Annotated in this window: 68 protein-coding genes, 4 tRNA genes and 1 pseudogene; 9 read left to right on the plus strand and 64 right to left on the minus strand. The window is 66.0% G+C overall.

All coding sequences use genetic code 11. The annotated features are described in order from the left end of the window. Positions 1 to 1,181: pseudogene (locus HMPREF3159_RS03190) on the plus strand (pyrophosphatase); the annotation flags it as partial. 13 nt (positions 1,182 to 1,194) lie between these two features. Here the strand turns inward: HMPREF3159_RS03190 and HMPREF3159_RS03195 are convergent. After that, the gene (locus HMPREF3159_RS03195; RefSeq protein WP_070499640.1) at positions 1,195 to 1,770 is read right to left on the minus strand and encodes a TetR/AcrR family transcriptional regulator; all 576 of its coding nucleotides are present in this window, start codon (positions 1,768 to 1,770) and stop codon (positions 1,195 to 1,197) included. Between the two features lie 202 nt (positions 1,771 to 1,972). After that, a tRNA-Gly gene (locus tag HMPREF3159_RS03200) sits at positions 1,973 to 2,043 on the minus strand. A gap of 141 nt (positions 2,044 to 2,184) precedes the next feature. Between HMPREF3159_RS03200 and dcd the strand changes: the two genes are divergently transcribed. Both dcd and HMPREF3159_RS03210 read left to right on the plus strand, forming a co-directional pair. After that, positions 2,185 to 2,781 (plus strand): dCTP deaminase, encoded by a 597-nt coding sequence (gene dcd, locus HMPREF3159_RS03205; protein ID WP_010550549.1) that lies wholly within the window; start codon positions 2,185 to 2,187, stop codon positions 2,779 to 2,781. Next, positions 2,778 to 3,584 carry a hypothetical protein gene (locus HMPREF3159_RS03210; protein WP_070499641.1) on the plus strand — a complete coding sequence of 269 codons (807 nt, stop codon included), beginning with the start codon at positions 2,778 to 2,780 and terminating at the stop codon, positions 3,582 to 3,584. Before dcd ends, HMPREF3159_RS03210 begins: the two co-directional genes overlap by 4 nt. 41 nt (positions 3,585 to 3,625) lie before the next feature. On the opposite strand, the gene HMPREF3159_RS03215 is transcribed toward HMPREF3159_RS03210, so the two are convergent. Next, on the minus strand, positions 3,626 to 4,969 hold the full coding sequence (locus HMPREF3159_RS03215; protein ID WP_070499642.1) for an MFS transporter: 1,344 nt from the start codon (positions 4,967 to 4,969) through the stop codon (positions 3,626 to 3,628). A gap of 143 nt (positions 4,970 to 5,112) precedes the next feature. On the opposite strand from HMPREF3159_RS03215, the gene HMPREF3159_RS03220 reads away from it, so the two are divergent. Genes HMPREF3159_RS03220 through HMPREF3159_RS03245 form a run of 6 tightly spaced genes read left to right on the plus strand, consistent with a single transcriptional unit; the run spans position 5,113 to position 11,994 of the window. Next, a complete protein-coding gene (locus HMPREF3159_RS03220; protein WP_070499750.1) occupies positions 5,113 to 8,040 on the plus strand; it encodes a Na+/H+ antiporter subunit A in 2,928 nt (975 codons plus the stop codon). Then, entirely contained in the window at positions 8,024 to 8,674 is a 651-nt protein-coding gene (locus HMPREF3159_RS03225; RefSeq protein WP_070499643.1) for a Na(+)/H(+) antiporter subunit C, read from the plus strand. The genes HMPREF3159_RS03220 and HMPREF3159_RS03225 overlap by 17 nt, the downstream gene beginning before the upstream one ends. A 2-nt stretch (positions 8,675 to 8,676) precedes the next feature. Then, positions 8,677 to 10,254 (plus strand): Na+/H+ antiporter subunit D, encoded by a 1,578-nt coding sequence (locus HMPREF3159_RS03230; protein ID WP_070499644.1) that lies wholly within the window; start codon positions 8,677 to 8,679, stop codon positions 10,252 to 10,254. Continuing rightward, positions 10,251 to 10,790, plus strand: a complete 540-nt coding sequence (locus tag HMPREF3159_RS03235; protein WP_070499645.1) for a Na+/H+ antiporter subunit E — start codon at positions 10,251 to 10,253, stop codon at positions 10,788 to 10,790. The genes HMPREF3159_RS03230 and HMPREF3159_RS03235 overlap by 4 nt, the downstream gene beginning before the upstream one ends. Continuing rightward, positions 10,787 to 11,407, plus strand: a complete 621-nt coding sequence (locus HMPREF3159_RS17325; RefSeq protein ID WP_070499646.1) for an MrpF/PhaF family protein — start codon at positions 10,787 to 10,789, stop codon at positions 11,405 to 11,407. Before HMPREF3159_RS03235 ends, HMPREF3159_RS17325 begins: the two co-directional genes overlap by 4 nt. Next, the gene (locus HMPREF3159_RS03245) at positions 11,404 to 11,994 is read left to right on the plus strand and encodes a cation:proton antiporter (RefSeq protein WP_070499647.1); all 591 of its coding nucleotides are present in this window, start codon (positions 11,404 to 11,406) and stop codon (positions 11,992 to 11,994) included. Before HMPREF3159_RS17325 ends, HMPREF3159_RS03245 begins: the two co-directional genes overlap by 4 nt. A gap of 107 nt (positions 11,995 to 12,101) precedes the next feature. On the opposite strand, the gene HMPREF3159_RS03250 is transcribed toward HMPREF3159_RS03245, so the two are convergent. The 61 genes from HMPREF3159_RS03250 to HMPREF3159_RS03515 form a co-directional block, all read right to left on the minus strand. Then, positions 12,102 to 13,775, minus strand: coding sequence for a formate--tetrahydrofolate ligase (locus HMPREF3159_RS03250; RefSeq protein WP_083305769.1), 1,674 nt, complete (start codon positions 13,773 to 13,775; stop codon positions 12,102 to 12,104). A gap of 394 nt (positions 13,776 to 14,169) precedes the next feature. Next, positions 14,170 to 14,245, minus strand: a tRNA-Phe gene (locus HMPREF3159_RS03255). Between the two features lie 115 nt (positions 14,246 to 14,360). Then, on the minus strand, positions 14,361 to 15,383 hold the full coding sequence (locus HMPREF3159_RS03260; protein ID WP_070499649.1) for an NADP-dependent oxidoreductase: 1,023 nt from the start codon (positions 15,381 to 15,383) through the stop codon (positions 14,361 to 14,363). Positions 15,384 to 15,458: 75 nt separating this feature from the next. After that, positions 15,459 to 15,532: transfer RNA gene (locus HMPREF3159_RS03265), tRNA-Asp, on the minus strand. 350 nt (positions 15,533 to 15,882) lie between these two features. Next, the gene (locus HMPREF3159_RS03270; RefSeq protein ID WP_070499650.1) at positions 15,883 to 16,197 is read right to left on the minus strand and encodes a histone-like nucleoid-structuring protein Lsr2; all 315 of its coding nucleotides are present in this window, start codon (positions 16,195 to 16,197) and stop codon (positions 15,883 to 15,885) included. A gap of 42 nt (positions 16,198 to 16,239) precedes the next feature. Continuing rightward, positions 16,240 to 17,178, minus strand: coding sequence for an alpha/beta hydrolase family protein (locus HMPREF3159_RS03275; RefSeq protein ID WP_070499651.1), 939 nt, complete (start codon positions 17,176 to 17,178; stop codon positions 16,240 to 16,242). After that, positions 17,175 to 18,578, minus strand: a complete 1,404-nt coding sequence (locus HMPREF3159_RS03280) for a LamG domain-containing protein (RefSeq protein ID WP_141748043.1) — start codon at positions 18,576 to 18,578, stop codon at positions 17,175 to 17,177. The genes HMPREF3159_RS03275 and HMPREF3159_RS03280 overlap by 4 nt, the downstream gene beginning before the upstream one ends. 24 nt (positions 18,579 to 18,602) lie before the next feature. Beyond that, positions 18,603 to 18,866: a holin gene (locus tag HMPREF3159_RS03285; RefSeq protein ID WP_070499653.1), complete on the minus strand. Its 264-nt coding sequence runs from the start codon at positions 18,864 to 18,866 to the stop codon at positions 18,603 to 18,605. Beyond that, positions 18,863 to 19,156, minus strand: a complete 294-nt coding sequence (locus tag HMPREF3159_RS03290; protein WP_141748044.1) for a putative phage holin — start codon at positions 19,154 to 19,156, stop codon at positions 18,863 to 18,865. The genes HMPREF3159_RS03285 and HMPREF3159_RS03290 overlap by 4 nt, the downstream gene beginning before the upstream one ends. A gap of 219 nt (positions 19,157 to 19,375) precedes the next feature. Further along, positions 19,376 to 19,723 (minus strand): hypothetical protein, encoded by a 348-nt coding sequence (locus HMPREF3159_RS03295; protein ID WP_141748045.1) that lies wholly within the window; start codon positions 19,721 to 19,723, stop codon positions 19,376 to 19,378. A gap of 58 nt (positions 19,724 to 19,781) precedes the next feature. Continuing rightward, positions 19,782 to 21,350, minus strand: a complete 1,569-nt coding sequence (locus HMPREF3159_RS03300; protein ID WP_141748046.1) for a peptidoglycan-binding protein — start codon at positions 21,348 to 21,350, stop codon at positions 19,782 to 19,784. A gap of 67 nt (positions 21,351 to 21,417) precedes the next feature. Continuing rightward, positions 21,418 to 23,229 carry a hypothetical protein gene (locus HMPREF3159_RS03305; protein WP_070499657.1) on the minus strand — a complete coding sequence of 604 codons (1,812 nt, stop codon included), beginning with the start codon at positions 23,227 to 23,229 and terminating at the stop codon, positions 21,418 to 21,420. Further along, complete coding sequence (locus HMPREF3159_RS03310) at positions 23,229 to 24,389, minus strand: hypothetical protein (protein WP_070499658.1); 1,161 nt, start codon at positions 24,387 to 24,389, stop codon at positions 23,229 to 23,231. The genes HMPREF3159_RS03305 and HMPREF3159_RS03310 overlap by 1 nt, the downstream gene beginning before the upstream one ends. A 26-nt stretch (positions 24,390 to 24,415) precedes the next feature. Continuing rightward, a complete protein-coding gene (locus HMPREF3159_RS03315) occupies positions 24,416 to 24,991 on the minus strand; it encodes a hypothetical protein (protein ID WP_141748047.1) in 576 nt (191 codons plus the stop codon). 318 nt (positions 24,992 to 25,309) lie between these two features. Then, a complete protein-coding gene (locus tag HMPREF3159_RS03320) occupies positions 25,310 to 26,152 on the minus strand; it encodes a hypothetical protein (protein WP_070499660.1) in 843 nt (280 codons plus the stop codon). Further along, complete coding sequence (locus tag HMPREF3159_RS03325; protein WP_070499661.1) at positions 26,149 to 30,216, minus strand: tape measure protein; 4,068 nt, start codon at positions 30,214 to 30,216, stop codon at positions 26,149 to 26,151. The genes HMPREF3159_RS03320 and HMPREF3159_RS03325 overlap by 4 nt, the downstream gene beginning before the upstream one ends. Positions 30,217 to 30,257: 41 nt before the next feature. Beyond that, positions 30,258 to 30,506: a DUF5361 domain-containing protein gene (locus HMPREF3159_RS03330; protein WP_070499662.1), complete on the minus strand. Its 249-nt coding sequence runs from the start codon at positions 30,504 to 30,506 to the stop codon at positions 30,258 to 30,260. A gap of 152 nt (positions 30,507 to 30,658) precedes the next feature. After that, positions 30,659 to 31,039: a hypothetical protein gene (locus tag HMPREF3159_RS03335; protein WP_070499663.1), complete on the minus strand. Its 381-nt coding sequence runs from the start codon at positions 31,037 to 31,039 to the stop codon at positions 30,659 to 30,661. A gap of 155 nt (positions 31,040 to 31,194) precedes the next feature. Beyond that, positions 31,195 to 31,791 carry a phage tail tube protein gene (locus HMPREF3159_RS03340; protein ID WP_070499664.1) on the minus strand — a complete coding sequence of 199 codons (597 nt, stop codon included), beginning with the start codon at positions 31,789 to 31,791 and terminating at the stop codon, positions 31,195 to 31,197. Continuing rightward, positions 31,788 to 31,982, minus strand: coding sequence for a hypothetical protein (locus HMPREF3159_RS03345; RefSeq protein ID WP_070499665.1), 195 nt, complete (start codon positions 31,980 to 31,982; stop codon positions 31,788 to 31,790). The genes HMPREF3159_RS03340 and HMPREF3159_RS03345 overlap by 4 nt, the downstream gene beginning before the upstream one ends. A 2-nt stretch (positions 31,983 to 31,984) precedes the next feature. Beyond that, entirely contained in the window at positions 31,985 to 32,368 is a 384-nt protein-coding gene (locus tag HMPREF3159_RS03350; protein WP_141748049.1) for a hypothetical protein, read from the minus strand. 254 nt (positions 32,369 to 32,622) lie between these two features. After that, on the minus strand, positions 32,623 to 33,000 hold the full coding sequence (locus HMPREF3159_RS03360) for a hypothetical protein (RefSeq protein ID WP_070499668.1): 378 nt from the start codon (positions 32,998 to 33,000) through the stop codon (positions 32,623 to 32,625). Further along, the gene (locus tag HMPREF3159_RS03365) at positions 32,991 to 33,392 is read right to left on the minus strand and encodes a hypothetical protein (protein ID WP_070499669.1); all 402 of its coding nucleotides are present in this window, start codon (positions 33,390 to 33,392) and stop codon (positions 32,991 to 32,993) included. Before HMPREF3159_RS03365 ends, HMPREF3159_RS03360 begins: the two co-directional genes overlap by 10 nt. A 10-nt stretch (positions 33,393 to 33,402) precedes the next feature. Further along, positions 33,403 to 33,567: a hypothetical protein gene (locus HMPREF3159_RS17330; protein ID WP_168165365.1), complete on the minus strand. Its 165-nt coding sequence runs from the start codon at positions 33,565 to 33,567 to the stop codon at positions 33,403 to 33,405. Continuing rightward, on the minus strand, positions 33,567 to 34,580 hold the full coding sequence (locus HMPREF3159_RS03370) for a major capsid protein (RefSeq protein WP_070499670.1): 1,014 nt from the start codon (positions 34,578 to 34,580) through the stop codon (positions 33,567 to 33,569). The genes HMPREF3159_RS17330 and HMPREF3159_RS03370 overlap by 1 nt, the downstream gene beginning before the upstream one ends. 2 nt (positions 34,581 to 34,582) lie before the next feature. Continuing rightward, positions 34,583 to 34,963: a hypothetical protein gene (locus HMPREF3159_RS03375; protein WP_070499671.1), complete on the minus strand. Its 381-nt coding sequence runs from the start codon at positions 34,961 to 34,963 to the stop codon at positions 34,583 to 34,585. 34 nt (positions 34,964 to 34,997) lie between these two features. Further along, positions 34,998 to 35,558, minus strand: a complete 561-nt coding sequence (locus HMPREF3159_RS03380; RefSeq protein WP_070499672.1) for a capsid assembly scaffolding protein Gp46 family protein — start codon at positions 35,556 to 35,558, stop codon at positions 34,998 to 35,000. Positions 35,559 to 35,640: 82 nt separating this feature from the next. Next, a complete protein-coding gene (locus tag HMPREF3159_RS03385; RefSeq protein WP_070499673.1) occupies positions 35,641 to 36,447 on the minus strand; it encodes a VG15 protein in 807 nt (268 codons plus the stop codon). Next, positions 36,444 to 37,943, minus strand: coding sequence for a phage portal protein (locus HMPREF3159_RS03390; RefSeq protein ID WP_141748051.1), 1,500 nt, complete (start codon positions 37,941 to 37,943; stop codon positions 36,444 to 36,446). The genes HMPREF3159_RS03385 and HMPREF3159_RS03390 overlap by 4 nt, the downstream gene beginning before the upstream one ends. Next, on the minus strand, positions 37,940 to 39,589 hold the full coding sequence (locus HMPREF3159_RS03395) for a hypothetical protein (RefSeq protein ID WP_210388823.1): 1,650 nt from the start codon (positions 39,587 to 39,589) through the stop codon (positions 37,940 to 37,942). Before HMPREF3159_RS03395 ends, HMPREF3159_RS03390 begins: the two co-directional genes overlap by 4 nt. Positions 39,590 to 39,624: 35 nt before the next feature. After that, positions 39,625 to 40,137 (minus strand): phage terminase small subunit, encoded by a 513-nt coding sequence (locus HMPREF3159_RS03400; protein ID WP_210388824.1) that lies wholly within the window; start codon positions 40,135 to 40,137, stop codon positions 39,625 to 39,627. A 134-nt stretch (positions 40,138 to 40,271) separates the two neighbouring features. Beyond that, on the minus strand, positions 40,272 to 40,565 hold the full coding sequence (locus tag HMPREF3159_RS18165) for an HNH endonuclease signature motif containing protein (protein WP_168165366.1): 294 nt from the start codon (positions 40,563 to 40,565) through the stop codon (positions 40,272 to 40,274). Then, positions 40,562 to 40,792, minus strand: a complete 231-nt coding sequence (locus tag HMPREF3159_RS17340) for a hypothetical protein (protein ID WP_168165367.1) — start codon at positions 40,790 to 40,792, stop codon at positions 40,562 to 40,564. The genes HMPREF3159_RS18165 and HMPREF3159_RS17340 overlap by 4 nt, the downstream gene beginning before the upstream one ends. A gap of 300 nt (positions 40,793 to 41,092) precedes the next feature. Continuing rightward, positions 41,093 to 41,365 (minus strand): hypothetical protein, encoded by a 273-nt coding sequence (locus tag HMPREF3159_RS17345; RefSeq protein WP_070499677.1) that lies wholly within the window; start codon positions 41,363 to 41,365, stop codon positions 41,093 to 41,095. A gap of 320 nt (positions 41,366 to 41,685) precedes the next feature. Continuing rightward, positions 41,686 to 42,228, minus strand: a complete 543-nt coding sequence (locus tag HMPREF3159_RS17625) for an HNH endonuclease (RefSeq protein ID WP_210388826.1) — start codon at positions 42,226 to 42,228, stop codon at positions 41,686 to 41,688. 220 nt (positions 42,229 to 42,448) lie between these two features. Continuing rightward, a complete protein-coding gene (locus HMPREF3159_RS03415) occupies positions 42,449 to 42,682 on the minus strand; it encodes a hypothetical protein (RefSeq protein WP_070499679.1) in 234 nt (77 codons plus the stop codon). Between the two features lie 13 nt (positions 42,683 to 42,695). Then, positions 42,696 to 42,908: a hypothetical protein gene (locus tag HMPREF3159_RS03420; protein WP_070499680.1), complete on the minus strand. Its 213-nt coding sequence runs from the start codon at positions 42,906 to 42,908 to the stop codon at positions 42,696 to 42,698. A gap of 30 nt (positions 42,909 to 42,938) precedes the next feature. Further along, positions 42,939 to 43,012: transfer RNA gene (locus HMPREF3159_RS03425), tRNA-Leu, on the minus strand. A 430-nt stretch (positions 43,013 to 43,442) separates the two neighbouring features. Next, positions 43,443 to 44,171 carry a hypothetical protein gene (locus HMPREF3159_RS03430; RefSeq protein WP_070499681.1) on the minus strand — a complete coding sequence of 243 codons (729 nt, stop codon included), beginning with the start codon at positions 44,169 to 44,171 and terminating at the stop codon, positions 43,443 to 43,445. Next, complete coding sequence (locus HMPREF3159_RS03435) at positions 44,168 to 44,452, minus strand: hypothetical protein (RefSeq protein WP_070499682.1); 285 nt, start codon at positions 44,450 to 44,452, stop codon at positions 44,168 to 44,170. Before HMPREF3159_RS03435 ends, HMPREF3159_RS03430 begins: the two co-directional genes overlap by 4 nt. A gap of 132 nt (positions 44,453 to 44,584) precedes the next feature. Continuing rightward, positions 44,585 to 44,839, minus strand: coding sequence for a hypothetical protein (locus tag HMPREF3159_RS03440; protein WP_070499683.1), 255 nt, complete (start codon positions 44,837 to 44,839; stop codon positions 44,585 to 44,587). After that, positions 44,836 to 45,036 (minus strand): hypothetical protein, encoded by a 201-nt coding sequence (locus HMPREF3159_RS03445; protein WP_070499684.1) that lies wholly within the window; start codon positions 45,034 to 45,036, stop codon positions 44,836 to 44,838. Before HMPREF3159_RS03445 ends, HMPREF3159_RS03440 begins: the two co-directional genes overlap by 4 nt. Beyond that, positions 45,033 to 45,272: a DUF2283 domain-containing protein gene (locus HMPREF3159_RS17350; RefSeq protein WP_070499685.1), complete on the minus strand. Its 240-nt coding sequence runs from the start codon at positions 45,270 to 45,272 to the stop codon at positions 45,033 to 45,035. The genes HMPREF3159_RS03445 and HMPREF3159_RS17350 overlap by 4 nt, the downstream gene beginning before the upstream one ends. A 139-nt stretch (positions 45,273 to 45,411) precedes the next feature. Then, complete coding sequence (locus HMPREF3159_RS03455) at positions 45,412 to 45,654, minus strand: hypothetical protein (RefSeq protein WP_070499686.1); 243 nt, start codon at positions 45,652 to 45,654, stop codon at positions 45,412 to 45,414. After that, on the minus strand, positions 45,651 to 45,818 hold the full coding sequence (locus HMPREF3159_RS17355; RefSeq protein ID WP_168165368.1) for a hypothetical protein: 168 nt from the start codon (positions 45,816 to 45,818) through the stop codon (positions 45,651 to 45,653). The genes HMPREF3159_RS03455 and HMPREF3159_RS17355 overlap by 4 nt, the downstream gene beginning before the upstream one ends. 186 nt (positions 45,819 to 46,004) lie before the next feature. Beyond that, on the minus strand, positions 46,005 to 46,250 hold the full coding sequence (locus HMPREF3159_RS03460; protein ID WP_070499687.1) for a glutaredoxin domain-containing protein: 246 nt from the start codon (positions 46,248 to 46,250) through the stop codon (positions 46,005 to 46,007). Between the two features lie 66 nt (positions 46,251 to 46,316). Then, entirely contained in the window at positions 46,317 to 46,610 is a 294-nt protein-coding gene (locus HMPREF3159_RS03465; protein WP_070499688.1) for a hypothetical protein, read from the minus strand. 186 nt (positions 46,611 to 46,796) lie between these two features. Next, on the minus strand, positions 46,797 to 47,120 hold the full coding sequence (locus HMPREF3159_RS03470; RefSeq protein WP_070499689.1) for a hypothetical protein: 324 nt from the start codon (positions 47,118 to 47,120) through the stop codon (positions 46,797 to 46,799). Then, positions 47,117 to 47,365: a hypothetical protein gene (locus tag HMPREF3159_RS03475; RefSeq protein WP_070499690.1), complete on the minus strand. Its 249-nt coding sequence runs from the start codon at positions 47,363 to 47,365 to the stop codon at positions 47,117 to 47,119. Before HMPREF3159_RS03475 ends, HMPREF3159_RS03470 begins: the two co-directional genes overlap by 4 nt. 82 nt (positions 47,366 to 47,447) lie before the next feature. Then, positions 47,448 to 47,927: a hypothetical protein gene (locus HMPREF3159_RS03480; protein ID WP_070499691.1), complete on the minus strand. Its 480-nt coding sequence runs from the start codon at positions 47,925 to 47,927 to the stop codon at positions 47,448 to 47,450. Continuing rightward, the gene (locus HMPREF3159_RS03485; RefSeq protein ID WP_070499692.1) at positions 47,924 to 48,769 is read right to left on the minus strand and encodes a ribonuclease H-like domain-containing protein; all 846 of its coding nucleotides are present in this window, start codon (positions 48,767 to 48,769) and stop codon (positions 47,924 to 47,926) included. Before HMPREF3159_RS03485 ends, HMPREF3159_RS03480 begins: the two co-directional genes overlap by 4 nt. Further along, the gene (locus HMPREF3159_RS17360) at positions 48,766 to 48,960 is read right to left on the minus strand and encodes a hypothetical protein (RefSeq protein WP_070499693.1); all 195 of its coding nucleotides are present in this window, start codon (positions 48,958 to 48,960) and stop codon (positions 48,766 to 48,768) included. Before HMPREF3159_RS17360 ends, HMPREF3159_RS03485 begins: the two co-directional genes overlap by 4 nt. Then, a complete protein-coding gene (locus HMPREF3159_RS03495; RefSeq protein WP_070499694.1) occupies positions 48,957 to 49,244 on the minus strand; it encodes a hypothetical protein in 288 nt (95 codons plus the stop codon). Before HMPREF3159_RS03495 ends, HMPREF3159_RS17360 begins: the two co-directional genes overlap by 4 nt. Then, a complete protein-coding gene (locus tag HMPREF3159_RS03500; protein WP_070499695.1) occupies positions 49,241 to 49,444 on the minus strand; it encodes a hypothetical protein in 204 nt (67 codons plus the stop codon). The genes HMPREF3159_RS03495 and HMPREF3159_RS03500 overlap by 4 nt, the downstream gene beginning before the upstream one ends. Positions 49,445 to 49,601: 157 nt before the next feature. Then, the gene (locus tag HMPREF3159_RS03505) at positions 49,602 to 49,844 is read right to left on the minus strand and encodes a hypothetical protein (RefSeq protein ID WP_070499696.1); all 243 of its coding nucleotides are present in this window, start codon (positions 49,842 to 49,844) and stop codon (positions 49,602 to 49,604) included. Next, entirely contained in the window at positions 49,841 to 50,023 is a 183-nt protein-coding gene (locus tag HMPREF3159_RS03510) for a hypothetical protein (RefSeq protein ID WP_070499697.1), read from the minus strand. The genes HMPREF3159_RS03505 and HMPREF3159_RS03510 overlap by 4 nt, the downstream gene beginning before the upstream one ends. Positions 50,024 to 50,063: 40 nt before the next feature. Further along, on the minus strand, positions 50,064 to 50,231 hold the full coding sequence (locus HMPREF3159_RS17365; RefSeq protein WP_168165369.1) for a hypothetical protein: 168 nt from the start codon (positions 50,229 to 50,231) through the stop codon (positions 50,064 to 50,066). Continuing rightward, positions 50,228 to 50,443, minus strand: coding sequence for a hypothetical protein (locus tag HMPREF3159_RS16975; RefSeq protein ID WP_141748054.1), 216 nt, complete (start codon positions 50,441 to 50,443; stop codon positions 50,228 to 50,230). Before HMPREF3159_RS16975 ends, HMPREF3159_RS17365 begins: the two co-directional genes overlap by 4 nt. Further along, complete coding sequence (locus tag HMPREF3159_RS17370; RefSeq protein ID WP_168165370.1) at positions 50,440 to 50,595, minus strand: hypothetical protein; 156 nt, start codon at positions 50,593 to 50,595, stop codon at positions 50,440 to 50,442. Before HMPREF3159_RS17370 ends, HMPREF3159_RS16975 begins: the two co-directional genes overlap by 4 nt. Next, the gene (locus HMPREF3159_RS17375; RefSeq protein ID WP_168165371.1) at positions 50,592 to 50,759 is read right to left on the minus strand and encodes a hypothetical protein; all 168 of its coding nucleotides are present in this window, start codon (positions 50,757 to 50,759) and stop codon (positions 50,592 to 50,594) included. Before HMPREF3159_RS17375 ends, HMPREF3159_RS17370 begins: the two co-directional genes overlap by 4 nt. Then, on the minus strand, positions 50,756 to 51,427 hold the full coding sequence (locus HMPREF3159_RS03515) for a DNA-methyltransferase (RefSeq protein WP_070499698.1): 672 nt from the start codon (positions 51,425 to 51,427) through the stop codon (positions 50,756 to 50,758). Before HMPREF3159_RS03515 ends, HMPREF3159_RS17375 begins: the two co-directional genes overlap by 4 nt. Between the last annotated feature and the right edge of the window lie 190 nt (positions 51,428 to 51,617).

The following is a 51,617-nucleotide window of genomic DNA, read 5'->3' on the forward strand; positions in this document are numbered from 1 at the left end:
CGCTCGGCCTCACCGCGGGCCTGGGGTCCTCGGCGCTGACCGCCGCCGGGGCGCTCGCCCTCGTGGTCCTCATCGCCGCCGTGCTCTCCGTGCTCGCCGCCGGCGTGCCCTCCCTCGCCCTGGCCCTCGCGGTCCACGCCGGCCTCGGCGCGCTGATCGTGGTCGCCGGCCACGCGGGGCCGCTGCTGGCCTCCACGCTGCTGGACCGCGCCGGGGCGGAGAGCGGCTCGCGCCGCGCCGCGGGCGGCATCGCGACCGGTCCGCTCGGCGCGCTGCTGCTCGCCTCGGTGCTGATCGGCCTCGGCGCACTCGGCCCCGTCGTCTCCGCACTGCAGCTCGCCCCGCGCGCCGCGACCGTGTGGGAGGACCGGGCCCTGCACCTGGCGACCCCCTCCTCGCTCACCCTGCTCGGCGGCGTCGCCCTCGGCGTGGTGACCGTCCTGCTGATGACCTCCTCGCTCCTGGACGGCGCCCGCCGGCTCGGCGCGAACGCGGTCGTGGAGACCCGCGCGGCGATGCTCGAGGGCCGTGACGGCGCGGAACTGCCCGAGCTGCCCGAGATGGTGCGCCGGGCCGCGCTGACCCCCGTGGTTCTCGCGGTGCTCGCCCCTGTGGTGGCCGGCTTCGGGCTCGGCCCGGCCGCGCTGCCGGGCCTCGTCGTCGGCGTGGTGCTGACCGCGGCGGGCCTGGGGCTGTGGACCCTCGGCTCCGCCTCGACCCTTGCCGGCGCCTCCGCCGTGATCGGCTCCGGCCGCTACGGCGGCCCCGGCTCCTGGGGGCACTCCGGCGCGCTCGGCGGGGCGGTGCTCACCGGCATCCTGCGCTCCGTGATCGGCTCGGTGGCGCTGCCGCTGGCGCTGACCGCCTCGCTGCTCTCCGCGCTCGCGGTGAGCGCCGTGGTGGGGATGAGCACCGACGGCACCAGCGCCTATCTCCGCTGGGGCATCGCCGTCGTCGCGATCATCATCGCGCTGACCTGCTGGGTCATCACCGCCACCGCGCCCGAGGTGGATCTCGAGGACGAGCACGAGGAGCTGTCCCGCCCGCTCTTCTCCCGTACCGCGGAGGAGACCCCGGAGGACTCCCTGGACGCGATGGACTGGGAGGTCGACGAGGAGGACCGCCACGAGGTCACCGTCACCGCCCGGCCCACCCGCAGGAAGCGCAAGGGCAGGGGCTGAGGCGTCGGCGCGCTCAGACGGTCGCGCCGAGCCCCTGCAGCACGAAGCGCTCGAGCGCCTCGCGCGGGTAGCGCTTCGCGGAGGAGCCGACGAGCAGGCCGTTGATGATCCGGACGGTGCCGGTCACGTCGAGGTCGGCGGAGAAGTCGCCCTCCGCGATCCCGGCCTTCACGATCGTGCTGAGCACCTCCTCGATCAGCACCACGTGCTCGCGCATCCGCGCGGCCGCGTCGGGGGTGAGGGCGGCCCGGCCCGCGGCCTGCGGGACGTGGAAGGAGACGGTGAGCTCCAGCTGGGTGCGCACGTAGGCGATGACCGCCTCGCGCGGGGTCGCCGAGTCGCTGACCCCGGCCCGCAACTGGGTGATGTAGTCCGTCGTCTCGTGGATCGCGTACTCGATCAGGAGGGTCTCGCGGTCGGGGAAGTGGTTGTACATCGCGGTGCGGCCCACGCCGGCCGCGGCCGCGATGCGGGAGAAGGTGATGGTCTCGAACTCCTGCGTCTCCAGCAGCTCGGCCAGGGCGGCGAAGATCTTCTCCCGCGTGCGTTCGCGGTGCTCCTCGAGCGACCCTCCGATGATCTTGGGCATGCCGCATTCTTACACTCACCGGGACGTTCGACAGAACCCGTGTGCCGCAGCCCCTTCGCGGCCAGGATCGGAACGCGTCACGCCGCGGCGGGGTGCGAGGCGGGTGAGGGGCGCGGGCATACTCGGATGTGATCCTGGGCCTGACCCCGGACATGACGGAGCCGCGACCTCCGGGGACGGAGATCGCGGCTCTGGTCGCGAGAGCGGGTGACGGGAATCGAACCCGCGCTGTCAGCTTGGGAAGCTGAAGTTCTACCATTGAACTACACCCGCGAAACGGTGCCCGGCCGGTGCAGGAGGCCTGCCGTCCGAGCGAACGGGAGACAGCATACCCCCTCTCCGGAGTGGTCCGCGAACCGGGACGATTCGGGACGAGCTCACGCACAGCGCCGGCGGGGGACTAGTCTGGTCGCCGTGCTGCTGAGCGATCGAGACATCCGGGCCGAGATCGAGGCCGGACGGGTGCGGCTGTCCCCCTTCGACGAGGCGATGATCCAGCCCGCCTCCGTGGACGTGCGGATCGACCGCTTCTTCCGCCTCTTCGACAACCACAAGCATGCCCTGATCGATCCCTCGATCGAGCAGGCGGACCTCACGCGCGAGGTCGCCGTCGATCCCGACGAGGCGTACATGCTGCACCCGGGGGAGTTCGTGCTCGCCTCGACCTACGAGCAGATCACCCTGCCGGGCGACGTCGCCGCCCGGCTGGAGGGCAAGAGCTCGCTGGGCCGGCTGGGGCTGCTGACCCATTCGACCGCCGGGTTCATCGACCCCGGCTTCGACGGGCACATCACCCTGGAGCTGTCGAACATGGCGACCCTCCCGGTGGCGCTGTGGCCCGGCATGAAGATCGGCCAGCTGTGCTTCTTCCGCCTCTCCAGCCCGTCGCAGAACCCCTACGGCAGCGCCGGCAACCTCAACCGCTATCTCGGCCAGCGCGGGCCCACGCCCTCCCGCTCGGCGCAGAACTTCCATCGCACCCGGATCCCCCTCCAGGAGGAGCAGCAGTGACCGAGTCGGTCCGCACCAGCCATCGTCTGCAGCTGCCGCGGGACACCGACCCCGCCGAGGTGCTCACGATGATCCTCAACGTCCGCCCCACCGCCCGGGAGGCCAAGGACGGGGTGATCGAGATCGGGGACGACGTCCGTCTGGTCCCCGACCGGACGCCGCGCGGCGCGGGCCGCTGGACCCTGGAGACCCCGCGGGTGCGCGAGGACCCCGTGCCCGAGGGCATGGTCGACTCCCACGGCTACGGCCGCGCCTTCCCCGAGGGGCTGCCCTTCGGCGTGGAGCGGGAGAGCCTTGACCTGGCCTGGGCGCTCGCACGGCGTCTGTACGGCGCCGTCGTCACCGACGACCACGTGCGCCTCGAGCCGCATCCGTACCACGTGCGGGACCTGACGGTCACGAGCCCTTACGCCCTGGCGCCGGAGTCCCTCGCCCAGCTCCTCGCGCCGCTCGAGCCGGAGGCGGAGCTGGACCGCGCCCCCGAGGAGACCTCCCGCACCGGCTACGGGCTCACCGCGCCGCTGCCCGGCGGCGACGTGATCGAGGTGCGGGTGGGACGCAGCGCCCGCCCCGTCGCCCTCAGCGCCCTCGAATGGCTGGGCGATGCCGTGGACTACCAGCTGGTCCACGTCACCGCGAACCCGGAGGAGGACGCGATCGAGACGCCGGACGCCCCGACCGCGGAGCGCTGGCAGGAGGCGTACCGGCGCATCGGGGTGATCGCCGGGCTGATCGCCGAGAGCGTCGGCGGCTACGTCCTGGACCTCGACGGCCTCCTGGTGGACCCCGCCGACCTCGCCTGATCCCGCTCCGGCGGCTGAACCCGATCGGGGTGTGATCCCGGTCAGGCTGTCGAGGCTCCCGAGCGCGCGGCCGAGGCGGCGCGGCCCGCCGCCCCCAGCCGGATGGGCAGGAACGCCACCAGGCCCAGCGCCATCACGATCACGATCCCGAGGATCCCGGTGCGGGTCTCGCCGGAGAGCGCGACGGTCGCGGCGAAGGCCGCGGTGCCGAGGAACCCGAGCGCCCGGCCCGTCGTCGCGTAGAGGCCGAAGTTCTCCGTCTCCCGGCCCGGGAGCGACAGCCGGGTGAGCAGGTTCCGCGAGGCGGACTGCACGGGTCCGACGAACAGGCAGATCGCCAGGCCCGCGACCCAGAACACGATCGTCGGCTCGAAGGCGAGCACCACCAGGCCCAGCACGATGATGCCGGTGCAGCCGGCGATGATCACGGGGCGGGGGCCGACGCGGTCGTCGACCCTCCCGCCGAGGAACACCCCGACGCCGGCGACGAGGTTCGCGGCGATGCCGAAGACGATGATCTCCACCGCCCCGAAGCCGTAGGCGTTCGCGGCGAGGACGCCCGCGATCGAGAACACGGCGCCGAGCCCGTCGCGGTAGATCGCGGAGGCGACCAGGTACTGGAGCATCACCGGCTCCTCCTTCACCGCCCGGAGCACGCGGCGGATGATCGAGGCGTAGCCCTGCCAGGGGTTCCAGCGCTCGCCGGGCACGGTGGCCGGGTGGCGCGGGGCGCGCAGCATCAGCGGGAGCGTCCCGACCAGGATCCACAGCGCCACGAACAGGGGGATCGCCCGGTAGTTCCAGCCGTCCTCGCCGGTGATGCCGAGCATCCCCGTCCCGGGCATCACGAAGAGCACCAGCACCAGGCCGAGACACACGATCGAGCCCCAGTAGCCGACTGCCCAGGCGGTCCCCGAGACCCGTCCCCGGTTCGCGGGGGTGGAGATCTCCGGCAGCACCGAGTTCACGAACACGCCCGCGAGCTCGCTGAACACGACCGCGAGCGCGATCAGCACCGCCCCGAGGGTGAGGTAGTCGGAGTCGAGCTTCACCAGCGGCATCAGCGCGACGGTCGCCACGGTGGCGAGCGTCGTGATCCGCAGCAGGGCGTTGCGGGCGCCGCCGGAGTCGGCGAGGTTGCCCAGCAGCGGGGCGAGCAGCGCGACGGCGACCGCGCCGATCGACTGCCAGGTGGTCAGCACCTGGGAGCCATGGGCCTGCGCGGTGGTGATCGCCTCCTCGCCGACCGCGCCCTCGGAGGCGACGCCGCTGGCCACGTAGGTGGCGAAGACGAAGGTGAGGATGACGGAGCTGAAGGCGGACATGCCGCCGTCCCACAGCGCGAAGGGGACGACCGGGGGACGGAGCCGTCGGGGCGAGATCATGGCTTCACTCTACGGAGCGCCGAGCCCCGTGCTGCGGGCCCCGCCTGCTGTGAGATCAGCGGAGGCCCAGGAACGAGGCGGCCCCTTCGCGTAGGATGGCACCTGGCCCTTTCCCCGCGCCGGACGGAGATTCCGTGTTCACGATGTTGCTCGCCCACATGGTGGCGGCGCTCGTGGCCCCTCTCCTCGTCCGCTGGATCGGGCGCAGCGCGTTCTACCCCCTGGCCGTGGTGCCCGCCGCCTCCGCCGTGTGGCTGGCGACCTTCGATCCGCGCACCCTCGGGGACGCGCCGGTCGAGGTGTCCGTCCCCTGGATCCCCGCCTTCGGGATCGACCTCGCCTTCCGCCTGGACACCCTCAGCTGGGTGCTCGGCCTGATCGCCACCGGCATCGGGGCGATGGTGCTGCTGTACTGCGCGCGCTACTTCAAGGACTCCGAGCCGGGGCTGGGCCGCTTCGCCGGCGTGCTCACCGCCTTCGCCGGCGCGATGGTGGGTCTGGTCCTGGCCGACGACGTCATGGTGATCTACACCTTCTGGGAGCTCACCACCGTCTTCTCCTATCTGCTGGTGGGTCACTACCAGGACAAGCAGGCCTCTCGCCGTGCGGCGCTGAACGCCCTGATCTCCACCACCGCCGGCGGCCTCGCGATGCTGGTGGGCATGCTGATGGTCGCCGCCGAGGCGGGGACCCTGCGCCTGTCCGAGATCGTCGCGGACCCGATGTGGGCCGATGCCGGCCCCTTCCTGATCACCGCCATGGTGCTCATGCTCGCGGGCGCGACCAGCAAGTCCGCGCTCGTGCCGACCCACTTCTGGCTCCCCGGCGCGATGGCCGCCCCGACCCCGGTCTCCGCCTACCTGCACGCCGCGGCGATGGTAAAGGCGGGTATCTACCTGATCCTCCGCATGGCGCCGGCGCTGACCCACCTCGAGGTGATCACGGTCGTCCTGTCGTTGCTCGGCGCGGCGACGATGCTGCTGGGCGGCTGGCGCGCGCTGCGGCAGACGGACATCAAGCTGCTGCTCGCCTACGGCACCGTCTCCCAGCTCGGCTTCCTCGCCGCGGTCACGGGCCTGGCCACGCACGACGCGGTGCTCGCGGGGCTCGCGATGCTGATCGCCCATGCGCTGTTCAAGGCGCCGCTGTTCATGGTCGTGGGCATCATCGACAAGCGGTTCGGCACCCGCGACCTTCGCATCCTCTCCGGCGTGGGCCGGGTCGCGCCCGTCCTCGCGGTGATCGGCACGCTCTCGGCGGCCTCGATGGCCGCAGTCCCGCCGCTGTACGGCTTCGTCGCGAAGGAGTCGATCTATTCAGCGCTCTGGTACGCGGGCGGCTGGCAGCGCCTGCTCCTGATCGCGCTGGTCGCCGGATCCGTCCTCACCGTCGCCTATTCCTGGCGCTTCGTGCGCGGTGCCTTCGGCCCGGCACCCGGCGCCCCCCGCGTCGCCGCCGTGCGCATCACCCCGCTGTATTTGCTCGCGCCCGCGCTGATCACCGCGGCGTCCCTCGCCCTGATGGTGCTGACCTCGCCGCTGGAGGAAGTGCTGCGCACCTACGCCTCGGTGCTCCCGGAGACGGGGGAGGGGATCCACCTCGTGGTCGTCCCGCACCTCGGCGTACCGCTGCTCGCCTCGGGGATCACCCTCGGCCTCGGCCTCGCCCTGTGCCTGATCCCGCGGCCCGTGGCGCTGCTCCAGAAGGCGGTCTCCCCGCTGACCTGGGCACCCGAGCGGGCGCTCGACGTGTTCGACGCCGAGCGCGGCTTCCGTCGCATCCTGCGCACGGTCGACAAGCTCTCGATCATCATCACGCCCCTGTTCCAGCGGGGCTCGCTGCCCTACACCCTGGGCACGATGCTCGTGGTGCTGCTGGCGCTGGTCGCCCCGGTCGCGCTGACCCAGTCGCCGCTGCCGGACAACCTGGTGCTGTTCCAGCACCCGGTCGAGCTGATCGTCCTGCCCGTCGCGGCGCTCGCCGCGATCGGCGCCGCGCGCTCCCGGCGCCGTCTGCGGGCGGTCTTCCTGATCACCGTCACCGGCTACAGCGTGGCCGTGCTCTTCCTGATCGCGGGCGCGCCCGACGTCGCCACCACGCAGGTGCTGGTCGAGACCGCGATGACCGTCGTCCTCGTGCTCGTGCTGCGCCGCCTGCCGCTGCACTTCTCACGCCGGCCGCTGCGCATCGGCGCCTGGGGCCGGTGGGCGATCGCGATCTCGACCGCGCTCGTGCTGTGCGGCGGCGCCCTGTACGCCGCCGACGCCCGCTACCGGGAGGCCCTCGGCCCGGGCCTGATCGAGCCGGCCTACGAGATCGGCGGCGGCCACAACGTCGTCAACGTGACCCTGGTCGACGCCCGCGTGTGGGACACGATGGGCGAGATCTCCGTGCTGCTCGTGGTCGCCACCGGCGTCGCCTCGCTGATCTTCGTGACCCGGCGCGAGCGGCCCATCGCCCGCGTGCGCGACCTCGACGCCTCGCGCACCTCGATCTGGCGCCGTCGCGCGGACCCGGCCCTGCCGCAGAACGCGCTCGACTTCGATGCGCGCCCCGATGACGTCGCGGGCGGCAACCGCTGGCGCACCTGGCTCTCGGCCGGGCTGACCCTCGCGCCCGAGCGGCGGATGGTGATCCTGGAGGTCATCACCCGCATCGCCTTCCCGATGATGATGATGTTCTCCGCATACCTGCTGATGGCCGGGCACAACCTGCCCGGCGGCGGCTTCGCCGGCGGCCTCGTCGCGGGCCTGGCCCTCGCGGTGCGCTACCTCGCCGGGGGCCGCTACGAGCTCACCGAGGCCGCCCCGGTCCAGGCCGGCTTCGTCCTCGGCGCCGGCATGGCGCTCGCGGTCATCTCCGGCGTGCTGCCCGTCCTCTTCGGCGCCAACGTCTTCTCCCAGGCGACGCCCGTGGTGCACGTGCCGCTTCTGGGCGAGCTGCACTTCCCGACGGCGCTGCTGTTCGACCTCGGGGTGTACCTCGTGGTGGTCGGCGTGATGCTCGACTTCCTGCGCTCCCTCGGCGCCCAGATCGACCAGCAGCAGGAGGCCGATGCCGATGCCCGTTAGCCTCGCCCTCCTCCTGACCGCCGGGGTGCTGATCGCCTGCGGCGTCTATCTCGTGCTCGAGCGCACCCTGACCCGCATCATGCTCGGCTTCGTGCTCGCCGGGAACGGCGTGAACCTGCTGTTCATCGTCGCCGCCGGACCGATCGGGACCCCGCCCTTCGAGGGCAGCGGCGACCCCGAGCAGATGACCGACCCGCTGCCCTTCGCGATGGTGCTCACCGCGATCGTGATCTCGCTGGGCATCACCGCCTTCGGCATGGCGCTCGCGTACCGGGCCTGGCAGCTGTTCGGCCACGACGAGGTCCCCGACGACGTCGAGGACCGGCGCGTGCTGCGCCGTCGCCGGCGCCGCAGCGAGGACGCGGAGCGGCTGCCCTGGTCGCAGGCGCTCAGCGAGGAGGCGCGGCGCGGCGCGCTCGCCCAGTCCCAGGGGCTCGACGACGAGGACGACGACCCGCTGGGCTCGGACCTCACCAGCGCCGAGGACGTCCCCCAGGACGCGACGGAAGCCGACGAGGGCGACGCCGACTCGCTGCGCGAGAGCGCGCGCCGCCGCCGCGAGCACCGCCGCGGGGAGGCCGTGGCGCTGCGCCACGAGATCCGCGACCGCACGAGCGACGAGGAGGACATCTGAGCATGGAGCTCCTCCTCGCCCTGCCCGTGATGCTGCCGCTCGTCGGCGCCGCGATCACGCTGCTGCTGCGCCATCACACCCGGCTGCAGCTCGGCCTCGCGGTGGTCACGCTGCTGGCGATCTTCGCGATCGCGCTGGTGCTGGCCTGGCACGTCACCCAGGAGGGCGTGCTGGTCCTGCAGATCGGCAACTGGACCCCGCAGCTGGGGATCGTGCTGGTCGCGGACCGCCTGACAGCGCTGATGCTGACCGTCTCGAGCTTCGTGACCCTAGCGGTGCTCGTCTACTCGAGCGCGCAGAGCGTGAGCGAGAACGTCGAGCGGACGCCGGTGGCGATCTACCACCCCACCTACCTCACCCTCGTCGCGGGCGTGTCCATGGCGTTCCTCGCCGGGGACCTGTTCAACCTCTACGTCGGCTTCGAGGTGCTGCTGGCCTCGAGCTACGTGCTGCTCACCCTCGGCGGCTCCGCGAGCCGCGTCCGCGCCGCGACCACCTACGTGATCGTCTCCGTGCTCAGCTCGGTGATCTTCCTGTCCGCGATCGCGGCGATCTACGCCGCCGCCGGCACCGTGAACATGGCCGAGCTCGCGGTGCGGCTGGACGGGCTCGAGCCCGGCACCCGCATGATCCTGGAGCTGATGCTGCTGGTCGCCTTCGCGATCAAGGCCGCGATCTTCCCGCTGAGCGCCTGGCTGCCCGACTCGTACCCGACCGCGCCCGCACCGGTCACCGCGGTCTTCGCGGGACTGCTCACGAAGGTCGGCATCTACGCGATCCTGCGCCTGGAGACGTTGCTGTTCCCCTTCTCGCAGATCTCCAACCTGCTGCTGGCCGCGGCCGGGCTGAGCCTGTTCATCGGGATCCTGGGCGCCGTCGCGCAGACGGACCTCAAGCGCGTGCTGTCCTTCACGCTGGTCTCCCACATGGGCTACATGCTGTTCGGCATCGGCATGGTCACCCAGCTCGGGATGGCGGCGACGATCTACTACGTCGCCCACCACATCACCGTGCAGTCCACGCTGTTCCTCGCCGCCGGGCTGATCGAGCACCGCGGAGGGACCACCAACCTCATCCGGCTCGGCGGACTCCAGAAGCTCGCCCCGCTCATCGCGGTGCTCTTCTTCATCCCCGCCATGAACCTCGCCGGCATCCCGCCGTTCTCCGGCTTCATCGGCAAGGTCGGCCTGATCGAGGCCGGCATCGCCTATGACAACACCGCCGGGTGGATCCTCATCACCGTCAGCGTCATCACCAGCCTGCTGACCCTCTACGCGATCGCGAAGATCTGGAACCGCGCCTTCTGGCAGGAGCCGAGCGAGGAGATCATCGCCCGGGACGTGCCGATGCCGAAGGTGATGACCGGCGCGACCACCGCCATGATCGCCTTCTCCCTGGCGCTGACCGTCTTCGCGGGCCCGCTGATGAACTACGCCGACGAGGCCGCGCACTCGGTCCTGCAGCGCACCCCCTACGTGGGTGCGGTGCTCGGTGACGAGGCGGCCGGGGACCTGCGCTACCGGATCGACGACCAGGGCCAGCGGATCGAGGACGGCGTGACCGCGGAGGTGGACGGATGATCTCGCGACGGATCCGCGACCTGCGCCACTCCTGGCTGTGGGTCCTCACGGCCGTGGCCCTGTGGTGCCTGCTGTGGGGCGGGATCGACCTGAAGAACGTGCTCGGCGGCGCCCTGGTGGCCGTGCTCGTCTTCGTGCTCTTCCCGATGCCGCCCACCGGCCACGAGCTGACCCTGCGCCCGGTGCGCTTCACCCTCTTCGTGCTGCGCTTCCTGACGGACTGCGCGATCTCGGCGGTGCAGGTGGGCTGGTTCGCGGTGCGTCCCGGCCCGCAGCCCCCGAGCTCCGTCATCGCGGTGCAGATGGCCTCCCGCTCGGACTTCTTCCTGACCTTCACGGGCGTGCTGTGCACCCTGATCCCGGGATCGGTGGTGGTCGAGGCACAGCGCGCCACCGGCACCCTGTTCCTGCACACCTTCAATGCGGGCACCCCGGAGGCCGTGGAGAAGGCCCGCGCGAGCGTGCGGGCGCAGGAGCAGCGCCTGCTGTGGGCCGTCGGCCGCCGCGAGATCCTCGAGGAGGCGGGACTGCGATGAGCGCCATCGACGTCGCCCTGGTGGTCTACGCCGTGATCCTCGGCCTCGCCGGCCTCGCGATCGTGTACCGCATGATCGTAGGCCCCACCATCCTGGACCGTGCGCTCTCGAGCGACTCCCTGGTCACCCTCGTGGTGATGGGCCTGGCGCTGCACGTGGCGCACTCCGGCGCGGCCTGGGCGGGGACCGCGATGCTGAGCCTGACCGGGCTCGCATTCATCGGCACCGTGACCTTCGCGCGCTTCGTCGCGCGGGAGGACCCGATGCAGGGCCGGCGCCGCCCCCATCCCCAGGAGCCCGACGCGGACACCGGCCCGCACGAGGCGATCCACCTCGAGACCGACTCCGCCTCCGAGGACGGCTTCGGCGGCGAGGACGGGGCCGGCGACGGGGCCGGGTTCGGTCGAGAGGCCGGCACCGCCTCCGAGGACGGCGCCCTCGTGCCCGAAGACGAGCACGCCCGCGTGCTCGGGGCGGCGGACCCGGCGGAGGAGGCCGACGACACCTCCGAGGAGGGCTTCGGCCTCGACGGCACGACGGACGGCTCCGACACGGGCGACCGGGGCTTCGAGGACGACGACCGGCTCGCGGACGGTCCGACGGGAGGTGCACGATGAGCGCGGTCGAGATCATCGCAACGGTGCTGATCGGCGCCGGACTCCTGCTGGGCGTCCTCTCCGCGATCGGGCTGAACCGCTTCGACGGGGTGCTGATGCGCATCCACGCAGCCTCCAAGCCGCAGGTGCTCGGCCTGATCCTGGTCTTCGCCGGGGCGTCGCTGGCCGCGCGGTCGTGGAGCATCGCGGCGTTCCTGCTGGTCGTGCTGCTCGCGCAGATGCTCACCGTCCCCGTCGCGAGCGTGATGGTGGGGCGCGCCGCCTTCCGCCGCGGCTTCGTGCGCGGCGGCGACTACGCGATCGACGAGCTCAGCGAGCGGCTCGCCACCCCGTCCGACGACGATGACGACGAGGACGGCTTCGTCGACGAGCCGGACGACGACCACGAGGACCTGCACGGTGGCGGCCATGAGCTGTTCCCCGAGAACGTCGTCACGGACACCGTCGAGCCCCTCACCGGACGGAACTGGGAGGAGCCGGAGGGCGGCGCCGCGGACGTCGAGGACGAGGACGGGCTGGACATCGACCTCGACGACGAGACCGAGCTCGAGGCCGGGGAGGTCGCCGAGCGCGACGAGCGGCGCTGACCGGCGACACCGACGACGACGCCCTTGCCCGCGATCAGCGGGCACGGGCGCCGTCGTGCGGGGGAGCGGGGGCCCGGGACGCTCGGTGCGTCCCGGACCGGCCGGGCTCAGAACAGGCCGATGGACTCCCCGGTCTCGGTCACGCCCATACGCAGGGCGGCCGGCTCCTCGGGCAGTCCGGGCATCGTCATGATCGCGCCGGTGAGCGCGACGACGAAGCCCGCCCCGATCTTCGGTACCAGATCGCGCACGTGCAGCACGTGCCCGGTCGGGGCGCCGAGCGCGGAGGGATCGTCGGTGAACGAGTACTGAGTCTTCGCCACGCACACCGGCAGGGTGTCCCAGCCGTTGCGCCTCAGCATCCGCAGCTGCGCCGGCGCACGGTCCTCGAAGACCACGTCCTCGGCGCCGTAGATCTCGCGGGCGAGGGTGCGCAGGGACTCCTCGATCCCGTCGGCGGGATCGTAGAGGTGGTGGAAGTCGGGCTCGTCCTGCTCGATCGCGGCGAGGACCTGCTCGGCGACGGCGCGGCCGCCCTCGCCGCCCTTCGCCCACACCTCGGACAGCGCGGCGCGGAAGCCCTGCTGCTTCGCCCAGTCGAGCACCGCCTCGAGCTCGGCCTCGGTGTCGGTGGGGAAGCGGTTCAGCGCGATCACCGGCTCGAGGCCGAACTTGCGCAGGTTCTCGACGTGGCGGGCGAGGTTCTCGGTGCCGCGCAGCGCGGCCTCGATGTCCTCTGTCGCCAGATCGGTCCTGGCGAGGCCGCCGTGCATCTTCAGCGCGCGCACCGTGCCCACCACGACCGCGGCGTCGGGGGCGAGGCTGCCCACCCGCGACTTGATGTCCAGGAACTTCTCGGCCCCGAGGTCGGAGCCGAAGCCCGCCTCGGTGACGGTGATGTCCGCGAGCGAGAGCGCGAGCCGGGTAGCGGCCAGCGAGTTGCAGCCGTGGGCGATGTTCGCGAAGGGGCCGCCGTGCACGAGCGCGGGGGTGCCGCCGAGGGTCTGGACCAGGTTCGGCAGCAGCGCGTCCTTCAGCAGCATCGTGATCGCGCCGCCCACCTCGAGGTCCTCGACGGTGACGGGCCTGCGGTCGTAGGTGAAGCCCACGACGATCCGGTCGATCCGCTCCTGCAGGTCCTTCAGGTCCGTGGCCAGGCACAGCACGGCCATGATCTCGGAGGCGACGACGATGTCGAAGCCGTCCTCGCGCGGGACGCCCTGAGTGGCGCCGCCCAGGCCGATCACGGTCCTGCGCAAGGCGCGGTCGTTGACATCGACCACGCGCTTCCACTGGACGCGGCGCGGGTCGATGCCCAGCGCATTGCCCTGGTGGATGTGGTTGTCCACGAGGGCGGCGAGGGTGTTGTTCGCGATCTGTATCGCGTGGAAGTCGCCGGTGAAGTGGAGGTTGATGTCCTCCATGGGCACCACCTGCGCGTGGCCGCCTCCGGTCGCGCCGCCCTTGATGCCCATGATCGGGCCGAGCGCGGGCTCGCGCAGCGCGACCATGGTGCGGTGGCCCATGAGAGAGAACGCGTCGGCCAGGCCCACGGTCGTGGTGGACTTGCCCTCGCCGGCCGGGGTCGGGGACATCGCCGAGACCAGCACCAGGCGCCCCTGCTTCCCGCTCGGGGTCATCTGGCGCACATCCACCTTGGCCTTGTAGGAGCCGTAGGGCACGAGCGCCTCCGTGGGCACGCCCGCGCGCTCGGCGATCTCCGTGATCGGCTCCAGGGTCGCCGCCTGGGCGATGGCGAGATCAGGGTTGTCGGCTGACATCATCGTCCTCCACTTCGTGGTCTCTCACCCGGGCATCGGCGTCCGGGCAGGGTCGTGGCCCACCATACGGGGCAGATCCTGGGCATATGCCGTTCCCTCGTCGGAGGGGCGGCGCCCGGTCGTCGGGCTGCGACGCGGCGTCCCGACCGCCCTGTCGGCGCGTTCGCCGCGCGTCGTCCCCGAGCGGTGGGACCGACCAGCCGTCCGGCGGCCGGGAACGGCTGCGCGATGGATCGCGGGCCCGGCGCAGGCCGACAGCATCGTGGTCGGTCACCGGCGCCACAGCGACCTCTATGCCTATATAGGCATAGAGGTACGCCATACGCCATCACATGACCAATCGCACCGTGCTCGGCAACGACGAAGCCCCCTGGCGGGCCAGGGGGCTTCGTGGTGGTGGCTCCGACCGGCGTCGATCCGGTGACCTTTCGATTTTCAGTCGAACGCTCTACCAACTGAGCTACAGAGCCGTGGCCGTCGTGACGACCGAGGACAAGCGTAACAGCCCCTGCGAGGTGATGCGCACCGGATCCGCCCCGGTGAGAGGCAGACCACGGCGATCGGCCCTGAGCCTCTGCGCGCGAGTCAGGACAGCGTGATCAGCGCCTTGCCGAGGTTGTCGCCGCGCAGCATCCCGACGAACGCCTCCGGTGCCCTGTCCAGCCCGACGGTGACGTCCTCGCGATAGCGCACCTCGCCGGCCGTGACCCAGGCGCCAATCTCGCGCTGGAAGTCCTCGAACATCGTCGGCGCGAACTCGCGCTGGATGAAACCGCGCAGGGTGAGGCTCTTGGCGAGAACCTGGCCCATCAGGGCGCCGCTGCGGTCGGGCCCCTCGGGCAGGGAGGTGGCGTTGTAGTTCGCGGCGAGCCCGCACAAGGGCACGCGCGCGAACTCGTTCAGCAGCGGCAGCACTGCGTCCCACACCGCGCCGCCCACGTTCTCGAAGTACACGTCGATGCCGTCCGGCGCCGCCGCGGCGAGCCGGCGGGGCAGATCCGGGGCGCGGTGGTCGATCGCCGCGTCGACGCCGAGCTCCTCGAGCAGCGCGACCTTCCGCGCGCCGCCGGCGATCGCGATCGTGCGGGCACCGCGCAGGCGGGCGATCTGCGCGACCGCGGAGCCGACGGGACCGGCCGCCGCGGCGACGGCGAGGGTCTCCCCGGGCTGCACCTTCCCGATCGCGGTGAGACCCGCATAGGCGGTGAAGCCGGGCATCCCGAGCACGCCGAGGGCCGTGGTGACCGGCGCGGCCGCGGGGTCGAGGCGGCGCAGCCCCGCGACCTCCTCGACGCTGTACTCCTGCCAGCCGCCGTAGCCGAGGACCACGTCGCCCGGGGCGAGGGAGTCGTCGGCGGACTCGACGACCTCCGAGACGGTGCCGCCGACGATCACGTCGCCGACCTCCATCGGGGCGGCGTAGGACTTCGCATCGCTCATCCGGCCACGCACGTACGGATCCAGGGAGATGTGCAGCGTGCGCAGCAGCGCCTCGCCCGGACCGGGCGAGGGGACGGGCGCGGTGTCGTGGAGGAAGTCGGAGGGGACCGGCTCGCCGTGCGGGCGGGAGGCGAGGCGGATCCGGCGGTTCTGCAGGTCGGTGCTCATGCCTCGAGCGTACGCAGATCTGCCGGCGAGCACGAAGAAGGCCCCGGAGCGATGCTCCGGGGCCTTCTCGAGGGGCGACCCTGACCGGGCTTGAACCGGCGACCTCCGCCGTGACAGGGCGGCACTCTAACCAACTGAGCTACAGGGCCTCTCGTGTCTTCCGGCTTCTCGCCTTCCGACTCGGATAACTCTACCGGAGGTTTCCGGGGCTCACGACCACTTTCGCTGTGAGCCGCCTCGCACCTCGGCGGAGCAGTACCCCCAACGGGATTCGAATACGTTACAAAAACAGGTCAGGAAAGCGCTTCGACCAGCACGTTTACACGATTTTACACCGAACTAGTGGACGTGTGTCTGGAACGCTCTGACCAGGACGAACACAGTTGACGTTGATGCCAGGTCAACAGATGGAACGTCCCGGCAACACTCCGCACCACCCCAGAGACGACGAAACGCCCCTCACGATCCCGTGGACCGTGAGGGGCGTTGTGTCGTGCCGTCAGTGGGCGTCCTTGTATGCCTGCCGTACTTCGGCGGGGATGCGGCCACGGTCGCCGATGCTGTACCCGTGCTCCTGCGCCCATGCACGAATCTTGGCAGTGTCCTCGCCAGGCACGGTCGCGCCAGGCTTGCGACGGCCACCAACACGTCGAGCCTTCCCCGCCCACACGCCGATAGCCTCACGCAGCTCCGACGCGTTCTCAGCAGTCAGGTCAATCTCATACGCGACACCGTCCAGCGCAAACGACACGGTCTCGTCCGCTGTCCCGCCGTCCATGTCATCCACCAGTTCCACAAACGTTCTACGCGCCATTAGTGGCCCCTCTCCTATAGGTGATGGGGCCACGATAGCGCATTAGAGAATGGCCGAGGCGACCCTGGCGGAGACCTGCTCGCCCGACGTTAGGTAAAGGCCGACAGGCGTCCCGTCAGTGAGCCGCAGCCCGCGATAATCGGAGGCGGGAGGCGGGATCGGGGCCGGGTCCGGCTCGTCATCCCATCCGGGCACGGGATAATGAGTCGGCGGAGACTGTGCCGGGTCGTAGGGCACCATCACGCCGGACAGCCACGACGACGCTTCCTCCGAGAAGGGGTTGTCGTTATGTCCGTGCGTGCCGTACAGGGCGTCGATGGTCTCAGGATTCGCGGCGCGAGCGATGAACGCTTCTGCCATCGCGCGGGTCCCATCGGAGGGAGTGGCGATGAACAAGATGTTCACGCCCGCCCAGTTGCTCGCGGGGTCGTTCACGGGGTCATGCCCAGCCATTGCGGCGGGTAGTTCGGCCCACGACGCGACGCCGTAGGAGGAGAGCGTGGTCTGGTCCCCGTATTCGTACACGTCGATCATGCCGTTCATGCACGCCACTCCGGCGAGGGTGGGGACAGGCTGCCGGGACGCGGCGACGATCACGCCCATGCCGCCCATTGAGTGACCGAACATCGCCACCGAGTCGATCCAGTGCCGCCGCGCGGCCCAGTCGTACACGTTAGCAAGGTCGTCCATCACCCGCTGATTGCCCCAGAGGTTGCCGTGCGACGCCGCGCCCACGACGATGCCCTGGTCGAGCGCCGCATCCCGCTGCGCGAGGAACGCCCCCACCTCGGCGCTCTCCCGGCTCGCGGCCATGCCGTGCACGAGGAACAACATTGACGTGTGCTCGTAGGGTGCGACATGGGCGGGCTCGTAGACGTAAGCCTCCCGTCCTTCGGCAGAGATGGAGTAGCGCGTGTACTCCGTGCCGCTCGCCGTCTCGCCGGGGCTGCGGTCCAGGATTGTCGCAGGGGGGCGGCTCATAGCGTGATCCCGTACTGGGCCGAGAGCGCGGTGTGCAGCTCGTAGACCTCTTCGTCGGTGAGGCGGCGGTCGTATACCCGAATCTCGCGGATGTCGCCCGTGTAGCGGTAGGCGTTACTAAAGACGCCTCCGATGCGGAACGACATCGTGGTGGGGGGCTCCTTGGAGGTGGTCCTCGTCGCCGTGCTGGCCCCGACTGTGATCGCCCTCTGTGTCACTCCGGGCTTTCCCCAGCGGGCCGTGACGATCTGCCAGTCGCCTGTCGTGCCTGTCGGGCCTTCCGGGTCGGCGTTGCCGATGGTGTAGAACCCCTTGCCGGAGGGGCCGGTGAGCGCATGATCAATCGGGTGGCCCGCAATGAAAGCGTAAGCGGTCCCGGTGGTGCGCACCACAGCCGTGATTGTTGGCTCGTCCGTGAACGGAATCGTCGCAGGCCCGTAGGAGACGGTGCCGGGGAAGGACGCCGCGCCATCGGATGCCGTTGCCGAGCCTGTCCCTTCCTTCGGGAGGGATAGGCCCGCCTTTGCGTCGGCCCACGCAAAGGCCGTTACGTCGCCCCCGAGGAACTGGTGCGTGAAGTCGTTGGGGCCTCCCGGCTCCTCGGGGTCCACGGGCACTTCCCCGCCGTCGCCGAGGACGAGCGCCACCTTCCCCGGATTCTCCGCCTCCCACGCCTGTGCTTCTGCGAGGGTGGCGAAGATGGGGATCGCGCCCGCGATGCCTCCCCCGCCTTCTCCGGGGTCGCCTTTGAGGTCGGGGCCTGGCACGCCGTCTACAACGATGGTGGTGCCGTCGAAGGTGATTTCGGGGGTGTGGCCGTCGCGTCCCGGCTCGCCAGGCGGGCCCGTATAGTCACCCGACGCGATAGCCTCAGCGATAGCGTCCTCGATACCGCCCGCGACCTTCTCGGCCCGGACAGCAGCGGCCTCGGCCCGGACAGCGATAGTTTCGTCCACGACCTTGACCACGCCCGGCGAGGCGTCCACGGGGATAGCAGTCGCGAGATTGACGACAGCACCCGTGGGGAGGGACGTGCTGAACGCGGGGAGAGCGACACCGCCCGGGAGCTTCACCGAGACACGGTACGTCCACTCGCTCGGCGTCAACGCGTCGTTGTCCGTCGCGGGGAAGGACATGCCGCGCGGCCCAGCGGTGCCGTCAGCGTTCTTCGTGCAGAGGTAGCCCTCGTAGTCGATGATGCCGACAGCGCGGCGTGCGACGAGGGACAGTGCCCCGGCAGTGCCCGTGTAGCGGACGGTGGTGACTGCGGGCGTGATTTCGACAGTGCCACCCGAGGCGGCGGTGATGTCGGGTTCGGTGCCTTCGTCTACTCCGTCGGCGTCCATCCAGCCGAAACGACCGGTGAACGTTCCGTGCCCGAGGTCTTCGGGCCATGCCATTTCGGCCATGGTGATGCCTTTCGGTCAGTTGTCGGCGCGGTGCGTGTTGGTGCGCGGCTCGAGAACCTCGCCACCACCAGCGGACGGTGAACCCGTAGCAGCAGTCACCGCAATCGACTTGAGAACGGACACGAGCGCGGCACCACCAGCGATAGACAGGACCGAAACAGCGTCCACGTCAAGCACGCCGAAGAGGTCAGTGCCCAGCGTTGCGAGTGCGCCCTGTGCCGCCGTAGCGATAGCACGCTCAGCCGTCGCCTTCCAAAACTGCTTAGTCCAAATGCTCACACCTTCTCCTCTTCATGCTTGACGTGCCCGCTTCCGGGCGCGTTACGGGTTGCATTCTGGATGCGCAACAGTGTCGCAACCATGTGCCACAACCCAATATTGATAGCCAGGTAACCAGCGATACGGAACACGTCCTCGCCAGGGAAATCATCAAGGACGAACCGCGCCAACGACAACCCGGTCATATAGGCCACAGACAGGCACAACCCCATAATGATCCGGCCAATATCCGTCGCCCACCACCGCGACCGCAACGCGTACAGCGACACAAACGCGGCGGCAGGGAACATGCACGCCCAGAATAGGCCCTTAGCAATCCAGTCCGTTAGAGTCATGTCAAGCGTGCCTCCTAGCCGCGAACGCAAGTTCCAGACGCTCCGCGAAATGGTTACGGCGCGCCTCATCGCGTAGATCAGTAGTCAGTTCGTCAATCTCTGCCCGGTCGATGCGGGTTACGCGGCGTAGTGCCTCGTTCCGTTTCCGGGCGTCGGCGAGCGTGTAGTCATCGTTCACGTGTCATCACCGCCCTCCGACCTCGGCAATGCGCCGACGATCTTCCGAACGAAATACAGCGAATCGACAAGGTCGCGGTTCTGTGCACGGACCTCCGCTGCAATGTCCTGCGACTCGCGCCACGCCTCGCGCCACTGCGTCTCTGCCTCGCGGGCGCGCGCAACCTCCGCGGCATGCACCGCCGTGGTCCGCGCGATCTCCTCGTCTTTCGCGAGCAGGCGGGCGTCGCGGTCAGCAGTAACGCGGTCCACCTCGCGCGCCACTGCCCTAGACGGCACCAGGCGGCCCGTGTAGATGAAGAACGCGACCAGCGCGAGTAGACCGTACGCGGGGAACACCTTCACGTCACTGAGGGCCGTTAGGAAAGTCCAATCCATCACAGCCCCCTAACGGCCCGCACGGTTAGCTCACCACCGGGAGTAGCCATGCCGCGAACCAGGTAGCGGGGCCGATCTTGCCGTCCTGCGTGAACCCGGCGAGGCGCTGCAAGTTCTTCGCCGCGTTCTCCGTCGCGTCGCCGTAGCGTCCGTCCACGGTGAGGGAGTAGCCGCGCGCATTCATCTGCGCCTGCCAGGTCTTGAGCCCCTGCGCGCCAGACCTCGAGCCGGTGCCCGTAATCTCGCCGGGGACGAGACTGTTCGGCATCTTCCCCGACACGGCAGTCTGCCCCGAATCCCCGCCGTAGTAGCAGAGATTCCCCGGCGTGCGCAGCAGCGGGAAGTCGGGCACATCAACAAGCTTCACGAGAAGTTCCTTTCCGGTCGGGAGCTTCCCGCCAGTAGATACGGGAGTGGTCGGTGCGGTGATCTTCCCGGCCCGTGCGAGCTGATCGGCCGCGCCGAGGTGGGGGAGGTAGTCGCCGGGGCATTCCGTGGAAGTCCAGTGCTGGTGCGGGTAGATCGGGAGATCGCCCCACCGGGACCGGATATCTGCGACGAGGGCCGCGAGGACGGGGAGCGTGCCGAGGACGTTGTTCGGGTCGCATTCGATGGTGATGGACTCGGAGTTGGCGACGCTGTTGCCGTTAGCCCACGACCTGTGCGACTCGTCCACGATCCGTGCGACGCGCGTCGCGGAGATGACGTAATGCGCGGACACGTTCGCTTCCGGGTTGCACAGCCAGTCCACGATTCCGTCGAATGACTGCCCGGATGGCTTACCCCACCAGTGGACGGTGATGTGCTTCACGGAATGGCCTTTGCGGTCCGTGTTGCAGTTCGGAGATGACTTCGCCGCCTCCACGGCCGGGAGCGCGGGCAGAGTCAGCACGTCATCCTGGCGAGGCGCGGGCACGGATGCGCCGCCTACCGGCCCAGCAGGAATCGCCGGGGCCGGGGCGGCATCACCTTTTCCCGCAAGGCCCATCGCGCGCTTAGTGCCCGCGCCGACCTTCCCGTCAGCCGTCAGACCGTGCGCCTTCTGCCACGCCTTGATCTTCCCGACCGTGCCAGTGCCGATCTTCCCGTCCACAGACGCGCCAACGACACGCTGCACAGCCGCATGGTCGAGCAAGCCCTCGTGCTTCATCTGGTCCAGCGAGGGCACGTAACGGAAGTGCCAGTTTTCGCCGACCCGTCGCCCCTCATCCCAGGACCAGCCATACGTGCGCCCGTTCGCCTTGAACCATTCCTGGATCGCCGCAGGATGGATATCGACCGCGCGCCCATCCTCGTGATTCGAGCCCAGGTCGGGCGACGCAACACTCACACCGCCAGGCTTACGCGCCCAAATCTGGCCAGCATAAGCCCGGTCCGACTTGAGCTTCCGTCCACGACCAGCCGGGGCATAGTTCTGCTTAAACAGCGCGACCTGCTCAGCTTTCGAGCGGCCAGCAGACCAGACACTAAAGTTGACACCAGTATCAGCGACCGCACGATTCAACGCCCGAGACAGAGCCTCGTAAGCGCCGCGTTCAAGCCACTCGGATTTGTTCTTGTTAGACCACGATGCGGGAAGCTTAGACGTTGCCACAGAGGTCTCCTTTCGGGCATGGAAAAAGCCCCCGCGATCACGCGAGGGCTAGAATGTCGGGGAGGGATCAGTTGGGGGAGAACCAGCGCATCGGGAACCAGATCGAGTTGTTGTTCGACCAGTTGATGTCGGTTCCCGAGATGTTCCTGATGCGGATCGAGCCTGTGGAGTAGTTCATCTCGACCCTGCCCCGTGCTTCGTTCTGGGGGAGGGTGACTTCGATGTAGTCCGTGAATCCGCCCCGCAGATCGGAAGGGATCGGGTTGTAGTTCAGCGTGACCCAGGTAGCGTTCGGGAGGGACAGGCTCGACCCGGTAAGGTTCTGGATACGAATCTGCGCCTGACAAAGCTTCCCGCCAGGAAGATGCTGCACCATGATCGGAGCCGGGGACTGGTCCGCATTCCACTGGGCGCTGTACTGGAACGGGCGAACCTGCGGGATAAGGGAGACCTTCGACCCGCCCGACTCTGCCGAAATCCCCTCGCTGTCAAGCCTGAGATAGGTCTGTCCATTGGTGGCAGAGAAAAGGGTGACGGTGTTTCCATCGGCAGTGATGCGCGCCCGGTTGAGGCCGCTGGACCCAATCACCCTTACTTCGGCCGAGGTCGGTGTCGCGCGAATCTGCCCTCGACCGCTGTCGCCGCCGTATGTCTGCATGAACGAATCGATGGGCGAAGTCTGAATCGCCCCGCCCGTCGTGCCGTCCGCCTGGTACGTCCGCATGTACGACGCGGTGGGCGAAGTCTGAATCTCGCCGCCCGTGCTTCCGTCCTCGCGGTACGTCCGCATGTACGACGCGGTGGGCGAAGTCTGAATCGACCCGCCCGTCGTGCCGTCCGCCTGGTACGTCCGCATGTACGACGCGGTGGGCGAAGTCTGAATCGACCCGCCCGTCGTGCCGTCCGCCCGAAACGTGCGCATGAAAGACGCTCGGGGATTCGCGACGATGTAGGAAGACTCTCCGGTCGTGGATTTGCCGCCGTCTACGATCACGCCATCACCGTAAGCGCCGATTCCGGGCGGGGTAGAAGTAGTGGATGTGTCGGGCGGCGTGACCCGAAGGCCAGGGTACGTCAAGCCAGTGGCGCTCCACGAGGGAATGTATCCATCGTCCGCGAACTCGACCTTCCCCGGCAGCGCGTCCGAGGTCTTGAACAGTCCGCCCGTGAACGTGCCGCCCTCGAACGTCTCGCCCGTGAAAGACCCGCCAACAATATCGTCAGCATGGATCGCGCCCGCAGCCAGGTTCTCAGCAGTCACCGCGCCGACCGCAAGTTCCTGCGCCGTGATCTTGTTCGCCGCGAACAGGTCAGCAAACATCTTGTTAGCGACGACCTCGGACAGGTTGCCGTTCGAGACGAGCTTGGACAGGTCGATCCCCGCAATGATCGCGTCAGTGAGCGTGACCGGCACCCACGCGGAACCATCCCAGCGCCACTGCCCAATCACCTCACCATTCACGACACGGAACCACTGATCGCCATCGCCCGCACCATCACTAGTCGGCGGGTTGATGCTGTACGTGGTGAAGTTACCCGCCCCGCCACCATCAACAATGATGTCATCAATCCGGGCATTAGCCGCGTCGAGCTTCTGCTGCAAATCAATACGCGAGTCTTCCAGCTCGTCCGCCAACCCAGGCAGGACAACCTCGTTCAACTCCTGGATGGACTCGCGCGCCGCGTCAACATTCGCGGACACCTCACGAACAGAATTCTCGCCGCCATCCCAACGCGGCCAAACAATGTCCCCAGACTCGCCAAGGTCCTTCACGCCAGCATCGCCGGTCTTAGACTGCCGCTCCTGCGCCTTCATGTCCGCGACCACGTCAGCGAGCATCCGAGAAGGCGGTGCATTCAAATCCCTGTACTGCACCATCAGTCGATCGCCTCCTCGTCTAAATAGTCGTCCGGCGTCGGGACAGCATCATCCTGGAAAGCAAGGTCAACCATCGCGTTAGACCAACTGCCCTTAGCCGAGATGATCCGCTTCGCCGTCGTGCCAGCGGGGACAGTCAGCCACTCATCGCTCATCGTGACCCTCGCCGCGTCGCCCACGCGCCAGCGCCCAATCTCGCACCGCTGATCCGAGCCGTCTACGGCTATGTTGATCTGTGTCACCACGTCACGAGACGCGGCCAGCGCGGCGATTGCGTGCTCGCGGATCAGGTCACGATTTGCGGAGTCGCTAGTGGACCCGACCGATTCAAGGATCGGCATCTGGTCGCGGAGTAGTGACCGGTCCTCAGCGACACGGACCATCGTTGTAGACCCCTCGCCCGCGCCAGTCCAGTACACGCGCGCCGCAAGCCTCGACGCATCCGTCGTCACGTCCACAGACGCGACCGGGGAAAGCGACGAGGTGGTGTCAAGGTCCATCGACCAGTCCTGCGCGATCTGAGGCTGCGCGTGGGTGCCGTGTACCATCACCCACTCGAGGTTCCCGTCAGCCCGCCAGCGTGGCCGGAACGCGATGTCCGGCCCGTTGCGCACGCCGGACAGTTCGGTGAGCCGCTTCCACACCTGGTTGTTTGCGAGGTTGTACCCGTCGTAGGTGCGTGTCCGCAGCCTCGACCCCTGCTCGCGCGGGGACCCGAACACGATCGGGAGCGTGCCGCCAACCTTCGCCATGCCACGCTTCACGACCTCCTGGCCAATCGTGCCGTATGACACACCCGTGTACCGGAGATGCTTAGTCATCATCTCTACCTGAGCCGCCGTGGACAGGCTGATCGGTTCCTGCGCCGTCAGCACGCGCCGCTCAAGGATCGCGCCGATGCCGCGACACTCGAACGTGGCCGTAGCCCTCGTCTCCGTGGGAGGGCCGACAATCGGACCCGCAACCCACGCAACCAGAGACCCGTCCTCACGCTGCCACGACACGCACACCGACGTGCGATACGGCGACCACCACAACGGGTCAAGCCGCCGAACCTGGTCCTTCCCCACCGTCACCGAGAAAGACTCGATCCCATTCAGAGGAATCTCCCACGACCCCTCCGCCGCAAGGTCAAGCTGAGCGCCTCGAGCGCCGTCCATCGTCCGCACAAGATGAGCAACCCATGTCACTGCGCCACCCCAACATGCCACACCTCGAAACGGTTACCGGGATAGCCCTGATTCGTGCCCTTATGGTGCATCCAGCCCGGACCGCTAACACCCTCGATCTGGTCCTGGATGTAGTGCACCTTGTGGACGCCCTCAGACATCTGCACCGTGAACGACATAAAGTTAGTCTGCGGGGCCGCGCGCGTGACACGAGTGGTGAACGCCAGCTCGAGCGCGTCATCGATATAGACACGCCACCGGATTGCCGCAGACGGCTGATCAGAGTTTGAACTCTGGATCGCGGAGAGGCAGTGCGTCAGATCGAATCGCACCCACGAGTCGGACGGCACCGAGAACCGGCCCGTCCCGAGCGTGAGGGGGGAGACGTTGCCCTTGATCCCGTTAGCCGGATCATGGAAACGATGGAGCATGCCAATTGACGCGCCAGCCGGGACCGCGAAGTTACGATCCACGGACTGCTGCGCCGACCGAGTAGACGTAATCCCGGCCGGGACGGTGAACAGACCCAGCGTGATCCCGCCAGCCGGGGCCGCGCCCTGCGTCACGTAGACGAGCCCGTCCCGGTCCATCACGACACGGTCCTGCCTCGACCCCGTAGCCGGCGCAGGGATCGTGTTCACCGTCTGCGCCTCAACCGCGTACTCAAGCGCCAGCCCCGCCGCAGTCTTCAACACAACAGACCCAGCAGACACCGAATACGCCATAGACGACGTACCCGACACCTTCACACCACCAGTCGGCTTAATCCCGCTAGTGTGCCAGTTCGCGCCCACAATCCGCTGCAACTCAGCCGGAGACGTGCCCCGCAAAACATCGACAGTCTCCGGCGCAGGCTGATCACCAACCTTAACAGGGGCCTTCGGCCAAGGGTGCACCATCGCGTACTCCAATCACAAATAGGTATCGCGGTGACGGACAGACGCCCAGCCAGAACCGCCATTCAAAAACTCAAACCGCACAGACTCCAACGACCCCGGAGCAACAACACCCCAAGCCCGCTCGCCCAGCAAATGCGACTGATCCACGCCACCCACAGTGACCGAACCCGCCATATCAACAGTCACCGGAACATCCTGGAACGTCGGCCACGGATAGGTGACGCGCCGATCCCCCACCGCTACAGCGAACCCAGGCGAATCAGCCCACACCGTAAACACAGGCGCAGAAGACGCATTACCGTCATTCCACACCTGCTCGTCCGTGTCCACCGCAGAACCAAACGAGATGACGCCACCATGCGAGAACGGCACGAACTCGAAACCAACACCCGCACCCACAGGCTGCAACGACGACTCACGCCACGGGGAATACAGGTAAGGCATCGGAGCATGGAGCGGGACCTGAACAGTCAGGAAGCCGCTATCGAGGTAGACAGTCGGCTTAACCTCCCCGTCCAGCCTCACCTCGGCCACGAGCGATTCGCCGTCCTGCTCAACCTCCAACGTGCCGTAGCCGCCCTCAGCGAAAAGGCCCGAAACGCCCCGCTCAAGTGCCCACAGCTCCGCACGGCTGTCCCGCTCCATCACCAGATCGACCGTGAGCGTCCGCCCCGCGCGCAGCGAGGGCGTGGAGAACGACCCGTGGGAGAGCCGCTCCACGTCCTCACTCCGCACCCCGACGCCACCGGCCCAGCCGGTCAGGCCGGTCAGGATGTCCCGACCGGCCTGACCGTCGTGGTCATACGAGCCGCTAAGCCTCGCCCCCGAGGAGTCAGTGATAACCACACTGATCACGCGCTCATCACCTCCCGTGCGGCATGAACCATCGACTCGAACTCCCTGCGCGTACGCCGCTCGATCTGATCGTCAAGATCAAGCTGCTGCGGGGAGTAATGGAAGTGCTGACCGCCGCCGCCATCGCTAGCAATCCGCGTCAGCGCCTCAGACTCGCGCGGCGGCAGAACCTTCTCCGGACGGCGCGTCTTGTTCGCAATCACCGACAGACCGGGCGGAATCTCCCCGCCCTGGTCATACAGCGAAGGCATGATCCCGCCATCCTTGAACGCGACATGCACGTGATTGAAATGCCCGCGATACGTCGACCCGGAAGTTTGCGCCTGAGCACCCCAACGCCGCCACTGCCTATTCCCTGCGGGGGAATACAGCAACTCAGTCGGCTTATAAGGATGCATAGCGTTGAAGAACGCCATCATCCGACGCTTACCATCCGCAGTCATCGGAGCGGCATAGTCATGCGCACGCCCAAGAGCGTGATACGACACCGACCCCGTACGGCGAGTCCGCGCACCGGGCCGATACCCGGACGTGAACGACAACCCATTAGCCGCCGCGAGCTGACCCGCCAACCGGAGCGAACCACCAGCACGCCCAGCAACAGCCGGAGCAGGCCCCGCATCCGTAGACACCGGAGCGAGCTGCCCCTTAAGCCAGTCGCCGAGCATCGTCCCCGCATTGGTCGTGACCTTCTTCCCGACCTCCGCGAACAGGCCATCGCCCGGGATCAGCTCCGCGACCTTGCCGGCAAGATTCGTCAACACCCCGAACGGGTCCGTGACCGCCTCAGCAATCGTGGACGCCTGATCCGTGAGCCAATCCCACGCATCGCCGCCGATGCCCTTGAGCGCACCCCACACGCCGCCGTCCTTGAACGCCTCACCGCGACGAGCCTTCCGGTTCATCTCGGCAACCGCAGCAGGGCCACCCACCGCACGCGTCCACTCAGGCCGCATAATCGCCTCACCACCGGACAGGTCGAGACGACCGCCAGTCGGCGAATAGAACTGGTGCACGTCCCTGCCGGGCGTATACCCCGGCATGACGCCACCCGACGCGAACTTCACATACCGGGCGGGGAGGCGCCACTTGTCCGGCAAGGACAGTTTGTCCGCAACACCGTTGAACGTCTCGCGGAGAGTCGCCATGTAGACGTCCTCGATCACGAACCGGATCGGCGTCTTCGCGGCCTCCTTGATGCCGTCCCACGCCTTCTTAATGCCTTCCCGCATCGTGTCGAAGGCGTCCTTGATGTTGCCGGTAATCTCATCGATCTTAGGCTTGATCGTGTTCGACAGCCAGTCCGCGACCGGCTTGATCGCCTTGTCCTTCACGAAGTCCCAGGCGCGCTTGATCGCGTCCTTCATCGTGTTGAACCCGTCCTTGAGACGGTCGATCACATTCTTCACCGCAGGCCACGCCGTGTCACGGAACCAGCCCACGACCGCATTGATCGCGTTCTTAACCTGATCCCAAATCCACTTGACGCTGATCTTGAAGCCCTCGAAGGCGAGCTTGAGCCAGCCAATGACCTTGTTGACCAGCGGCCATGCAGTGTTCTGGAACCACTGAACAACGGCGTCGATTGCGCCCTTGATCGCATTCCACACCGGCAAGATCACGCTGTTATACAGCCACTTGAACCCGGCCGCGTACCAGTCGATGACCTTCTTCACGACAGGCCAGGCAGTGTTCACCAGCCACTGCACGACCGCATTGATCGCGGCCTTGATCGCGTTCCAGACAGGGATAATCACGGACTGGTACAGCCATCGAGCAGCCCCAGCAATCGCATCCCACGCGGACTTGATCAGAGGCCACGCCGTATTAACGATCCACCCAACAACCGCACCGATCGCAGCCTTGATCCCGTTCCACGCCGGGGTAATCACGTTCCGCCACAGCCACAAAGCAACCGGTGCAATGACGTTCTGGAAGTAGAACTTCATCAAGTCGATGTAAATCAGCACCGCCGTGACCACGACCGCGATCGCGAGCTTGATACCATTCCAGGCAGGCAGGATCACCGACTGGTAAAGCCACAGCGCTGCCGCACCAATCGCATTCCACGCCGTCTGAATCGCAGGCCACAGCGTGCCGGTGATCCAATCCCCAACGACCTGGATAGCCGTCTTGATCCCATTCCAGGCCGGGAGGATCGCCGAGTTGTACAGCCACAGCGCACCCGCCGCGATACCATCCCACGCAGACTTCAATAGCGGAACAGCCGTCGTCATAAACCAGTCCACGACAGCCAACGCCGCGTTCTTGATCGCAGTCCACGCGGCCTCGAAGATCGCCTTGCCCGTCTCCGTCTGCGTGAAGAACCAGACCAGACCGGCGACCAGCAGAGTGATGCCCGTGATGATCAGACCGATCGGGCCGGTCGCGAACCGAATCGCCGCACCAAGGAGGCGCGTCGCTACAGCCGCAGCCTTCGACGCCGCCGCGCCGATCTTCGTCGCGATCGTTCGCGCCCGTTCCGCGATCGTGGCCCGCTGAGTCGCTACCGTGTTCGTGTTCGTTGCCGCAGTCTGGCGAATCTCCGCCATCGTCGCCCTGTTCCGGGCAACAGCAGCCGCGAACGACGTGACGTTACGGGCGATCTGTACCGGCAGCGTCGCAAGGTCGGCGGCGCGCTGCGCCGTCACAGCGGCAGTCAGGCCCTGCGTTGCCAGCTTGTACGCCGCGAACCCCGCCACGATGTAAGGCAGGAGCTTCACAACCGTGTCGGCGTGATCCGCGAGGAACTGCATTGCTGAGCCGAGCCCCTGAAGGGCGATCGACAGCACCCCCGGAGCCGCCGACCCCACCGACGCAAGCCCCGTGCCGATGCCCGACAGGGACCCCGCCGCGCCAGACAGGTCGACAGCCCCCAGCGAGTCCATGAACCCGGAGAACGACGAGAAGTCAAGCTCCCGGATCGAGTCCCACAATTGCCGGACCATATACCCGGCCCGCTCCATGAACCCCGGGAAGCCCGACGAAGTCACCTCACCATCGTTATACCGCCATGCGGCACCGAACGCGGTGATCCCATACTTCAGTTCGCCGAACACAGTCCGGCCAATCTCGCCAACACGAGTAAGGAACCCGATGATGACCTGCGGGTCAATCTTCTCAATCCACGACACGATCCCCGCGAAGAACCCCTCAACACCAGCAGTCGCCGCAGGAGTAAACCCAGCAAACAGGTGATCCAGAATCGGGCCAAGCTTCGCCGTTACAGCCTGCACCACGGACTGAATACCCGTGGCCCCGGCCTTCACCATCGGCATGAACCGGGTGACGACATCCGCGCCCAGCTTCGAGAAGCTCGTGAGCATGTTCGCGATCGAGCCACGAGTCGTATCACCCATCGCCGTAGCGACACCACCAGAAGCGTCCCGCGCCGCCTTCTCGAACGTCTCGAAATCGATCTTGCCCTCAGAAGCCATCTTCTTGACTTCTTCCTGGGAAACGCCCAGGGTGTCGGAAAGCGACTGCCAGATCGGGATGCCGCGCTGAGCGATCATGTTGATATCGCCCGTATACGCGGTACCAACAGCGGCGACAGTGTTGAAGATCGAGCCGATCTCCTCCATCGGAGCCTTCGCGCCAGCAGCCACGTTCGCCACGGTCTTCATCGTCTGCTCAAGCTGCTCACCCGGCTGGATGCCCGCAGCGACAGCGCCAGCGGCGGACGTAGCGGCAGCGTCAAGACCAAACGCGGTCCCCTCGACCGACGCGAGGGCGTTGCCCATGATCGTGTCGACCGTCTCGGTGTCATGTCCGAGGCCCCGCATCATGGCCTGGGCGTCCTCGATGCCGAGGGCACGGTTGATGCCGCCCTTCAGGGTCAGGCCAGCGATCGCGCCCGTGACCACGCCGCCGACCTTCAGCCCCGTCTTCAGTGTCGACGTAATCGCCGACCCGAGCTTCGAGCCAATCGACCGGCCCGCACGGTCCGTCTCACCCATGACCGACGCGCCCGCGAGCTGCGAGCCAATGTTGCCCTTGATTCCCGTGATCGTCGGGACAAGGCCGATAGCAGCCGTCGCAATCGTTGGGTTACCAAGAGCCATCGGGCACCTCCATAAACATTAGGGCTCGATAAAGCCGCAGGTCACTGCGCTCTTTGCGCGTCAATCAGTTTCTGTCGGCGCATAAACTCCTGCGCCTTCGCGTCGGCCTTCGACGCCTTCGCCTGCTCATCCCCAACAAACGGGGGCGGCTCCTGCACAGGCGGCGGGTTCTCCCCCTTCGACCCGTCCTCGGTCTGCCGCCACTCCAGCCGCTCCACACGATTCAGGACGACCATCTGGGCCTGGTACTCGTCGGACCACGCCTTCGGGCCGCCCGTCGCCTGCCACACGCGCGCCCCCGCAGGGAGCTGCGTTGCGAGGACTGCGGCGCGGCGGAGGGTGAGCCCGCCACGCCACAGATCAGCAAGGTCGACCCCGTACTCGGAAGCGAGATCGGCCTCTAGCTCCTCCGGGTACTCGGTAAGGACCCAGAGGAGGCCGGTCAGTTTCCCTGACCAGTCGCCTCCATCAGCTCCTGGAACAGCTCAGACATCGCCTCGGGAGAAATCTTCTTCGACTCCTCGTCCCGGGCAAGCTCCTTCAGCTTCGTGTGATCAGCCCGGTCGAGAAGAACGGACAGCATCGCGGGGAGCATCCCGGACGCCGCCATTTCCATGAACTCGTAGTCCTCGTTCATCCGCTCCTGATACTGCTGGACGTGGACGGTGAACGTCTCGCCACGAACCTCGACAACACGGTCGCCCTCCGCAGCCTCGGCCTGAAGCGCCTTCACCTTCGCGCTCGTAGCCTTCTTCTTATCGGCAGGGTTCTTCGCGCCAGCCTCGCGAGCCTTCTCGGCAGTGCTCTTAGTGGTCTCAGACATAACGGTCTCCTAGTGACGGTCGGTATTGCAGAAGAATGTGACGGTCGAGTGCTTCAAAAAGAGGTGCTGGGCGCGGACCGTCACCTACGCGCCCAGCACCGGCATAGAAAAGAGGCCCCACCAACAGGTGAAGCCTCGATACGGCGGACGACAGATCAGCCGCCCGCGACCTCCGCCACCATCGCGGGATCGTTCGTGAGGATGTCGTAACCGCCGTAAACGGTCACGGTCTGCTCGTACATCGTGATCTCCGAGTTCGACGCGACCTCCTCGGGCCGCTCACCGGTCTCGCCAGACGGGATCAGGTAGCGGTACCAGATATCGCCGTCCCACTTGTCAACGATCCACGAACGGCGGTCGTTGCTCTTCTTCGCCCCCGAGACACGCAGCCGGGACACGCCACCAGTGGTGGTGTGCTCCTTGATATCGTGGATCAGACCGAAGGTGAGAAGAGTCGTCTCAAGCGCGGTGAACGTGAACGTGTCCTCGCTCGTGGTGACCTTCTTCCGCACGACACGACCGCCCTGGTGGCCGTTGAAGGTCTCAACGTTGTCGTTGTGCGCGAAGTTCAGGCCATCCTCAGACAGCCAGCCCACGTTCTCGTGATTCTCGGGGACAACGATGTCGTTATCCGCAGGCATCACCGCGCCGTGGTCACCGATCCACACGGAATCAAGCTCACCACCGTAGATGCGGGCATTGTCGGGGTTCAGCCACGTCGCCTCCGTGGCAGTAGTAATCGGAACGCTCACTTAGAGGCCTCCTTGCCAGCGGGAGTGGGAGCCAGCTTAACGGCGTCCTTCTCCTGAATCTTGATAGCGCCACGACCCGAGAGCACCCGAGCGAGCTTCGCGTCGAGAACCACCGAATCACCCGCCTTATGCTCCTTGCCGTCAATCTGCCCGTTATGGGAGACGACCGCCTTAACCTTAATATCAGCCACTGCTAGGCCTTCCTGTATGTGCCCCGCAAATGCACCTCATGGGTGAGGACGTAGCGGGGAGTTGTGCTATCTGGATCGGGGGAGTCGGCGGGCGCGGCGATTTCCTCGACGCGATGCACCTTCACTCCCGAGAGGGTTGTGCCGCGCAGCGCGAGAAGCGCCGCCCGGACCTGTTGGGCATCGTCCTGGGCGTCGGCCTTCTTCTCGGCCCAGCACTCGACAGTCAGGCGGGCAACATCCGTCACGCTGTTCGCCATGAACCCGCCAGTGCGAATCGTTCTAACGAAACGGGCCGGACGATCCTTAGGAACAGTGGTAACGATGCGTGGAATGTCCGTCGCCTCGCCCAGATAGGAGTTGATCAGCGCCTGCGCATTCGCAAACATCGCTCACCCCCTCAACTGGTCACGGACCCGCATCAGGGTGTGATTCCGAGCGTTGTCACGCGCAGCCTCCGGAGTCTCAGCCGTCACCCGGCCAAGCGCACGAGTCCGCCCAACCTCGACCGTCGACTCATACCCGCGCCCAGCAGCGCGGGCCGCCTGCCCAGTCCGCCGAGCAAGCTCGTCCTGAACGCCCTTCGACTTCAGCAGCTTGTCAATCTCGCGAGAGTTCAGCTTCACGTCAGCACGTCGCGCCATCAGCCGGCCACCTTCTTCACGTTGATCTGCACGCACCCGACGTTCAGGCCGGGGCGACGCCCCCTGCCGAGCACGCCGCGACGCCTCGCCGGATTCGATCGCTCATCAAAAATCGCGACCTCACCCACGACACCCCAGCGCCCCGCATAGCCGGGGACCTCAATCTCGTCGTGAGCGCCGACGCGAGCAGACTCGGGAGCGAGGATCGTCAAGCCGGTCACAACCATGGACCGGTTCGTGTCAGACGGCTCCTCAGAGGTGGACGGGTAAATCGAGTCCACGTCGAGCACGTACGGCTCGCCGGGAATCTCGATGTCGTCGCCCATCTCGTCCTGGCCACTCGTGGCGGCGGGGTGGACCGTCACGGTCAACGCCATGTGTCCACCGTCCCCGCCACCTGGGTGCCCACACTCGAGATTCCCAACACCCTGCGATGATGAGTAGAGAGGAATACCTGCCCCGGGGCGTCCCCGCCGTACGTGATCGACCCCGACGACGGACCATTTGACTCCTGCACCGTGCGGACCCCACCAGGATTCGCCAGCTTCCCCAGAGCCAGATCGATCTGCACATCCCGGGGAGCGTCCTCGTCGACCCCGCCCGTGAGAATCCGCTGGACGAGAACCCCGACCGGGACCTCAGCAAGAATTGCCCGCCGAGCACGCCCCAGCCAGTAGACCAGCGCCTCCTCCTCGACCCCCCCGGAAACCCCTTCAAGGTCAGCGGCGCGCAGTTCGTCAGGCACAGCCCATTCGATGCTGTCAGGCATTGCGGCCTCCTTACTTGACGGAGGTGCTCTTACCTCGCGCGCGGGGAGCCTTGGCGGGCTCATCGGCGGCGGCGAACACCTCGGGGCGGACGCCGGTCGCGTCCGCCTCCGAGATGTCCTCGCCCACTAGACGCACCCGCCCATCGATCAGCACGTTCTCGATGAGCTTCGGCATCAGATCACCTTCAGAGACGCGGAAAGGTTCGCGTTCTTCAGGATCGGCAGGAACGTCGAATCGGCATCGACCACGGTCTTGCCCGCAGTGCCCTCGGTGTCCCACACGGCAGCGACAGCGCCGGGAAGCTGACCACCAATACCGGCGAACTCCGGCTTGAAGCTCGACTCGGTAAGGCCCCAGATCGTCGCGCCGAGCTCGGAGGTGCCGCCGTTCACGTAGTCCGGGACCAGAATCAGGCGGTCCTCGGGGAGGAGCCGCGTCTTGCCGTTGTCCAGCGACCCGTTGTAGCGGACCAGCTGCGGCAGATCAGAGGCCAGGAGAACCTGATTAACCTGCTCGAGAGTCGCCGGACGGGTAACGTCGTTGACCTTCGACGCGAACTGCGCATGGCGAAGGAACGCGTTGATCGCCTTCGTGGACGCGAGAGCGTACGACGGGCGAGTGCCGCCGGACTTCTCCTCGAAGATGTCGACGAAGTCTCCGAGCTGCCCGAGGACATCGGAGCCGGACGCCGAGGCGAGCTGCGCCAGTGCGGCGGTCAGCTCGGCGTCACGGCCGAAGTCCTCGTCAAGACCGAAGTTCTTCTGGTCGATGGTGGCCTTGCCGGTCGCGAGAACGTTAGCGCGCTGGCGGCGGGCCGCGTTAAAGATCGCCTGAGCAGCCCTATCCGAGGCGCGACGGATCAGGTTCGCATACCCCTCGCCGCCTGCAAGGCGGGACATCAGCGCGTCGGACTCCGACACGGGGACGCGGCGGGAGAACGCGACCAGATCAATCGTGCGACGGGCCTGCTTGGGCAGGTCATCGATCGACGGCTGGGCGTCCCAATCGCGAGCCTCGGCCTCGGGAGTCACGCCAGCATCGCCGACGGTAAAACGCACCGCGATGTTGTCCACAGTCTCATCGGGGAGGATCTGCGAGAGCACATCCTGCTCGGTGTAAGACTCGATACGGCCACGGACAAAGCCAGTGACCTCGGCAGGGTTCAGGTACTTAGTGTTAAGCGCCATTCTCAGGCCTCCTCAACGATAATGTGGGTCAGCGCGGCAGCAGGTGCGGCGGTGAGCACGGCCTTGGCGGCGGCGGACAGGTAGGGGCGGCGAACGTGCGCCTGCCGCAGAACAGCGACGTTCAGCTTCCCGGACGCGTCGGAAACGCGGTCAGAGACGGTGAAGCCAACCTGGTCGGTCGCACCAACCTCAGGCGCGGCGTCATCCTTGGTGTAGACAGTCGCGACACCAGCAGCGGTGATAACGACCGGCGACAGCGCAGGGACAGCGCCATCATTCACGTCGGCAGTAGCCTTGAAAGTAGTAGCAGTATCGAAGCCGAGCAGCGACGCGAGCGCGCGACGGCTGGAAGTGCCCCGCAGGGCCTCATCCTTAATAGCCATGACTGGCCTTTCTGTTCAAGTAAAAAAGGGGATGTTACGGGCGGAAGTTCTTCGCGGATTCACGCCCAGCCTCAACAGACCCGCCCGAAACGCCACGCGTCCCGTGCAGAGAGAGGCCGTCGTCAGCCTTAGACAGATTCGCCAGAATCCGATCCGCAGCCTTGTTCATCTCGTCCTCGGAGTCGCCCGTGACGAAATCAGCCCACTCGCTGGGCACGTTCTTCGAAGCGAGAACCGACGCGCGCAGCTCACCCACACGCTTCGCATCCTCGTAAGCCTTAGTCGCCGCCTCAAGCTCCGCGATACGCTCCTGCGCACGCTCAAGCTCGGACTTCTCGGCGTCGTCAATCTCCTTCAACCGCGCCGCCAACTCGTCAGCACGCTTCTTCTCCTGCGCCGCACGCAGACGCTCAGACTTCAGCGCCTTAATGCCGTTCTCGCCCAGCGGCTCATCCTCGCCGTCATCCTCGGCAGGCTTGGACTCTTCCGCAGGCTTGCTGGCCTTCTGCTCGCCGCCACCATCGCCACTCGACGGCTCCTCAGCGAACATCAGCGCGCCAACACGGTTCAGGGAATCAATACGGGTGTCACCCATCGCGGGGTTCCTTTCTCTCGCCCACATCGCGCGGGCATAGTGGACAACCCCGCCACTCGGCAAGGTTGTGAAGATCAGTCGTTCAGCGCGCGCCGTACTCTTCGCGGATGCGCTTCAACGTGAGTTGCTGAATCGTCGGCAACTCCTGACGGCGCAACGAGCCGCGCATACGCTTTTTCGCGTGGAAAGTGTGCCGCGTGTCCTTCACACGAGCCCAAAGCTCATCATCGATGCGACGCTGTTCCTTATGCGCCCACTCGTCAGCCTCGAGCCACTGCCGCTCGTAGTCGTCCCACAGGTCATACAAATCATCGGGGACTCCCCCGTCGCGGCCCTCGATCATCACTAGCGGCTCGCACCGGCAATGCCCGTGGTACGAGGAGTCCGGCCATTCGCCGTCCCAGTGAGTGACCGCCGACTGGAGGCGGCACCACGCGCACGCGTCCACGCCAGGGACGCGCCGCCCCATCGCCCCGTCAATCTCGCCGACACCCGCCTGCACAGTCTCGCGACCAACGTTCGAGATAAGCCGCGTAGTACCCTGCGCCAAGCGGGGAAGTACCTGCTCCACGGCGTAGGGGAAGACGATGTCGGTCAGCGCCCACTTCACAACAGGCGTCACTACCGCAGCAGTGATCGTCGCAGCCGCAGGACGATACAGGACAGGAGACAGGCCAGCAGACCTCTGCACACCCGCCAAATAGTCGAGCGCCGAATCCTGCGACGCCTGCGCATACCCCGACAACATCACCGGGGCCGCAGTCGCCACATACTCGAACACGTCCGGCCCATCCGGCGCGGCCTCCATCAACAGGGTCGTCACATGAGTGGTCGCGTCCGCGATATCCGACGAATCACGCCGCCACGCCGTAAACGCATCCCAACTCACAACTGCTCCCCCGCCTCCCGACGCGCCACCAGGCCAGCCGACAGCGGGTTAGACCGCGCAGCGAGAGCCTGCTCAGCCATCGCCTGCTGACTCTTCCGCCGCTCAGCCGCCTGCCACGCCTCCGCAAGCCGCAAAGCAGTCGGCCTCGAGAACCCAGCCGCCTCGTACGTGATCGACTCACCAGGAGTGACCGCACCAGCAGTCACCAGCGACGCCAGGGCCATACGCGAGCTGTAGCGCGTCGTCTGCCCCGGGTCGTGGAAGTCAGCCTCGAGCGACGCCACATCATCCGGCACCGAAACCGCGCCGTTCTCCAGAAGCCACACATCATGAAGAACGTCCAGGATCGGCTCGCGAATATCGCGGCCCGTCTCCTCGGCGAGATCGTTCAACTCGCCATCAGCGCGGTCGATAGCGTCCGCACTCGACGGGTTGTCGTGGATCACGCCCAGCTTGTCCGGCGACAGGTGCGACTCGGCTGCGTACAGCATCGCCGTGGACCGCAACGAATCCAGATGTGGCTGCTGCGACCCGACCTGCACCTGACCGATCTTCGTCTCGGGCACCTCACTCGAGGGCATCGGCGCGCCGTCCTCGTCGCGATGAACATCGACCGCGAAGAACTTCGCCATACCGGACGCGAACTGCGCCGCCAGCTCCGGCGACATGTTCGTGCCGTAGAGTTGCGGGTAACCGTAAATCTCGCCGTTCATCTCAGCACGAAGGAACGACCTCGCCGCCGAACGCGTCAACGACAACATCGGGCGAGTGATCCGCGACTGACCCCAAGGCTTGTCAAGCTGCGGCAAGAACGTCAACGGGCGCAGAGACACGCGCCCCGGCAGGCCCGTACGGAACCGCTGCACCTCCCAGTCAGCACCAAACGTCCGCCGCGTCAACTGGACCGCCACGCCCGGGTAGAACAGCAGGGCGCGCTTGACACCGAAGTGCTCCCACTCCTGCACCGCGATCCCACACCGCAACTGCCCCGGACGCTCATCGTCCCAGATGCCCGTCGCGTCCCTCGCCGAGAACGCCTGCACCTTAGTCATGCCACCCGACCGGACCGTCGCAATAAACGCAGGACCATAGATCAGCATCGACTGCACAGCCATTTTGAACTGCGAAAAGAACCGAGTCCGGCGCAGCGCCGCATCCAAATCCGTGAACCGATCCACAGACCCAGGCCGCACAAACCCATCAAGCTGAACCCTGCGCGCCAACGTATCAACAGCCGTCGCATTCCAGCCCAACACCGAAGCGTACTGCTCAAACTCCGCAGGGATCGCGACATTCATGTTCACGAACTCTTGCTCAGCGTTGTAGTACACGAAACGGTCACGGTTACGCGCAGCCACACGCCGAACCTGCTCGCACATCACCGCAACATCCGCATTCTCAGCATCACTAAGACCACGAATCTGCGGAATGTTCAGAACCCGCTCCGGCACATGCGACACATCAACAGAAGGGCCACCACCAATACCAAGGCTCACCGGATAGCCACCCCCCTCTGCTCTGCCATCATGCGCCGCCTACGCGACCCCGCACCAGCAGACACCGCATCAAGCCGTGCCTTCCACGCCATAACCGCCGCATACGCCGCATCCACCTTATCCGGCGAATCCGGGTACGCCTTATACAGCAAATACCCCGAACGAGCCTTACGGCGACGCGCATTCAGCATGTGACGCACCAACACCGACGACCCATCCAACGAACAATCCCCATTAACAACCGCATCATGCAACTCCTCCACAAGACGCGGCACACTCGCATCCTTACCCTTCGGCCAATACGACATCGGGGCATCGCGGCGAGCCTTCACCTTCAAATGCTTCGCATACTTCGACTCCCACTCCGAAACCTGCGAAGTCCAACCATTCGGGTCAGCATAAAACCCCACCACCGTGTACTCATCGAACACCTCACGCACCCGATTCGACACCTCAGCAACCGGGACCGTCCACGCCGCAGCATTTCGGGGTTGCTCCCACACATCCAGCACAAACAGATGCCCATCCGAGACGCGGCACCCGATCAGTGCCGTAGCATCCGCAACACCGCGAGCGCGACCCCGAGAGCCATCGAAGCCGACCACGATCGGCTCATCAGGACGGACAACCTTCTCAACATCCACGACAGCCATCAGCTCAGGGCGCGACAACCACGAATCCGACGCGTGCGTCACCTGGTTCAGGAAGTCCGAGCGGGCAACCTGCGTGTCTTTCGTCAGGTCCCAGAACGACTGGATGCGCGCCTCGAGGTCGGCGTGTCCGGGCGGGCAAGCGGGCTCGTGAATCACGCACCCGTCAGGATGCCCGGAAGCATCCCCGTACGCGACCCGCAGCCCCAGCGTCAAAGACTCCCGCTCCGCCACATCCGTAGCCCCCGGAGCCTCCCGATGGTCGTAGTACAGACCATCCGCGACAGCCTTACCCTCCTGGATCGACGCCCAGAAGTTAGCCGAGTTCTCAGCAACCGAACCCTCGCCCGGAATGAACGCGTTCGGCGTCTCCAAATACGAGCCGTTCCGCTTCGTAGAGTTCGAGTCAATCACCTGATGGAGCTTCCGCCCACCGTTCGACTGCACCCACTCCTCAGTCTGATCACAGACCGTGAAGTCGGCGCGCGCCCCCTTCAGCGTCCGCGCACCCGACGTGATCCGCTCCATCCGCCCGGACGGCAGATTCACACGATCACTCTGCAACTCAATCCCGCGATAGTTGTCGAGGACAGGCCCCTCCATCATCTCCAAGAGAGCGGAGAACGTGTAATCCGCCTGATCCTCGGACGTTGCCGCGACCTGAATCAGCGGCGTGCGGTCGAGAGCCCACGGGCGCCCCACAGGCTGGCCCTGAGCGTCCCAGCCATCCGGCACGACAGGCCCGAGCCCCTCGACAGCCATCAGCGCCGCAGCGAACGGCGACTTGCCCCAGCCTCGAGGGCGCGACAGGACACCGCGCCGGTACTTCCGGCGACCCGTCACCGGATCGAGCCTGTAGAAGTTCAGCACGAAGTCTTCCTGCTCCGGGTAGAGCACGAACGGTGACGTATCCACACCCGAATCCGGACGCACCAAGTTCTCAGTGATCCAATCGATGACCTGCCAACCCAGAGTCGGGTACTCATCATCCCCCAAGGGGTCCCACGGCATCCGCAGTCACCCCCGACCAATCACTCCCCAGACGCCGCCGCGCCCGGCTTAATCACCCGAATATTCCCCCGACGCTCACGCGCCGACGCGCCAGTCACAGGCCGCTTCGAATCCGCAGCATCCGCATCCGCGAACTGCATCCGCAGACGAGCCCGATCCTCCGGCGTGCTACCAAACTTCGCCACACGCAACCGCAACTCCGCCGCGTGCTTCATCTCGCCCCGACCCCACACCGCCGCATGCAACAACGCCGTATCGAGCAAGAACGCCCAGTCCGTCGAGCCAAAGTGCTCAGCCTGCGGCGAATCACGCCACATCGCCCACCACTCACGAGTGATCGCAGGCCACGCATACTCCTGCGTCGTCAACTCCCCATCAACCTCAACCTGAACCGAAAACGCAGGAAGGTCCGGCTGCTCTGCCTCCTCGAACCGCAAAAGCGTCGAAGCAACATCATCAGCATTCCGCCTCGCCCGCTTAGCAGGGTCCTTCGGCGCTGGTCCACGACCCGCCATAAAGGCACCTCCGATCATCTAAGAGCATTCACGCAGGCCCCCGGGGGTCATTCCGCCGAATCCCCCAGACCCGTACGGCTCCGTAGCGCCTAGCGACCCCGCCGCGCGCCAGAGGGGGGAGGGGAGGGCATCATGCCCCCTGACCTGCGCGTTTATTTCAGGCCGGGGTGTGGTTCGGTCTTGCGCTTCCATCGGTGTTGTCCCCGGCGTGCTTCTTCTTGTGTTTTGTCGTTGTGGCAGTTGTGGCATAGTCCTTGACCGTTGTTTGGGTCGAGTTCGTTGCCGCCTTCTCGCACGTTCTTAATGTGGTCTGCTTCGGTTGCTATGTGGGTGCATCGCGGGCCTTGGCGTTTGCAGGTTGGGTCGCGTGTGAGAATTGTGTTTCGCCACTTGGTTTCTTGGGCTCTGGTGGCGGTGCGTTGGGTTGGGTATTGCGCCCAGTTCATGTGCGTCGTATCCTCTGTGCATGGGGTACAGGGAATGGCGTGAGCGGCAGAACGCTCGGATCGATGCGATGACTGCGCGTGCTGATGAGCGTGTGGCGCGTGCTGTTGAGCTTGAGTCTGAGCAGCGGGCGAGTATGGCTGCTGCTCGTGAGGCGCGCGCTGCGGATGCGGCGGGTGCCCAGCAGTTGTGGGCTGAGGGTCGCGCTCGCGTGTTGGGCGAAGATCATCAGTCGTTGATAGCGCGTGCTGCTGCTGTGGGGATGGGTGGTCCATCGCCTGTGCGTCCGCGTAGGGGTGGGGTGCTGGGGGCGTTGGGGGAGCTTGCTGTGATGGATGGGGCGGGGGTGCATGGTGAGCCCCGGGACCCGTATCGGGAGTGGCGGGACCGGATTGTGGTGGAGGAGATGTGCGCGGCGAAGGTGGCGCGTGGTGAGGCGTTGTCCGTGTTGGACAGGGCTTCGTTGAGGGCGGCGCGGTTGTCGTCGCGTTGACGGTGTGGCCCCCTCGCCGTTGAGGGGGTGGCCTGTTCAGGCGGGGGTGCCGTAGTTGTTGTGGGGGCGGGTCCGCGCGGGGCGAGGGTTGCCGTTCGCGTCGGGGGGTCCATCGGTGCTGATGGGGTCGACCCCTGTGGGGGCGGCGGTGATGTCGCGCCCGAGGGAGGAGCCGTGCGCGAGTGCGCCTGTGAGGAAGAGCAGGATGGCGGATGCGAGCCACTGCCACCATGTGCCGATGGGGGACCAGATGGCGGCGACGGTGGATGCTGCGGCGAGGATGAAGAGTGTGTTGCCGATGTGGCGCATGGTGTCTCCTGGGTGGCGTTGACTTCGGACCGCTGCGTGTCTACTCTGTAGGCATCTACTCAGGAGGGCCTGATGGCTGAGAAGACTGTTGCAGTGTCCGAGGGTGTGCCGGTCGAGGTGCGCGATGCGGTGTCCACGATTCTGACGTGGGCCGTGAATGTTGCGATTGACCGGCTGGAAAAGCGTTGAGCCCGCTGGATCGGTTGCGGTTGTGGCGCGACCTTGATGGAGAGCGGGATGATCTGATCCGTGCGGCGCGTGAGGGTGGCGCGCCTGTTGCGGTGATAATGGAGGCGACGGGGTTGAAGCGTGCGATGGTGTCACGGATTCTGAACCGCGACTCCCGCGACTAGAGCTTCCGGAGCGTACTGCTCCAGGATGTCTATGGCCCACTCGACCTTGTCCTCGACGCGCTGACCCTTTGGTTGGCGGTCGGACCACAGTTCTAGGTTCTCGGGGCGGTTGTCGAGGCGGTCGCCGTTGATGTGGTGGACATTCTCGCCAGCGAGTAATGCCCTGCCGAGTGTCGCCGCCATGACGGCGCGGTGCTCTAGTTCCCAGTAGCCGTCGTCTTGCTTGACGGTCATGTATCCGTTGCCGCTGAGCTTTCGCGTGCCAGGAGGCTGGACAAGGTTGCGCGCAGGGCGGGTGTCCCAGTCGGGCATGCCCTTGCGCTTACGGTTGTCGTGAAAATGGCACAGGCCGTTTGCCTTGTGGCCCCGTGCGCATCCTTCGACGCGGCAGGACTTGGGGCGGTCGATGAGCTGGATTGTGCCTGCATTGATTGCCTTCTGGTAATGCCATCCGCAGTAGCCGCGTGCGCGGTGCTTGCGGTCGCATCCATCGGTCGAGCAAATCTTCATTGCGTAGCCCTCTGTCGGAAGGATCGGTAAGGCCCCGCCACGCAGGTAGCTACTCCTGCTGCGGGGTCTCGACACCGACATGCCGAGCTGCTAGGGGCGCGCGCACACCCCACCCAGGATGTGCGCGCGCCTTATGGCCCCCGTAGCGTTCGTTGCTGCGGGGGCCTTTATCGACCCGTGCGCTCAACCCGTGTGGGGCGAGCAGGCGGACAGGGACGTTTTAGGCGGCGAGTCCTCGGCGCTCCATGGCCTTGCGGAACGCCTTGTCTACGGCGTCGGGGTCGAGGTAGGGGGCGACGGAGACGTATCGCTCCCCGTCCTCGTTGATGCCCTGTTCGCCAAGCCTGGCATGGATGGGGAGGCGCACGTCGAATGTGGCTACCTCGTAGTCCTCTCCGTCGAAGTCGATGACAACGCGGGCGGGGACGGTCTTGTGCGCGATGGCGTAGTCCATTCGTGGCCTCCTCTTACTTGACCCAGGGGTGCGGGCGGTGGACGCGTGTGCGGAGAAGGTCGTCGCCCTCGTCGTTGAGGACGGTTTCGCCTGCGTCGTCGCGGATGAACTGGTCGATGCTGATGTAGTCCTTGGTGTGCTCCACGAGGGTTTCCTGGGGCGTGTTTAGGGGGTCGATCCCGTACGCTTCGAGCGCCTCGGTGAGGGGCGTCTTGAACGCGGCCATGTGCATCTCCTTGTGAAGTGTGGTGCCTAGTGAGCCATGCAGGATTTGCACCCGCCCTGGACGCTTTTTGAGAGCGTTGCCTCTACTCGCTGGGCTAATGGCTCGGACAGCCCGTGCCTCCTCGTGAAAGGCGCGGACTGTGCCGGTGATGTACTTCCCGTGTGGGGTGTAGTGATCTGCCGGTCTTTCACGTGATGCGCGCTCACGTGTTGCGCTTATGTTCGCCTATCCCTGTAGCGGGAAGATGACCCTAGGCCGTCTTGTCGGCTGCATGTGAAAAGACCCCGCCAGTCACGGATGACGACGGGGAACAAAAACGCCGGGGCGCGAGATACTAGACTCGCTACGCCCGATACGGACGGACGATCCAGCGTTGGACTACGCTGGTTTTGACAGCGTAGCGTGGTATCCCCACGCTAACCGGCGTGGGGGACGGGCATCATTGTGGCTGATGCGTGCGCGTTCCACCTATCGAGTAGTTTGGTGGACATCTGCGGGGTGAGGATATTCCTTCCCTACCTATTAGAGAAAGTGTCACATGATGTCGGCTTCGATCATTGCGTCGAGGGAGACGTATCGTTCCCAGTCGTCGTATACGTCCTCGCCCGTGTTGGCGTATCCGTTGACGGGGGTGGAGTCGAAGTGTGCGCCGCGCGATGCGACCCAGTGCGCGGGGTACATTCTGGCGGGGATGTCTTCGTCGCACCTGACCTTTCGCATTCGGAGTGCCTGCCAGTCGAGCTTGTCTAGTTCGGGGAAGATGGTGGCGAGGTCTTTGCGGGATAGGTGGTAGTTGGTGGTGCGTGCCCACGCCCTGAGTTTGGCGCGTGCGTCTCGGCCTCGGAGTGCGGAGAGCATGACGGCTTCTCCTTGGGATAGCCCGTTCTCGTTGACGAGCGCGCCGAGCAAGCCCCGCAGTCGCCGCAGCTCGGCCCCGAACTCGTCCCGATCATCCCTGCCGAGGTATTGCAGGTGCGCGGCGACGTAGCGGACGAGTGGTACCCATGCGTTCGTGATAGGTGGAATGGACTTGTTCTCGGCTGCGAGGTGCCACGCCCATCTACGCGCGAACGCTACGGGATGCACCAAGCCGCCGTCGTCCCATGCGTCTGCGTTGGCTACTGCGGTGACGGTGATCGCGTCACTGTCCACGATGTAGGCTTCGGGGTTGATGCGGACGAGTAGCTGAACCTCGCGGAACAGTTCGTCGCATTCGATGAGTGTTCTCCCCCATGCGTCGAGCTGGTCACTACCAATCGTCACTCGGCCCCCTTCTCGATGGTTGCGGCGAACGGAATGCGCGAGCCTGCCGTGGCGGTTCCGACGACGCGCCAGGCCCGCTGACACTCGACGCACTCCCACGTCGTGCCAATTACGTCGTCGTGCTTCGGGTCTTCGCCGTCGCGGATCAGCTCGATGCGGTGTCCTCGGCGGCACTTCCCGAAGATCTCGGTGGGGATGCGGCTTACGGTGATGAGTGCAAGGGCGACGAGGCCGGTCGCGACGGGGAGGGTGGTCATTCCGAGCCAGAACTCGACGGTCATCGGTTTTCCTTCTTCCATGCTTGGCGGGCTTTCTTGGCTGCGGCACGGTGGTCTACTGCTACGTCGGCGCAGTCGGGCCCTGCGGGGGTGTGGCAGGCGCGGCACCAGGACTGTTGTGCTCGCTTGATCTGGTCAGGCATCTGGCCCCTTTGCGAGTAGTTCGAGCGCGCCTGCCCATCGTTCGGCCGACTTCTTGGTGTAGGCGTCGATAGTGGCGAGGTGTGGCGCGAGGTCTGGGGAGGCGAGAGGTGCGCCCTCCCGCCATCCCCCGGCGCGCATCAGCCCTTCGACTTCCTGCACGGTGAGGGTGACGTTGCCGCGCTGGTCGGGGGTGTATGTGAATGTGACGGTGATGCCGTGTTCGTCGGTGCGAGTCCAGGAGGTCACGCGATCCACCACCAGATGAGCGCTCCGGTTCCGGCGAACCAGATGCCGAGGATGATCTCTACGATGCCGAGGAATCGGGGCTTGTCGGTGATGCCGACGTTCCGTGCTTTGAGTGCGCCTTCGACGTTGAGATGGATGATGGCTCCGAGTCCGTAGAAAACCCAGAGCGTGGCGGCGGCGAACTGGATAGGGGTCATCGGGTCTCCTTGTCTTCGGGGCCTCGTGCAAGTAGTTCGAGTGCTTCGGCCCACCGTTCGGCGGATGCGGCGGTGAATGCGTCGAGGAGTTCGATGCCGAGCGCGTTGCCGTCCTTGTCGATGTCGAGAAGGGCGTTGTTGCCGAGGTCGCGGGTTTCGGTGACTTGTCCTTCGCGGACGCGGATGTAGGCGGCTTCCGCTTCGGGGTCGTGCGTGACCTTGAAGTAGCGGCTCATCGGGGGTCCTCCTGTAGGTACGTGTGGCTCCATGTGCCGCGTTTGCCGCAGTCGCATTCGAGCCATGCGACGCGGACGTGGCGGACGGGGAGCATGACGCTGTTGTCGTAGCGGTGGATTCCGAAACGGCATCGGAATCTCATCGGGTCTCCTTGATGCCGAGGTCGTTTTCGGTGATGTAGCCGTTGAGGGGGACTCGACGCTTGACGTCGGATCGGGGCGCGATTGTGACCACGAGGCGGTCGTAGTCGGGCGCTCCGGTATCAAGACAAATCCAGTAGCAGTCGCTGTCCATCTGTTCGATGTGGACGTTGACGTTGGAGAGGGTTACTTCGTCAAGCTGGTCTGTGCCCTTGACGTAACGGATTGCACCGTTGCTCATCGGCCCTCCGTGGCTCGGTAGGTGCGGGCGAGGTATTCCTCGGTGCAGATGATGGCTCTGTCGTAGTCGGGGCACATGTCTCGGCGGGATTCGCAGTAGGCGAGGAAGTTGAGTAGCGCCCCGATTTCGTGGTCCCGCTGCTGTCGTGCCTGCTTGGACTTCATCGGTTCTCCATCCTGTCGAGTGCTTGCTTCGTGCGTGCGATGTCGTGTTTGAGCCGGATGCATCGGGCGTAATAGGCGACGTTTTCGGCGAACTGCCATGCGTCTGTGTGTGTTTTGCGTGCGGCGTAGAGGTGTGTGCCGATGGTGACGCGCCATGTGTTGCCGTGCTTGTGGACGTAGGGGCGGTTAGTCGTCACGGAGTGCCTTGATTTTTGCGGGGTGGAGGCCGGAGAACGAGGTCCCGTCACTTGCGATGATGACGGGGGTTTGCGTGTATCCGAGCGCTCTGACTCGTTCGCGTGCGTTCTCATCCGTGCTGATGTCGTGAATGATATAGGGAATGCCGTACTGCACGAGTTTCCGCTCGACGGCTTTACAGGGCTGGCATCCGGGCTGTGTGAACAGTTCGGTGATGGGCTGGTCGGGGTTCATGGGGTTCTTTCTGGCATAGGAGAGGCCCGCCACGATTCGGTGCGTGGCGGGCCTTGGCGGATAGGGTCAGCGGATGCGCTTGCTGACTTCCTTCTGGACGGCGATCATCTGGTCAACGATCCGGCGCACCTCGTCAACGTCAACGCCGTTGGCCCGGGCCTTAGGCAGGGCGGGGAGGGGCTCGACGCTGATGCCGAGGGCCTCGAGGGCGGGCTCGAGCGCGTCCTGCTCCTCGCGAATCCACTGCTCCTTGGCAAGGCAGTCGGTGTCGAAGTCGCCGCCCAGGACGGCCTTGTATGCGACTCGGCAGGCCGCGATTGCGGCGTTACGGAACTGGGTGCGGTTGATGGTCTGCGTCATTGGTTTCTCCTTGTGCTCTGGCATGAGTAAGGCCCGCAACCTGTCTCCGTGGTTGCGGGCCGTGGTGTTCGTTTAGTGGATGATATGGTCCACTATTTTGATACAGGGGCTATCCGGCGATGGCTGCTGTGACCGTGACGGTGGCGAGGAGAGCCGCGAGGATGAACAGCCGGGTACGGAGAGTGGTCACACTTCCTCCCACGGCGTGACGAGGCGGGTGCTTTCCCGCACGACGAAGCCGTCCCAATCGAACTCGCTCGTGTCTTCGCGCTCCTCGACGGCTTCGATGGGCACGAGAGCCGTCCAGCCGACCATGTGGCGACTTAGCGAGTCCTGCCGGTCGGCGGTATCGGACGTCGTGAACCATGCGTTGTAGCCCACGCGGACGGCGGAGTAGTAATCCTGCTCGCCGCTCTCGCGCCACTTGGTGCGCTTGGCTACCGTCCCAAACGGCAGTGCTTCGGCCTGCTCGGCGGACTCGATGAGGACGGGGCGGTACAGGGTGGTCATGCGATCACCTCGCAGGGGTGGTCGAGGGGCAGGTCGCTCACGATGAAGTTCGTGAAGGTGATCTTGACCCGGGTGAATCGTTCGCCGCGACAGTGCTTCTGCCCGCCGATCAGCAGGTCGCTGAGGAGCCTGCTGGTGTCGGTACGGATGTCGCGGATGGTGCCGCTGATAGCGTCGCCGCGATACTCAATGCGAATCTCGGTGTTGTCGATGTCGTTTAGGGTGAGGTCGCCGATGGTGGTCATTTGTCTCCTCCTGTGAATGTGAGCCATGCGAGTGCGGTAAAGAACAGCACCCAGAAGATCGTGTAACCGATTGTCCAGGCGGTCATTCAGCGTCCAGCCCGAGAGCAGCGGTAACGACCTCTGTAGCGGTGTAGCCGTTGTCGCGAGTGCCGTAGTGGTCGCGGAGAACGTCACAAACCCGCGCCACCATCTCGTCGGTGACCTTCGCCTCGATCAACGGGGTTACGTCGGAGAGCGTGTCGGCGTGAACGCAGATGCCCTCCTCCGACTGCCAGGTGTATTCCCCGTCCCGGACCCACACCCCGGCAAAATGGTCACCGTCGCCCACGTGTGCGCTAGCGATGACCGCCCTTGCCCTGCGCCATGCGGGCTTGGGCTTCGGGGCGCGTTCGAGGATGCGGGTGTCGCCGTACCGTTCCCACTCGGACCAGTCCGTGGTCGTGGTGTCGATCATGTACCCGCCCTTGCCGAGGTCGATAATGATCGTGTCCCCCGGCTTGGGTGTTCCCTGCTCGGCGGTTTCCCACCACTGTGCGAGCTGGTCGATATGGTTACTGGTCATCGTGCGCTCCTTGTGCGGGTGGGGTTCTTGAGTCGTGCCGTGCCGCGTGCGTGTGCACCGCAGTTGTCGCAGCGCAGGTGCTCGTACCTTTGGACGTTGGCGTGGACGGTTCGCCCGGTCGCGGTCATCGAATGGCCGCATGAGGGGCATGCCATGTCGTCGTCGCTCCACATGCCAAGGTGGGGGATGTTCCGGGCATACGGGCGGAGCCGGTCGAACAGCGCCTCGGATGCAATGATGTCGCCCCGGTTATAGTCCTCAATCCGGGCCTGCGCATCCTTGTCCCCTGCGACTGCTGCCTGAGCGACACGAACGTCGTACTTATCAGACTTGGACTCGACGCCGAGCCGCTTAGCCAGCGAGTCCAGGGTGTTGCTCGGCATGGAAAACGCTGAGCGCGCCACCTTCAACGTGTCGATGATCTTGAACGGTGACGGGGCGGGGAGTCCGAGCATCGCCCAATCGCCTGCCAGGATCGGGAAGTCGAAACCGCCCGCATTGTGGCCGATGGCGATGTCGCATTCGTCAGCGACCTCCCAGAGGCGACGGAGGAAACCCTCGTTCCCGCCAACTTCCCATTCGGCGGCGAAATGCACCTCGTCTTCGCCGTACCAGCGCCATGCTGCGCAGATGGTGCGTGGCCATTCGAGTACGTCGTCGGCGTGGATGCGGCGTCCGATGGTGTGCTTCCACCCGCCGAGGTCCCAGAATTCGCCTTCGATGGTGAGGCCGCGATGCTTGACCCTCGCGCGTCCGGGGATGCGCTCGATGTCCAGGGTGACGACGCGGGCGGTCACGGTCGGTGCGATGCGGGGCGTGATGTGCTTTAGACGGTTGTTCACTCGGTCTCCTGAATCTCGGATGCGGTGCGCAGCCCGTGTCGGATTTCTTCGGCGGCATATCGGAGCCAGTCCGTGTCGATGCTCATTGCGTCCACGCCCCCGACCTGACAGTCGCAGTCGTAGGCGCGCTGTTTGATCGCCTTGTCTAGTTGGTCGAGCATCCTGAACGCCTTAGCTACACGCTCATTCATGCGTCCTCCGATGCCTTGTAGGGGTTGGTTAGTGCGTGGTCGAGGTCGTTGTCGTCTGCGCCGCGTTCCATGCCCGCGAGGTATGCCGTTCCTTGCGCCCAGCCTTCGTCCCAGATGTGGGCGGCGATGGCTTCGAGTGCTGCAGTAGCAAGTTCCCGCGTGCCAGCCTTGACGGGGTGGTCTTCGTTCATGTCGTGCCAGGCGTCGATGGCGAACTTGTCACCGAACACTGAGGTTGCGTAGATCGCTGCTGCGGCCTGGTCGATGAGATGGTCGGGGATCATCGCTGCGCCTTTCCGTGTTCGCGGATTGCGTCGGACAGGTCGAGGATGGCGAACGCGATAGCTAACTGTGTGGCGGGGATCGTATCGCGGGGGTCGAAGCCATCGGGATGTTGCTCCGCTACGTCGCGGATGCTCTTTTGGATGTCGATGACGTGGGCGGCGTAGGGGCGTTCCTTGCGGTATCGACTGTTGATGCTCATCGTTGCGTCTCCTGGTGTTCGATGGTGGGTGCGTGTTCGTGTACGCCGTGGACGGTAGTGGTGTGCAGTCGTGCGGCGCGGTATGCGTCGTCCAGGTCGTCCAGGGTTTCGCTAGCCCGGCAGTGTTTGCAATGCCACGTGAACGTCTCGCCCCGGTTCACTTGATGCCTTCTCGGTCGCGGTACTTGCGGATGGCGGATTCGTCCACGTTCTTGATGGGGAGGTTGTCGTCGCGTGCGATGTCTGTGAGTGCGCGGGCGATGATGGTGGGGCCGTATGCGCGGTCTGCGAGCATGTCGATGGCGGCGTTGAATTCGTCGGTGTTGGTGTCGTGGAGGTGGTCGAGGACGATGGTGAGTGCGCCCCTGTTGTCGCGGGGCGTGGTAGCGAGACGATTCATCGGCGGGTCTTCCTTTCGAGCTGCGACGCGAGCGCGATGACGGTCACCAGCGAGAAGGCGAGAGCGATATTCGAGAGCGCGAAGGCAGGGTCCGCGTTCACGATGCCTGCCACGATGCTCGCGCCTGAGGAAACCAGAACCAGGTATGCGAGGTATCGGATAATGGCATACGGACTCATTCGGCGTCCTCCTCGATGGGGGCGAGTGTGGGGAAACGGTTCATCGGCGGGCCTTTCTGCCGTTGTGGAGGATCGGTCGGGGGTGGATGTACGGCACTCCCATGAGCGCGCACCACCGGGCGCGGGTGATGCCCTTGGGTTGGAGGGAGGCGGCGTACTCGTGCATGGCGCGGGTGTAGAGCGGCGCGAACGGCTTGACCCGGATCATCGGCGGACCTTCGTGTCGGGGAGGGTGGCGTGTAGCGCGTGGCGTAGACGGTCCAGTAGCGGTGTCCGCTTCCATTCCTTGTAGCGCGCGGCTTCATGGGCCTTGCGGACGAACGCTTCGGCGCGTTGGGCAAAGATCGCGTCCTGAACGGTTGCCGCGTAATCGACACGGTTGGCTCGTGCGCGGTAGACGGGGTATCGGCACTCGTTCATTCGGCGTCCTCCTTGCTGCCGTTCATGTGCTTGCGGATGATTTCGAGGGCGACGGCGATCCCGCGTGACAGGCGCTCGTGCTCATCCCAGGCGGCAATGTCGTTGTAGACGTGCTGTAGCGCGTCGCGCACTTCCCTGCTTGGCGTGCTCATTCGGCGTCTTCCTCAATCGGGGCGTATGTGGTGCGGGCGATGGTGACGTGGTGGCCGTCGCTGATGTATGCCTCGGCGATGATGTTGAGCCGCTTCCATGCATCGGCGGCGGCGTGCTCGGGGATGTCCTCGATCTGTAGTTCGAGGTCGGTTAGGCGGGTCATGCAATACCTCCTAGATCGAGCACGCCCTGGTCGAGACGCTTAGCGATGATCTCGCAGTAGGCTTCGTCAACCTCTACCCCCACCGCCTTCCTCCCGAGCAGTTTTGCGGCGACGAGCGTGGAGCCGGACCCGGCGAACGGGTCGGCGATGACGCCAGGCGGGCACTTCGCAATCAAATCCCGCATTAGCGGGATGGGCTTCTGGTGCGGGTGTACTCGCCCGCCGCGCGACATGGACTGGACGGGGGCGTAGGTAAGTACGTCCGTGCTCCGCTTTCCGGCGAACCCCTTGCCGAGTACGTAGATTTCCTGGTGGGACGGCTTCCAGGGGATTGATAGGTCGCCCATGCCGAGCGCTCCCTTTGTGTCCCAGACGAGCAGGGCGCGGGTGCCGGAGGGGCGGGGGACGCGCCAAGTGCCGAACACTAGAGCGGGCTTCTCGTGGTACGGGCGCTCGTGCCACATGGAGAGCACCCCATCACGGAGGGAGGTGTCCTTGTCTCCGTGGATCGAGGGGGCAAGGTTCTCCCGCCGCGAGCCGGAGTTGTAGTCGATGCCGTATGGCGGGTCGGTCACGAGCACATCGGCGCACATCCATTCGTAAAAGTGGTGCTGAGTGCAGTCGCCGTGGTACAGCGTCACGTAGTCGTCCTGGTAATAGATGCTCATCCACTTACTTCCTTTCAGCAGCATCCGTCGCAGCCGTGGACACCGGCCCATGTCTGCCCCATGCGTTTACGGTGGGCAACATCGTCGGGGTCGTCATGCCCGATGCCGTGAGGGCAGATACGCTCCATGACGCCTTTATCGGCCCGCCAATGCATCGGGGCGTCGGCGAGGGGATGATCGGACGGGTTGT

The organism is Brachybacterium sp. HMSC06H03 (genome assembly GCF_001807385.1).
Lineage (GTDB): Bacteria > Actinomycetota > Actinomycetes > Actinomycetales > Dermabacteraceae > Brachybacterium > Brachybacterium conglomeratum.

Bases quoted from the DNA above. Each gene is read 5' to 3' on its own strand.
- HMPREF3159_RS03445 (WP_070499684.1), bottom strand. From the start codon at position 45,036: ATGACCCCTATCCAGTTCGCCGCCGCCACGCTCTGGGTTTTCTACGGA.
- HMPREF3159_RS03245 (WP_070499647.1), top strand. From the start codon at position 11,404: ATGAGCGCGGTCGAGATCATCGCAACGGTGCTGATCGGCGCCGGACTC.
- HMPREF3159_RS03455 (WP_070499686.1), bottom strand. From the start codon at position 45,654: ATGAGCAACGGTGCAATCCGTTACGTCAAGGGCACAGACCAGCTTGAC.
- HMPREF3159_RS03500 (WP_070499695.1), bottom strand. From the start codon at position 49,444: ATGAGCATCAACAGTCGATACCGCAAGGAACGCCCCTACGCCGCCCAC.
- HMPREF3159_RS03215 (WP_070499642.1), bottom strand. From the start codon at position 4,969: ATGATCTCGCCCCGACGGCTCCGTCCCCCGGTCGTCCCCTTCGCGCTG.
- HMPREF3159_RS03505 (WP_070499696.1), bottom strand. From the start codon at position 49,844: ATGAATCGTCTCGCTACCACGCCCCGCGACAACAGGGGCGCACTCACC.
- HMPREF3159_RS03415 (WP_070499679.1), bottom strand. From the start codon at position 42,682: ATGGACTACGCCATCGCGCACAAGACCGTCCCCGCCCGCGTTGTCATC.
- HMPREF3159_RS03275 (WP_070499651.1), bottom strand. From the start codon at position 17,178: ATGAGCCGCCCCCCTGCGACAATCCTGGACCGCAGCCCCGGCGAGACG.
- HMPREF3159_RS03435 (WP_070499682.1), bottom strand. From the start codon at position 44,452: ATGACCGTCGAGTTCTGGCTCGGAATGACCACCCTCCCCGTCGCGACC.
- HMPREF3159_RS03495 (WP_070499694.1), bottom strand. From the start codon at position 49,244: ATGATCCCCGACCATCTCATCGACCAGGCCGCAGCAGCGATCTACGCA.
- HMPREF3159_RS17340 (WP_168165367.1), bottom strand. From the start codon at position 40,792: ATGATCTTCGCCCAACACGCGAGCGCGACCCTCAGCCCACAACTGCTG.
- HMPREF3159_RS03515 (WP_070499698.1), bottom strand. From the start codon at position 51,427: ATGAGCATCTATTACCAGGACGACTACGTGACGCTGTACCACGGCGAC.
- HMPREF3159_RS03460 (WP_070499687.1), bottom strand. From the start codon at position 46,250: ATGAACCCCGACCAGCCCATCACCGAACTGTTCACACAGCCCGGATGC.
- HMPREF3159_RS03195 (WP_070499640.1), bottom strand. From the start codon at position 1,770: ATGCCCAAGATCATCGGAGGGTCGCTCGAGGAGCACCGCGAACGCACG.
- HMPREF3159_RS03305 (WP_070499657.1), bottom strand. From the start codon at position 23,229: ATGGTGCAGTACAGGGATTTGAATGCACCGCCTTCTCGGATGCTCGCT.
- HMPREF3159_RS16975 (WP_141748054.1), bottom strand. From the start codon at position 50,443: ATGAACGAGTGCCGATACCCCGTCTACCGCGCACGAGCCAACCGTGTC.
- HMPREF3159_RS17330 (WP_168165365.1), bottom strand. From the start codon at position 33,567: ATGCCGAAGCTCATCGAGAACGTGCTGATCGATGGGCGGGTGCGTCTA.
- HMPREF3159_RS03235 (WP_070499645.1), top strand. From the start codon at position 10,251: ATGATCTCGCGACGGATCCGCGACCTGCGCCACTCCTGGCTGTGGGTC.
- HMPREF3159_RS03335 (WP_070499663.1), bottom strand. From the start codon at position 31,039: ATGTCTGAGACCACTAAGAGCACTGCCGAGAAGGCTCGCGAGGCTGGC.
- HMPREF3159_RS17345 (WP_070499677.1), bottom strand. From the start codon at position 41,365: ATGCGCCACATCGGCAACACACTCTTCATCCTCGCCGCAGCATCCACC.
- HMPREF3159_RS03465 (WP_070499688.1), bottom strand. From the start codon at position 46,610: ATGACGCAGACCATCAACCGCACCCAGTTCCGTAACGCCGCAATCGCG.
- HMPREF3159_RS03280 (WP_141748043.1), bottom strand. From the start codon at position 18,578: ATGGCATGGCCCGAAGACCTCGGGCACGGAACGTTCACCGGTCGTTTC.
- HMPREF3159_RS03290 (WP_141748044.1), bottom strand. From the start codon at position 19,156: ATGTTCCCTGCCGCCGCGTTTGTGTCGCTGTACGCGTTGCGGTCGCGG.
- HMPREF3159_RS03350 (WP_141748049.1), bottom strand. From the start codon at position 32,368: ATGTTTGCGAATGCGCAGGCGCTGATCAACTCCTATCTGGGCGAGGCG.
- HMPREF3159_RS17375 (WP_168165371.1), bottom strand. From the start codon at position 50,759: ATGACCCGCCTAACCGACCTCGAACTACAGATCGAGGACATCCCCGAG.
- HMPREF3159_RS18165 (WP_168165366.1), bottom strand. From the start codon at position 40,565: ATGAACTGGGCGCAATACCCAACCCAACGCACCGCCACCAGAGCCCAA.
- HMPREF3159_RS03250 (WP_083305769.1), bottom strand. From the start codon at position 13,775: ATGTCAGCCGACAACCCTGATCTCGCCATCGCCCAGGCGGCGACCCTG.
- HMPREF3159_RS03365 (WP_070499669.1), bottom strand. From the start codon at position 33,392: ATGCCTGACAGCATCGAATGGGCTGTGCCTGACGAACTGCGCGCCGCT.
- HMPREF3159_RS03260 (WP_070499649.1), bottom strand. From the start codon at position 15,383: ATGAGCACCGACCTGCAGAACCGCCGGATCCGCCTCGCCTCCCGCCCG.
- HMPREF3159_RS17625 (WP_210388826.1), bottom strand. From the start codon at position 42,228: ATGAAGATTTGCTCGACCGATGGATGCGACCGCAAGCACCGCGCACGC.
- HMPREF3159_RS17360 (WP_070499693.1), bottom strand. From the start codon at position 48,960: ATGAATGAGCGTGTAGCTAAGGCGTTCAGGATGCTCGACCAACTAGAC.
- HMPREF3159_RS03470 (WP_070499689.1), bottom strand. From the start codon at position 47,120: ATGACCACCCTGTACCGCCCCGTCCTCATCGAGTCCGCCGAGCAGGCC.
- HMPREF3159_RS17370 (WP_168165370.1), bottom strand. From the start codon at position 50,595: ATGAGCACGCCAAGCAGGGAAGTGCGCGACGCGCTACAGCACGTCTAC.
- HMPREF3159_RS03220 (WP_070499750.1), top strand. From the start codon at position 5,113: ATGTTGCTCGCCCACATGGTGGCGGCGCTCGTGGCCCCTCTCCTCGTC.
- HMPREF3159_RS03325 (WP_070499661.1), bottom strand. From the start codon at position 30,216: ATGGCTCTTGGTAACCCAACGATTGCGACGGCTGCTATCGGCCTTGTC.
- HMPREF3159_RS03420 (WP_070499680.1), bottom strand. From the start codon at position 42,908: ATGGCCGCGTTCAAGACGCCCCTCACCGAGGCGCTCGAAGCGTACGGG.
- HMPREF3159_RS03480 (WP_070499691.1), bottom strand. From the start codon at position 47,927: ATGACCAGTAACCATATCGACCAGCTCGCACAGTGGTGGGAAACCGCC.
- HMPREF3159_RS03270 (WP_070499650.1), bottom strand. From the start codon at position 16,197: ATGGCGCGTAGAACGTTTGTGGAACTGGTGGATGACATGGACGGCGGG.
- HMPREF3159_RS03510 (WP_070499697.1), bottom strand. From the start codon at position 50,023: ATGAGTCCGTATGCCATTATCCGATACCTCGCATACCTGGTTCTGGTT.
- HMPREF3159_RS03380 (WP_070499672.1), bottom strand. From the start codon at position 35,558: ATGGGTGACACCCGTATTGATTCCCTGAACCGTGTTGGCGCGCTGATG.
- HMPREF3159_RS03360 (WP_070499668.1), bottom strand. From the start codon at position 33,000: ATGGCGTTGACCGTGACGGTCCACCCCGCCGCCACGAGTGGCCAGGAC.
- HMPREF3159_RS03475 (WP_070499690.1), bottom strand. From the start codon at position 47,365: ATGACCACCATCGGCGACCTCACCCTAAACGACATCGACAACACCGAG.
- HMPREF3159_RS17350 (WP_070499685.1), bottom strand. From the start codon at position 45,272: ATGAGCCGCTACTTCAAGGTCACGCACGACCCCGAAGCGGAAGCCGCC.
- HMPREF3159_RS03370 (WP_070499670.1), bottom strand. From the start codon at position 34,580: ATGGCGCTTAACACTAAGTACCTGAACCCTGCCGAGGTCACTGGCTTT.
- HMPREF3159_RS17365 (WP_168165369.1), bottom strand. From the start codon at position 50,231: ATGATCCGGGTCAAGCCGTTCGCGCCGCTCTACACCCGCGCCATGCAC.
- HMPREF3159_RS03230 (WP_070499644.1), top strand. From the start codon at position 8,677: ATGGAGCTCCTCCTCGCCCTGCCCGTGATGCTGCCGCTCGTCGGCGCC.
- HMPREF3159_RS03400 (WP_210388824.1), bottom strand. From the start codon at position 40,137: ATGATCGGAGGTGCCTTTATGGCGGGTCGTGGACCAGCGCCGAAGGAC.
- HMPREF3159_RS03225 (WP_070499643.1), top strand. From the start codon at position 8,024: ATGCCGATGCCCGTTAGCCTCGCCCTCCTCCTGACCGCCGGGGTGCTG.
- HMPREF3159_RS17355 (WP_168165368.1), bottom strand. From the start codon at position 45,818: ATGAAGTCCAAGCAGGCACGACAGCAGCGGGACCACGAAATCGGGGCG.
- HMPREF3159_RS03310 (WP_070499658.1), bottom strand. From the start codon at position 24,389: ATGGACGGCGCTCGAGGCGCTCAGCTTGACCTTGCGGCGGAGGGGTCG.
- HMPREF3159_RS17325 (WP_070499646.1), top strand. From the start codon at position 10,787: ATGAGCGCCATCGACGTCGCCCTGGTGGTCTACGCCGTGATCCTCGGC.
- HMPREF3159_RS03375 (WP_070499671.1), bottom strand. From the start codon at position 34,963: ATGGCTATTAAGGATGAGGCCCTGCGGGGCACTTCCAGCCGTCGCGCG.